This is a genomic window from Buttiauxella gaviniae, from assembly GCF_040786275.1.
GTDB lineage: Bacteria > Pseudomonadota > Gammaproteobacteria > Enterobacterales > Enterobacteriaceae > Buttiauxella > Buttiauxella gaviniae_A.
Map to the genome: position 1 here is coordinate 1,784,043 of NZ_JBFMVT010000002.1, position 57,671 is coordinate 1,841,713.

Sequence of the window (57,671 nt, forward strand, 5' to 3'; positions counted from 1 at the left end):
CAGCGATAGCGATATGGCAGAAGTCGGATTTATTCTCGACCCGATATTTCATGGGCAAGGATACGGATATGAATCGCTTCACGCGGTATGCCAGTTTGCTTTTGAAAAATGCGCCATTCGCAAACTCACGGCAACGGTCACTGTCGGGAATATCGGCTCAAGGAAGGTTCTGGAAAAAGCGGGTTTTCAACTGGAAGGAGTACTTCGCGAAAACTATTTTCTCGCCGGGACCTGGCAGGATGACTGGATTTTGGGCCTGCTGAGAAGTGAGTTTTTATAAAACACGGGCCGCATCAAGGCGGCCCATACAGCGTGAATTCTTAGTTATACATCTCGGCAACACCAAACACTTTATTATCGCCACCCGCAGAAATAATGCGGATTGATTTCGCGCCAGCCTGCTCAGCTTTTGCTTGCAGTTGAGCCTGGAGGCTATCAATGTTTGACGCACCGCTGACGGAAACGGTACCGATTTTCTGGCTCTCAGCAGATGGAGCGGTTGCTGCAAAAGTGGAGAATGAAGCAGCGAGTGTCATAACTACGGCAAAATATTTGATGCTTTTCATGATAATTACCCTTGAGCTTGTTTATGTGTGAAAGCACGTTTGCTTTCGATGTGATAAGAATAGCTCTACGTCTCGAAGGGTGATAGCGGAATGATTCGCTCATTTCATTCAATATTTTTGATCGAAATTTAACAAGCGAAGATGAGATGAATTTCATCTTCGCCCGGCACTTCCTTATAAAAACATCCCGCCGGAGACTTCCACGCGCTGCGCGTTCATCCAGGCGCACTCATCGCTGAGAAGTGCGGCGATAGCGTTCCCAATATCATCCGGCTGCCCGACACGCCCAAGTGCGGTTTGTGCGGCGATAGCGTTCGCCACTTGTTCGTTATCACGAACCACGCCGCCGCCGAAATCAGTCGCAATCGCTCCCGGCGCAATAATGTTCGCTGAGATCCCTCGCGCGCCTAACTCTTTGGCCTGGTAGCGCGTCAGCACTTCCATTGCCCCTTTCATAGCGGCATAAGCGGCTTTACCGGGCAAGGCGAAACGCGTCAGGCCGCTGGAAACGTTGAGGATGCGTCCGCCGTCTTTAATCAACGGCAGCAAATGTTGAGTCAGGAAGAAGGGCCCCTTGAGATGAATGTTCATTAAATCATCAAACTGTTGCTCTGTTGTTTTTTCGAACAGCGCATCCAGACCCGTTCCGGCGTTGTTTAATAAATAATCAAAAGAATCGCGTTGCCATACATGTCGAAGCTGCTGTTTCACTTCTGTCGCGAAAGCAGTAAACCCCGCACTTTCGGCGACATTCAACTGAATTGCCACCGCTTTCACGCCTGTTAGCTCAATTTCACGCACCACTTCGTACGCTTCATGCTGCTTACTGTTGTAGGTCAAAATAATATTTACGCCGCGAGCTGCCAGCTTCAATGCAGCGTTTTTTCCTAATCCACGGCTGCCGCCGGTCACTAATGCGATGGTTTGACTCATGATTTGCCTCTTTGATGACTGTCAGGTGATTGAGGTAAAGCTTATTAGCTGCTACAAAATCAATAAAGAGTGCTATTTGCGCATCACTGTTTCACTGACAACAACAATGCGGAAAATAAGTGGATAAAATACAAGCAATGCAGTTGTTCATTAGAGTGGCTGAACTGGAGAGTTTTTCTCGCGCAGCAGACACTCTCGGCCTCCCTAAAGGTAGCGTATCGCGCCAGATTCAGGCGCTGGAAGGCGCACTGGGGACAAGGCTATTGCATCGCACCACGCGCCGGGTGCAACTGACCCAGGACGGCATGGTGTATTACGAGCGGTGTCGCGATTTATTGGCCAATCTCGACGAACTGGACGGGCTGTTTTTGCACGACCCCAGCAGCGTCAGCGGGCGTTTGCGCGTGGATATGACCGTGGGCCTCGCAAAAAATCTGGTGATCCCGAAACTCCCCGCCTTTTTGCAGCAATATCCCGGCATTGAGCTTGAGCTAAGCAGCAGCGATCGCATAGTCGATGTGGTGCGTGAAGGGTTCGATTGCGTGGTGCGCGTTGGGCAACTGAAAGATTCGGGCCTGGTGGCGCGTCCGCTGGGAAAACTGACGTTAATTAACTGCGCAAGCCCCGATTATCTGGCGCGTTTCGGTTATCCGGAAAGCCTTGACGATCTCGCGTCCCACGCCGTAGTGCATTACGCTTTAAACCTCGGCAGCCGCCCGCAAGGGTTTGAAGTCTTTGAAGATAAAAAAACACGCTGGGTAAAAACCGGCGGCGTGATAACCGTAAACAGCACCGAAACTTACCAGGCGGCCTGCCTGGCCGGGCTAGGGATTATTCAGGTGCCGCGCATTGGCGTGAAAGAGTTACTCAAGAGCAAAAAACTGGTGGAGATTCTGCCGCAATACCGTGCCGAACCAATGCCGGTTTCACTGCTTTATCCCCATCGTCGTAACCTCTCCCGCCGCGTTCATCTGTTCATGGAATGGCTCACCGGGCTAGTTAAAGGGTATGTGGATTAATACACCCGCTATAATTTCTTAAACATCCTGCAAAAACAAAAGGAAAAGTGACCTGATGACCACGCCGGATAGCAACGAGAAACGTCCTACCGAAACGCTGGATTACAAGCCTGTCGCTCAATTCCAGACAGAGCCAAAGTTCGAAGAAACACAGCCAGAACAGCCTGTTGACGCAGAGCCGCTGGTGAAAATTAAAAGCAGTAACGCGGCGGTAAACACCACCATTGATACGGTGAATAAAACGGTGAGGCGCCCGATGGTGGCGCATTTGATTCGCGCCACCGAACGGTTTAATGACCGTCTTGGTAATCAGTTTGGTGCGGCGATTACCTATTTTTCATTCTTATCATTGATTCCAATAATGATGGTCGCCTTTGCCGCGGGCGGGTATGTTCTCGCCTCACATCCTACGCTGCTCCAGGATATTTTTAACAAAATCTTTGAGAACGTTAGCGACCCAACGCTTGCCGCCACGCTTAAAAGCACGATTAACACCGCCGTCCAACAGCGTACAACGGTGGGGCTAGTCGGGCTGTTAATCGCCCTTTATTCGGGGATTAACTGGATGGGTAATCTGCGTGAAGCGGTGCGTGCTCAGTCGCGGGATAAATGGGAGCGCAATCCGCAGGACGACGAGAAGTTCTGGGTAAAATACCTGCGTGATTTTGTCTCGCTGATTGGCCTGCTGATTGCGCTGATTGTGACGCTGTCTATCACCTCAATTGCCGGTTCCGCGCAGGCAACGATCATCACTTTCCTGCATCTTGACGGCATTGACTGGCTGAAACCCGCCTGGCATTTGATTGGCCTCGCGATCTCTATTTTTGCAAACTACCTGCTGTTCTTCTGGATTTTCTGGCGGTTACCGCGCCATCGCCCGCGTAAAAAAGCGCTGATTCGCGGCACGTTTATCGCGGCTATCGGATTTGAGGTGATCAAAATCATTATGACTTACAGCCTGCCAAAGCTGGTGAGCTCCCCGTCTGGTGCGGCGTTTGGCTCGGTCTTAGGTTTAATGGCATTTTTCTACTTCTTCGCTCGCTTGACGCTATTTTGCGCCGCGTGGATTGCCACCGCGCAATACAAAGACGACCCGCGAATGCCGGGCAAAACGCAGAATTAGCCTTCTCTAACACGTACGGCGGATAAGCCTTAGCGCTGTCCGCCATCTCACCTGGCTGCGCCGGAAGGCGCTTCGCTTATCCGCTCTACACTCTTCCCACCCCGTAAACCCAGCATATAAATCCAACCCGTAACTTTTATTTAACCTAAAAGCAGTTTTATTCGCTGATTTTTTAAAATTGTGAAGCATGACATAGATAGATATTTCCGAGACTGAAAATTATCCTCTTATTGCTCGTTAATCGCACAGCCGGGCTCACAAACGCGCGTTGAAATGCGCCTTTTGCTGTGCGTAATATGGCCTTTCGTTCGCTAAAATAAGAAAAATCTATGCAAGCCACCATCGCCACTCAAGTTAATACCGAAACTGACGCCACGCCCGTCAACTCACGCGGAAAAGTTGTCGTTGCCTCGCTTGTCGGCACCGCCATCGAATTCTTCGATTTCTACATTTATGCTACTGCGGCCGTTATCGTTTTCCCGCATATATTCTTCCCGCAGGGTGATCCGACGGCTGCCACGCTACAATCTCTGGCGACCTTTGCGATTGCCTTTGTGGCACGCCCGATAGGTTCTGCTCTATTCGGCCACTTTGGCGACCGCGTTGGACGCAAAGTGACTTTGGTAGCCTCCCTGCTAACGATGGGTGTTTCAACCGTAGTGATTGGCCTGCTGCCAAGCTACGAAACGATTGGCGTGTTGGCACCCATGCTGCTGGCTTTAGCCCGCTTTGGGCAGGGTTTAGGGTTGGGCGGCGAATGGGGCGGTGCGGCGTTGCTGGCAACCGAGAATGCTCCGCCGCGCAAACGCGCTCTTTACGGCTCATTCCCGCAGTTGGGTGCGCCAATCGGCTTCTTCTTTGCCAATGGCACTTTCTTACTACTTTCCTGGCTGCTGACCGACGAGCAGTTTATGAGTTGGGGCTGGCGCGTACCGTTTATTCTTTCTGCAGTACTGGTGATCATCGGCCTGTACGTGCGTGTTTCGCTGCATGAAACACCGGTCTTCGCCAAAATTGCCAAAGCGGGCAAGCAGGTGAAAATCCCGCTCGGCACTCTGCTAACTAAACACCTGAAAGCCACCGTCATCGGCACGTTTATCATGCTGGCGACCTATACCCTGTTTTACATCATGACCGTCTATTCCATGACGTTCAGCACCGCAGCGGTGCCGGTTGGCCTCGGTTTCTCACGCAATGATGTACTGTGGATGCTGATGATGGCGGTAATTGGTTTTGGTGTGATGGTGCCTATTGCGGGTTATCTGGCCGATAAGTTTGGCCGCCGTAAGTGCATGATTGTAATCACCAGCCTGATGATTGTGTTCGCTTTAGTGGTGTTCCAGCCGCTGTTAGGCTCCGGCAACCCAAAGCTTGTGATGGCGTTCCTGCTGATTGGCTTGAGCCTGATGGGTTTGACCTTCGGCCCAATGGGCGCGTTACTGCCTGAACTGTTCCCGACCGAAGTGCGTTATACCGGGGCATCGTTCTCATATAACGTGGCGTCGATTCTGGGTGCGTCAGTCGCGCCGTACATCGCCACCTGGTTGCAGGCGAATTACGGTCTGTTCTACGTGGGCTTGTATCTGGCGGCGATGTCAGCGATTACGCTAGTTGCGTTGCTGGTGTCGAAAGAGACGCGTCATTTGTCACTGTAGCGTGGGTTTTTCCTCCTCCACCTTAGGGCTGTCTCTTATAGAGATTTCACTCAGGCGGGGTAGCCGACCCCACCCCAGCCCTCCCCTTTCCAGGGGAGGGAGCTCATGTTTTTGGCTCCTCCCCCTGGTAAGGGGGAGGCTGGGTGGGGGTCATTTGTTCCCGACACTGGCAGAGTCAACGTCACCAGCACATATGCTCAAAAATATGACCAAGCGGCAGCCCTCAGGGAGAGGGCGTGCAAACTTAAATCACTTCTTCATCTGCCCCAAAATATTCTGGCATTGATTCTGCCCACCTTCTGAAGGTGAAATCAGTGCCAGCAGCGCGGCGGCTGGCGTGACCAGCGTTGCCAACGCTGCCGCTACCGCACCACGCGCAATCAGCGGCCCCGCTTTCACACCGGCATCCGGGTTTTTGAACGTGCCGCGCACATACAGCGGTGAGCGCAGCGTAATAATACGAATCCCTTTACTCTCCGGATCAATAGTTAAATCCAGGCGCTCGCTGGCGAAATTAGTGGTGCCGGTAACGTTAATCAGGGCGTTTTCCGTATCAAAGGCAAATATACGCGGAGTCGCCACGCCGCCGCGTAAATCGAGGTTTGCCGCCGCACAGTTTATCCGCACTTCGTCATCCCCAAAGATTTGCCCCACGATATAGTTCCCGACGTTCAGACCGACAATTTCCATCAAGTTACGGCTGATAAGCCCGTCGTTCATCAGCAGTTTCAGGTTGCCGTCGCTGCTGCCGAGCAGCTCTGCGATAGAGTTGCCCCGGCCCCGCAAATCAGCATCGCCATTAAGCTCGCCGAGCGTTTTCTGCATCGATTCCACTTTCGGCATGAGCTGTTTGAGCTGTAAACGGCGCGCCTGAATATCCGCTTTCCCCTGCATCGGCTTTTTATCGCCTTCAAGGTGGATATTGGCGCTGATGGTGCCGCCCGCCATGCCAAATTTCAGCGGCTGGAGACGCAAGTCGGCATTTTTAAGAATCACATGCGTGCTGAGATTGCTCAGTGGCAACGTGCCGCTGTGTTCGATACGCCCGCCTTTAAAGCGCACATCCGCATCCATCACGTCCCATTTGTCGGTTTCAAAGCGGTCATACGGCAGGACTTTATCGCTCGGTTGGACGGTTTTCTCGCCTTTGGCCTGTTCAGCTTTTTTACTTTGCTGCGCGCCTTTACCGGAATCCACGCCAATCAGCGGGCCTAAATCCGCCAGTCGTAGCTGTTTCGATTCCAGGTCGCCTTCCAGTTTTGGCCGGGGTTTGCCCTGCGAGTATGTCAGCGAGCCATGAATATCGCTGTCGCCAATGCGCCCGTTGAAATTCTGATAGCGGAAAACCGAGCCTTTATCAGGGTCAATTTTTGCCAGCAAACGTCCATCCGTTTCAAACGGCGGTGTATCCGGCAAAAGCACGCCGGTTAAGTCGTAAAGATTTCCCAGCGAATCGCCGGAGAATTTTAGCTGGAGATCCACGCCGCCCATTTTCATCGGGTCGTTGATGGTGCCGATAAACGCCACGCGTGAATTACCGGAGCGCACATCAGCTTGCACAGGGAAGGCTGTTTCCCCTTCGCTGCGCAGCGCTAGCATGCCGCCAATTTTGCCGCTGCCTTCGATGGGTTCGCCGTTATAACGCCCAGTGACTTTCAGGCCAAAGACATAATCCCCGGCTTTCGCGGCATCTTTCCCGGTGGGTTTGCGCCCTTCCACTTCACTAAAGGGCAAAGGCTTGCCGAGCGGGTCGACGAGAATTTCTATATCCGCTTTGGTGAGTTTGTCGTTAACCGCAATACGGCCTTTGTCGAACAGAATATTGTCCATTCTGAAGGACCAGTCTGACGGCGGCTGGTTGGGATCTTTTTGCTTGTCGCTTGCCAGGTTAAACGTCCAGTTATTGTTTTTTTCAGACAGGCGAATGATCCGCGCATCGGGCTGAACGAGTTTAATCCATGGGATATAGACAGTTTTGGTGAGTAGCGCGAGCGGAGCCAGCGTGGCATCCACGCGAGGTAAATGCACCATCGTCACTTCAGGAATTTCCGGCGGGTTGCCAAGCAAGATATCTTCGGCATGAACGTGCGGCCACGGCACCCAACTGCGCCAGCCCGTTTCTTCTTTATTACGCTCCCAGACTACGCCTAAATCGCCACGAATGGCGAAGGGCCGGTTGAGTTCCGTCGAGACTTTTTGGTTGATGGTCGGTTTGAGTCGATTCCAGTCAAACGTCGCAATCACAATGATTGCCACCACAACCAACAACAATAAACCCCCGACGACGCCGCTAACGATTTTTCCAGCTTTGGTCATGCCTTTCACCCTTTCCTGATGTGGATCGCTTTCACTAAAGATAGTTTAGCGGGGCGAAAACGGTATCAAGTTAAGCGAGTTAGCACGTTTTCCAACTGTTCAAAGGGGATCGGACGCGAGAGAAAATAGCCTTGTGCCGCAAATGCCGGAGAGTTTTGCACGTCGCGCCATTCATCTTCAGTTTCAACACCTTCGACGATAACGCCCTTGCAGTAGCGATTCATTAATTGCAGCAGCATGGTGAATAGATTGCGGCCTTCGTCGGTCGTGCGCAGCATGATGAACAGGTCGCGGGCGACTTTGATGTAATCATAATGCATTTCACTTAATGCAGAAAAGTTGGCAACGCCGGTGCCAAAATCATCCAGCCATAGCGGACCGAATTCGTGCATGCCTGCAAGCGTAACCGCCTGCGGTTGGGTGATGTTTTCCACCAGTTCGAAACGCACCCACGGCATTTGGTTAATTAGCGCCAAAATCGGCTGATGTTGTTTCATCGCCATCAGCGTTGGGCCGTCGACGTTCACCGACGCTAAAATGCCGTAGCCGAGGAAAATGGATTCCCAATCTTTCAACAGGATGAGTTGCTCTTCGATAACCATTAGCCGGGTACGGCTTGAGACTGATGAAAAGTAGCGGTCGGGTGGAATGCGAATCTCCGGTTCTTCCGGGTGAGTGACCACCGTCAGCAATTCGATTGCCATTAAATGGCCGTCTATTTTATAGATCGGCTGAAAGGTGTACTTCCGCTGGCACTGTAGCCAGAACCGCCGCTCCTGCAAACTTTCGACACTCGCCTCAAGCGTATTAAGCCGGTGAGTGATCTGCTTAAACTTCATCATGTACGTCCCGTTTACCTTGATAACTCAGATGGCCCATCGACAAGTTATCGGCGTAGCGCATGAGAACTTTATGTTCGCTTTCAGTACAACCGCAATGAGCGGCTATTCCTTCTCATGGGCAATAAGCTGCCTTAGCTCAAAGTTTTTCGAAACATCGTTTTAAATTGTTTGACTCGTTTTTAGCCGCCCATCAAACTAGCGCTAATTTCATTAATTCAGGTCTACTGCTATGCCAACGCGCAAAATCGCCGTCATCGGTGAATGTATGATTGAACTGTCGCAAAAAGGTGCGGAAGTTAGCCGCGGCTTTGGTGGCGACACCCTTAACACCTCTGTATATATCGCACGCCAGGTTGACGCGAGCGATCTTGAAGTCCACTACGTTACTGCGCTGGGCGAAGATAACTTCAGCCAGCAAATGCTGGACGCATGGCATCAAGAAAACGTGCATACCGAGCTGACACAGCGCCTGGAGCACCGTTTGCCTGGTCTGTATTACATCGAAACCGATTCAACCGGCGAGCGCACGTTCTACTACTGGCGCAACGAAGCCGCCGCCCGTTTCTGGCTGGAAAGCGATCAAGCGCAGGCTATTTGCGCTGAACTGGCGCAGTTTGATTACCTGTATCTGAGCGGCATCAGCCTCGCAATTCTCAACGCGGCGAGCCGTGAAAAACTGATGGCGTTGTTGACCCAATGCCGCGCTAACGGCTGCAAAGTTATCTTCGATAACAACTACCGTCCACGCCTGTGGGCCAGCCGTGAAGAGACGCAGCAGGTTTATCAGCAAATGCTGGCCTGCACCGACATCGCGTTCCTGACGCTGGATGACGAAGATTTGTTGTGGGGCGAGAAGCCGGTTGAAGAAGTGATTCACCGTACTCAGGCGGCTGGCGTGCGCGAAGTGGTGATCAAGCGTGGCGCTGATTCTTGCCTGGTCGCTATTCAGGGTGAATCGCTGTTAGAAGTGCCTGCGGTTAAATTACCGAAAGAGAAAGTGATTGATACTACCGCGGCGGGTGACTCCTTTAGCGCGGGCTATCTGGCGGTGCGTTTGACGGGTGGCAGTGCTGAGGATGCGGCAAAACGCGGGCATTTGACGGCGAGCACGGTGATTCAGTATCGCGGCGCGATCATTCCGAAAGAAGCGATGCCAGGCTAAAACAACCCGGCCCTCTCCCTGAGGGAGAGGGAAAAATAATGGTGAGGGCGTTCGTTCCCTCACCAATCATCACTGCGCAGGCGGAATATCTGACACATCCTGCTTCGGCTCATCCGTTAAAGGAAGCGCTTTAGAAGGCACCATCACCTTATCCCACGTCGCTTGCAGATCTTTCATGTTGTACTCAGGCTCACCTTTCGGCTGCAACAACACTAACGCCATATCCTGCGACAACTGCTGGCGCAAATCCTGATTCAACACGCTTAGCGTCAGGCTGTTCAGGAAATCCTGACGCAGCTTCTGGTACTGCTCTGGCGCGATGTCGACAACCTGGTTCTGCAACGAACGCATGCGCTGACTAATCAGTACATCGGTATCGGTGCGCGCGTAGGTGGCAAACAGCTTAGTGAGCTCATCTTTTTTCTGCGCAATTAACGCATCAAATTCTTCCTGCGACAGACCTTTATCCCGCACGCTCAACAACTCTTTCCCGACGGTAGTCAAATTAGCGTTGAGTTTCTCGTTTGGCGATTCCAGGTTTATGCCGCACTGGGCACGCTGATAAAGCACGCGGCAATCGAAGCTGAGGTTGAGATCCTGGATATTCTGCTTGCTGAGGTTTTGCTGCACATGCCAGAACAGCGCCTCACGTGCGAGATCGGCACGCCAGTAACGCAACAGTGCGGATGACTCACGAATAGGCTGCCAGGCGTTGTCCCACATCAGGGAGAGGCGATCCTGGCGCACGCTGTCAGTCATCAAACTCACCGGAGTGCGTTTAAGCGGAGAAAGTGTGGCGACCGGCGCAGGCGTTTCACGTTTGCCCTTCAGGGTGCCAAACGTTTTATTGATTTGATCGGCAATGTTTCGGCTATCAACGTTCCCCACCACAATCAGCGTCATGGCGTCTGGGGTGTACCATTTCTGGTAGAACGCTTTCAGTTGCTCGTTATCGACCGGTTGCTTGAGATCTTCTGCCGGGTCATGGCCCAGAAGCGTGGAGCCTTGCAGACGATAGCGCCACCAGTTGTCTTTGGTGTTCATCGGCCAGGTCGCCACCATATCCTGAGTTTGCAGCGCAACATTCACCGTTTCCGGGGTAATTGCCATTTTTCCACTGCTATCAGCAAGATAAGTTAAGGCTTCTTTGAGTAAATCATTGCGGTTGTTAGGCAGGCTGAGATTAAACAGCGTGAAGTCATAAGAGACGACAACCGGTGGCATGGGACGCTTCGGGTCCACACTTTGCTGCCATAGAGATCGTGCTTGTAGCGGTTGCAAACTGCCGCTTTGTGTCAGCGCCAGGCGAGGTAAGAAGTGGCTATAGCCGCTCTGCTGAGTGGTCTCAGTCAATGAGCCGGTATTAATCATCAAACGAACTTCAACACGATCGCTTGGACGTTGAGGTGTGGCCAGGACTTGCCATTGAAAACCATTTGCCAGCGTACCTTGCTGCCAGGCTGGGTCGGGCTGTAGTGCTTCTGCCTGCACATTACTGGCGGCGGCGACCAACAGCAATCCGCCAGCTAAGAGTCGAATTTTGGTGCCCTGCATGTTAACCCCTGGAAAACAATCCCGATTAAAAAGTGTAATGGCGACAAAACATTACGCAATAAAGCCACCACAGGTGACGTTTCACCACTCCGTTTGACCGCGTCGAAGCGAAAACGTCACTTTAAAAATGAAAAAAATGCCAAAAAGTTGGCTCAAGGGTCAATTATGCGCAGCAGCCCACAGCGAGGGCAAGTCGCCGTGGGCAATTGATGGGATTTAAGAAGAGACTTCGCTCACTTTTTTCGCGGAATGTGGATTATCCAACGTTTCTTTCAACTGTTTTTCGTCCAGTTGCTTCACCCACTTCGCCACTACAACAGTCGCCACGCCGTTGCCAACCAGATTCGTCAGCGCGCGCGCTTCGGACATAAAACGGTCAATACCCAGAATTAATGCAAGGCCTGCCACCGGCAAATGCCCAACCGCAGAGATGGTCGCCGCCAGAACAATGAACCCACTTCCGGTGACACCCGCCGCCCCTTTAGAGGAAAGCAGCAGCACCACCAACAGAGTAATCTGGTGGAAAATATCCATATGGCTATTGGTGGCCTGCGCAATAAATACCGCCGCCATCGTCAGGTAAATCGAGGTGCCATCCAGGTTAAATGAATAGCCGGTCGGAATGACCAGCCCGACGACCGATTTACGGCAGCCGAGTTTTTCCATCTTATCGAGCATTCTTGGCAGCGCGGATTCAGACGAAGAAGTACCCAGCACGATCAACAGCTCTTCTTTGATGTAGCGGATAAATTTGAAGATGTTGAAACCGGTGGCACGGGCAATCGACCCCAGAACAACCACCACGAACAGAATACAGGTGATATAGAAGCAGATAATCAGTTGGCCGAGCTGAACCAGCGACCCAACGCCATATTTGCCGATGGTAAATGCCATCGCCCCAAAAGCCCCGATAGGCGCGAGACGCATGATCATATTGATAATGCCAAAAATGACTTGCGAGAAACTTTCAATCACATTGAAAATCAGTTGGCCTTTGTGGCCGAGGCGGTGCAGAGCAAACCCAAACAGCACAGCAAACAGCAGCACTTGCAGGATGTTACCGCTGGCAAATGCGCCAATCACACTGCCCGGAATAACATCCAACAGGAAGGCCACGACGCCCTGCTGTTGCGCCTGCTCGGCATAAATCGCCACCGCTTTGGCATCAAGCGTTGCCGGGTCGACGTTCATTCCCGCACCGGGTTGCAGCAGGTTAACCACAATCAGGCCGATAATCAGCGCAATGGTGCTGACCACTTCAAAGTAAAGCAGTGCCACCGCGCCCGTGCGGCCCACGGCTTTCATGCTTTCCATTCCAGCAATGCCCGTTACAACGGTACAGAAGATAACCGGCGCGATAATCATTTTAATCAGTTTAACGAAGGCATCGCCGAGGGGTTTCATCTGCGCGCCTATTTCCGGGTAGAAATGACCCAGCAAGATCCCGATAGCAATCGCCGTCAGGACCTGGAAGTAGAGGCTTTTGAAAAGAGAGAGTTTCATAGGGTGTCCTTGGGGAGTAGAAATTCCGCAGTACCGCCTGAAGGGCTCATCGGCCTGCGGCACCAAAAATAACACCCTCAAAAACACCCAGAAGTGATATAGCGCTAATTTGTAAACAAAATTGTTAAATTATTGAACTGACTCGCGCCAGCTTAGTAACATTTGCAACAACCAATTTACTGATGTGTGGCAGATAGATACTGAGCATCAAACTCTTTTAGCGTCAGCGCTCTGGAGAACAGATAGCCCTGAGCAACGGTCACACCTTCTTTTAAAAGCCAGTCACACTGCGCCTGGTTTTCAATTCCTTCTGCCACCAGCTTCAGGCCTAGCGTTTTCGCCATGCCGATAATCACACCTGCCATTGCATGGTCTTCCGGCAAGCCATCGACGAAGCTCTTATCGAGTTTCAGGGCATCAACCGGGAGCGCCTTCAAATGGTGTAAATGACGCAGGCTGGCATACCCCATACCAAAATCATCCAGCGCAATCCTGACGCCGGCTTTACGTAGCGGGCGCAAAACGCTGACGGCTTTTTTCGGATCGTCAATGCGATGGCTTTCCGTCACTTCCAGAATCAACATGCCCGGCTGGATGCGATAACGCGCCAGCAATTCCAGCAGTGACGAGCCCATTTCTTCGTGCAGCAACTGATGCGCTGAGATATTCACGCACAGCGGCATCGTAATCCCCTGGCTTTGCCAGCGCGCCAGCACACGGCAGGACTCTTCAAGCACCCAGTTACCAATGGTGAAGATCAGCCCGCAATTCTCGATGCGCGGAATCAAATCATCCGGTAGCGTCCAACTCCCGTCAGGCTGTTTCATGCGCAATAACACTTCCGCACTCACCACTTCCCGGGTCTGCATATTGACCTGCGGTTGCAGCCAAATAGCAAACTGGTGGTTATCTAATGCGGTCAGCAAATCATGCTCTTCAGTGAGATGGCGCTGAGACATCTGCTGGTTGCGGTTATAGCTGCGAACCAGCATGCCGATTTCGTCATCATGATGAAGATGAGGAAGTTTGAGTTGATGGCTCGCCGCATCGTTCGGGTTCAAGCTGTCCAGCTCGCGGGCAATATTGCGTATCGGATGCACAATCAAACGGTTGATCGACCAGCTAATCGCTACCGACAAAATCAGCGCCAGGAGCAGATAAGTCGTCAGCAACGTCGAAATCGTGCTGATGATGAATTTATACATTCGCCAGGAGTCCGCCTGCAGCACCAGATAGGCCAGCGGCTGCGGATTTGCCGGGCGTTCCAGAGAATACAGCGGTAAGGAAATCTGCACGGGAAGCTCAAACAGGCGGGCAATCCACATCGGAATAGGGCGTTCTGGCGCAAAGCTCTGGCGTAACGCCTGGAACTGGTTAGGTAATACCACATCCGCCCGGCTGATAATGCCGGAAGGTTGAATTTGATTCAGGATAGATTCAGCCTGGGGAATATCGGCTTTCAGAATAGCGGCAGACAGCGGAATACGCACCGAATGGGCGATTTTCTCCATTTGGCTCGCTGTGTCGTAGCGGCTTTGCTGCACAAAGTGAAAAAGCTGTACCACGATAAAAATGAAAATAAACAGCACTGCAACGGCTGACACCATTGCCATCTGTTTAATCGTTAATGAACGACTGACTCGCAAACTGACTCTCCGCAATTACCGTGACTAGCCAGAAGTATTCTGGCGCAGGCTGATTATACTGCATTGTGGTGAGTTTTAGACGTTAGCGCGATTGTTTTGGCCTGGAGCGGACAAGATCGGGGGGCAAATCAAGGCAAAGGCAAGAGTCTGGCCTGGACCCCACCCCGGCCCTCCCCTTATCAGGGGAGGGAGCAGTTAGCGCCTCCACCTGGCAAGGGGGAGGTTGGGAGGGGGTCATTTATGTTCCCGACACCGACAACGCCACCAGCATCTTCAAACTCGCCGAATAGTAATCTTCCTGAGCAGTAATTTGCGGCTGCGCCACGCTCGCAGGTTGCAGGATTAAATCCCGCACCGCCAGCAACCCACCGGCCATCATATAAGGCGCGGTATTCCCGGTTGTGACGTTAACCCAGGCAGGGGTTTTGTCACGGGCGAAACGTCCCCACCAGGCTTTATAGACGCCAAGCTCCGCGCTGTTATGGTTAAACCAATACACGTAGAGTGGAACGCGGATCGCATCGTAACTAAAACGCGCAGGCCACTGCGTTGCAGGAACCGTTCGCCCATCGGAATAGAGCGAAACCCAGTCAGAAGGGAGCTGCGGGTCGCCAAAATGCATTTTCCCCAACAACTTCTGACCGTCGTTGATTAAATCTCTCCACACCATTAAATGGCTGCGGTTAGCAAAATCCTGCCAGGCCGGAAAAATAAAGTAGGAGGGATTGAGATTCAGATAGCTGTTGCGATTAAAACCATTTGCCCCCGGCAGCATCACCTGATAGCCCGCAAACCGGACAACGTTATGCGCCACTAGTGCCTTAGTAATCGCGTCTGACTCGTTGAGATAATCTTTGTTTTTCCACTTTTCGCCCGCCTTTAACAACGCCCACGCGATAAACGTATCGCCATCGGTCGCGTTGTTTTTGTCGGGAATCGGCTGCGCTTCGACCGGATTATATCGCCAGTAGAAAAGACCGTTTTCGGGGTTTTTAAGGGTTTTTCGCGTCCAGTTCCACATCTTATCGAAGCTGTCGCGATCGCCATTTGCCACCGCCATCATCATGGCAAAACCCTGACCTTCAGTGTGGCTGACGCTTTTATTGCCCGTATCAACGATTCGACCATCGGGCATTAAAAACCGTGATTTATAGCTATCCCATGCCGTATCAGCCAGCGCTTGCTGACTAAAAACCAGGGCTAACACCGCCACTATCAGCGTTTTGCATCGCTGCCACATCGGAGCACCTCATCGACTGTTTTGATATCGAAAGTGTACCACTGTTGCTGACGGTGAAGATTCGCGCCACAGCGACACATGCGGTTTGCCGCCCTGATCGCGTATCCAGCGGGCGTATACGCCTTCCAGAACCGCGCTGAACGCATTGTTCCACGAAGCCTGCTGCGCTTCTTCAGCGGGAACAGGTAAGGCCATATGGCGAATCAACATTGCCGTTTCGCTGGCCTCGATATCAATATAGCCCCAGTTGAAACGGGCGAGCTGAACATTTATCTGGGCTTCGAGTTCGCCCACAGTTCGCGCTAAGGCTAACGGGTGACGCCCCGCCAGTGTGTCACCCATTTGTATCAGAAACGGACGGCTTTCCGCTTCGCCCGCATTTTGCACCATGCTTTCAATCATGGTCTGAAGCAAAGAGAACCAGCCCGATTGAGTCTGCTGACTTTGAAAGTACTGCATAAGCTGCGCGTCATTCATGATTAATTATTCCCAAGCAAGTAACGGAAGTAGAGCTGCGCGGTACTTTCGTTGTAATCACCAAAGGTGTCATACCCGACCTGACCACCAATCGTCATGTCCTTGTTAACTTTGTAATCCGCTGCGGCACGCAGGTTATAGCCCAGGCCGTTTTCGCTACTGCCGCTGTACCAGGCTTCTTTCGCAAAGCCACGGGAGACGTAATCTTCCAGTTGCGACTGCAAACGCGAGTCGCCAGGGAAGTACGGGCTTTCATCCTGGGTATAAGACTGATAACCCAACGATGCGCCCACCGACATTTTCCAGTTATCAAATTTCTGCGTGTAATCCACCGGGAAGGAGACGCTGACGTAATCCTGCGGGCTGAAATAGCCGCCCTGCCCGTAGCTGAAGTAGCTGAGGTTCTTCGAGAAGTTCATGTAACTCATGCTGATGCCGGTTTTCAGCTCGCGGTCATCAGCACGGTATGGACGCAGATAAACACCCGCCGAACCGTTGACGTTATTGTTGCTCGGCACGTTTTCGCCCAAATAGTTATACAGGCCGAATCCCGCATAAAAACCGGCATCGCCGTTATCGTAACTTAGCTGCGCGCTACCGCCGTTCTTCGTCACCTGGCCCCATTTCTTGCCGCTGTATTTATCTTCCACGCCGACGTAAGAAAGCAGGCTATCGACAACCGCACGGCGTTCGCCGGTCAGAACCAGTTTCAGGTAATCGGTTAGCTGGGGTGACCACTGGACGCCACCGACCACGGTGTTCAAATCCTGGCCCAGCGGCGTGGAACCGACGTCCAGCTTGTACTGCTCGCCGGTCAGCGCCATCGCGACTTCCACGCCCGAGGCACTTTGCGAGCCCTGAGACGGCACTTTTATTTTGTCGATATTCGGTAACTCAGGCGGCGTCGTCGTGGAGGCGTTATACATCTCCTCGCCCACCTGCCCCTGAATCAACGCCCCGGTACCGAAACGGCGGCTGGATTCGTCAGATGAACTACCCGCATTAAGGCTGATTGGCGTGACGTTAAGATCTAAACGGGAGTCGCCAAACGGCACCGTTGACCACTGCAACGGCGCTTTGATTTCAGTGAGTTTGCTCAGGCCGCTTTCGCCATCGCGCCCGCGCACGGATACCGCGCCTTGCGCCCAGGTGGCGGTTTTCTCGGTGAGTTGCTCCATCATGTTATCCACCTGGCGCAACGTACCCGCCTGCGCCGTTTCAACCGGCAGATCGGTACGTGTGGTGCCCGCTGGAGCCGTTTGTGGATTACGCGCTAACTGCGCAACCTGCCACGGCATCGCCTCGCCATACAGCGAATTTGAGGCTGTTTGCGGGGCAACAGAGGTTTTCGGCGTGAACGGGTTATCTGCCAGCGCAAGCCCGCCGAGCATCGGTGCGGTGTCTCCGCTGGTGCCTTGCAGGCCAAGCAGTTTCCCACGAGCGGTACGCAAATAGCTCATTGCCTGCTGATGATTGCCCTCAGCTTCGGCGACGCGCGCCCGTAACAGCAGACGATCCGGCGTGTCGTCGTTGCGCAGCCCGGCGGTGAGTTGTTTCGCTTTATCAACATCTTTATTGGCAAGCGCCACGTCGATAGCACCGGCTCGCGCATCCTGCTGTGGCGTGTCGCGCGTCATCAGGTAGTCGTAAACCACGCCCGCTTCTTTGTTCATTTTGCCGGACTGGTACAGCCGCGCCATGGCAAACATCAGGTCGGTATTTTGCGGGTCGCTTTGCATGGCGCGGATCAGCTTGTCGTACGCTGCCGCGTAATTGCCCTGCGTACGCAGTTGATCGACTTCGTTAATCACGTAGCCGTTACGAATACTGGCAAGCTGCGTGGAGGTACTGCGTGACTGCAATTCCGGGCTGGCAAGAAACGCCTGCGCCTCACGGCCAAGCCCGGCCTGATTCAGAACCGCAATCTGGTCTGCATAATCCCCCGCATTGCCCTGCACGCCATTGCGCATATTGTCGCGCACGATAGTCACCGCGGTGCTGAAATCACCCGTCTGGGCCAGCATTCTCGCCAGTTTACCCGCATCTGCCGGGCTTTGCGGCGGGCGCATCGCCAGGGCTTTTAAGGTGTTTGCCGCAGCCACGGTATCGCCTTGCGCCAGGTAGCGTTCGGCGACGGACATTTGCAGGTTGTAATTCACCCGCGCCGCAAGGGCGCGCATGTCGCTGTTCTGGCTTGCCGTCGGAATGCGTGATAGCAAGGTTTGCGATTGTTGCCAGGCGTTGTTTTCGCTGGCAAACAGCGCCCCGGCATACAGTTCAGTGTTCGGCGCGCCTGGTCGGAAAGACGGCGCCATCACGTTGCTCGCTTCCGCTGTACGCCCCTGTTTTTGTAACTGACGCGCTAAATCAAGGCGCAGCCATGGGTCGGTTGGGAAGCGTGCTACGCCCTGCTGCAAAATCTCAATGGCACGCTGAGGATCGCCGTTTACAGCGGCCTGTTGCGCCTGACGCCGCAGCGGATCGGCAGGATTCCCACCAGAAGAAACGCGTGGCTGCAATTTCGCCTGCAAACTGGCGGGCAGCGTTTGCAGTATGGCCTGGGCTTCTGCGGTTTTATTCTGCTCGCGCAATACGTAATACAAGTTTTCACGGGCGGAGCCGTTATTCGGCTGCTCGCTCAGAATACCGCGCAAACTTTGCTCTGCGGCGGGGTAATCTTTGTTGTGGCGCTGCACATCGGCGCGGAAGAGTTTCGCTGCCATGCCACGTTCGCCACTTTGCTGTGCCAGCGGCGCACTAAGCGCCAGCGCCTGGCTGATATTGCCCTGTTTGAAGGCCGCCTGCGCGCTCGCCAGTTGCCCATAAAATTCGGCATCATCAGCTTGCTGTTTGCGTTCATCAGACTTGTCACCGCCAAGCGTTGCCGCACGGTTCAGATATTCTGCCGCTGCGGTGTAATCGCCCTTACGCTGCGCGATATAGCCCATACCCGCCAGCGCATCGGCGTCTTGCGGGTTGGTTTGCAGCACCTGTTCAAACTGGCTTTTCGCCGCATCCGTATTGCCGCTGTTAAGGGCGGTAAACCCTGCACCTTTAGCCGCTCCGCCAATGCTTTTACGGTAGTAGTCCTGCACCGCCGTATCTTTGGGATGGCGCTGGAGGAAAGTTTGATAATACGGTTCGTCGCTGGCCGTTGGGCCAAGCCAAAGCAATGCCTGGCGCAGGGCTTTATCCGCATCCGGGCTGCCACTCGCCATATTTTGCAGGATGTCCATGCCTTCGCGGCGCGAGCCTTCCTGGTAGGTCAGCACTTTACCTAATGCAATGCGCCCGCCGTTATCCTGCGGGTTTTGCGCCGTAAACTGGCGCAAACCTTCAACCGCTTGCGGATAGAGGGATTTATCCCCCGCCATGGTCAGGTAATATTCCGGCGCGAGGCTCGGCGGCGGCTGGTCGCCATTAAACAAGCCGCGCCAGGTTTCCAGGGCTGCGGGGATGTTTCCGCTTCGCGCCTGCTGACGCGCCAAATCCAACTGCCCACGCGGGATCTGCTGAATTTGTTTCGCGTTATCGAGCGCCTGCAAATTGTTATCTTGTGGCGAAACCGCCGCAAGGCGCTCACGCCACTGCGCGGCCCCTTTCACATCGCCAGCCTGCTGCGCCCACAACGCCATCAGGTACATTGCCTGCGTGTTATTCGCATCCACCATCAGCACTTTTTGCAGGGCTTGTTTTGCCAGTTCATCGTGCGACTTTTCGTGCCAGTAATTCGCCTGATCAAACAAGGCTTTTAACGCCGGATTGTTATCCGCAGCCTGCGCGCCCAACGTCAGGCCGCCAAAAAAGCACAGCGTTAACAAGCGACGGGCGGTTTTATTTTTATGATTCATTAGTGACCACCTTTTTTTCCGTCATCCTGAGGATTAAGACGTTTACGTGCGCGTTTTTTCAGTAAGGCATACAGGCTCAGGCCGATGACTGTCGCGAATAACAAACCAAAAATAGCCAACAGCGCAGAATGCTGGTTGGCGTACCAGACCACCATCATGTACCAGGGCATCTGGCCGCTCGGGAATTGCTGCCCGACGCGGAAACTCCGCACACCGTTTTCATCAGTGATAATCGCCGCATCGCCACGGATACCGGCGTTAATGCGTGCTGAACTTAAATCCGTCTGAAGCCTTGAGAGCTGTTCATCAGAGCTGCCAATCGCCATCACCACCACACGATCCGCATTCCATTGCGAACGGAAGCTGACAAATCCGCGCCACGCTTCGTTAGACGAGAAGTAGCGGTCTGCGGCAGTCCCCTTCGAGCCCCAGTCACCCTCTAGCCAGCTCTGAATTTTGTCCCAGATGGAACGCTCGCGAACCCCGAACGAGTGCTCGTTACTGGTGAACGGTGACTGAGCCAGTAGCGTGCGGTTAAACGCGCTCTGATTAATGGTCGACACTGCCAGCACGTGGCTTTGTTCAAGACGTTGCATATTGGCCCCGCCGGTCGGCAGGCCAAACATCACCGCGTTGTTATTTAACGAGGTGCCGGTCGCATTCCCCGAACGTGCCGCCATATTCAGCAGCGTGCTGATTTCCGCCTCGCCTGGGTTTTCCGGCAGCAGCAAAATGGTATGCGCGAAGTCCGCGAAACGTGAGAACGGGAACGAAGCCCCCACGAAGTAAGAGAGGTTAGGCAGCAGCGAGAAGTGGCGCGTTTTGCTCAAATCAATGGTCGAGTTTTCATCGATTCGGCTCTTGATGTTGTTATTGAGCAGCACGCTACACGGTGCCGATTCTTTGGTTTCGATGTTGAAATAGAGCGACAACTGGTTGTCGCCATAAATCATGTAAGGCTCCAGCGCGAGGTTGTAGCTTTCCTGGCGCGCATCGCCGCCTAATTTACGCCACAGCGTTTCCAGCGCACCCTGTTTATTTACCGGCAGGTTGTTCAGGAAGCTGCCGTTGAGGGTCAACGAAAGATAGGAGCGATCTTCGTCTATCCAGTTTTCCGTCGGGAAACGGTAGCCAATCGTCACCGGAATAGTGTCGCCATCCCACAAGAACAAATCAGGAGCCGCGCGGAAGGCAACACTTAATGGCGCATGCCAGATGCCTGTTGCGGTCAGACTTTGGTCTTTACGCATCAACTCAGATAAACGCACCGGGCGTTCAGTGGAAATCCAGCGTGGAGCGTCATACGCCTTACTCGCCGGAATCGCCTGCTCTTCTACCGCAGTGCTGGCGGTTTGGCCTGCAAATTTACCCTGCGTTAAACGCCACGCCGCCGCACGCAGTTGCTGATCTGAATTTCCGACCACCAACAGTAATTTGTAAACCGGGTTGCCTGGATTATCGATGATTTGCAGCAGCGGTTTTTGCGTTGCAGGCAGGGTAAGGCCGCCAATTTGTTCGCCGGGTTTACCAAACAGGATGCCGTTTTTCTCCGGCAGTTTGTCGTGCAACGCATTAAAGGAGATACCGCGGTAATCCGCCTCAATACCTAACCAGGATGCGACCAGTGCCGCCGCGCTCACCTGCTCTGGCAAAGTTTTTGCCGGGAAAGCAAAGGTCAAAGACGCCGGCGTCATCTGCATCGAATCAAAGAACGGGCGTGGGAAATGGCTGAGATCCGCGCCGATATTAAGCTGCTGGCCTTCCAGCTCCAGCCGGGTGTCCGGCATGATGGTGACCTGATATTTATCAGACAGATCGCGCAGGCACAGCAGGGCGTCGCCATCGTTAATTTTAAAGCTGATGTTGTTGCTCGACACCACCATTGCCGCCGGAATTTCCAACTGGTAGTTCGAAACGTCGCTGTCGGCGGAACCCAACGGAACGGTGCCCAACGGCTGACCGTTCATCATCAGTTGCAATGTGGTATTTCGCGCCGCCATGGCGGGAGAGACTTTCAGGTTCAGCAACAGTTGCGCGTTGGTGATGACCTGATCGCCAGGCAAGGTAAAATCAATCCCCGCCTGCAATTGCCCGCCGCTGAGCATGATGCCACGCGGTTGGCCCATTTGCGCCACGGTGATACTGCTAACGTTCCCCGGCGTGAATACCGATGGCGCAGCCGGATCGGGCATCTGAACGGGAGCCGATACTGGCGCGGCTTCTTGCCCTGGCGCCGGTAAATCTATCGGCAACAGCGACTCTACTGTCGTCGGCTCTTCAGCCATCACAGGGGCAGCGAAAACTGTTAACGCGAACAAAACCTGGCAAACTTTAAAGGTCATCCGTTTCATGCAACGTTGTCCTCACTGGCACTTTCCATGCGCTTCGCTGCTTCCTGACGCAAACGGCGATTTTCACGGCGCGATTTCCACGTCAGCCAGAACAGGTCAAACACACAACGAATGATGATAAGCAGGGAACGGAATGGGTTGTCCTGCGGTTTCGGCGGGTGAATCCAGGCATCCGCACGCGCCAGCACCACACGCACCAGTTCACGGCGGCGGTCCAGGGGGATCTCCTCAAACATCAGGCGAATGGCTTGCTCGTCACTGGCAATCACTTGCACCGGAATGCTGATAGAGCCGGATTTCAACTGCAGTTCGATCTCTTCAATTTCATCGCTCAGATGCCGGTCATCCGGCACCGCGATTCGGCAGCCGCCCATTGATAAATCAAGCGTATGGCTGCGCGATGAAATACCGCTGGCGTAATGGATGACGACCGGAACATCGACATCAATACGAATCGTTTTGCGCGTCTGACGCGTTTCGCGGGCCACGGCAATGGCCGCCAGCAGGAACACCAGGCTGTATAAGCCCCAGCCGACGTTCAGGGCGATAACGTTGGGGTCGACGCCAAAGTAATCATGCGCGCAGGCACGCACAATCCCGGCGATGACCGCCACCGCCAGTAATATCGCGATAATCACATGAGGGCGCACCACGCTGAAATCGAAGTAACCGACGTTCAGTAGCGCACCTTTGTCCGTGACGTTGAACTTGCCGCGTTTCGGGAACAGCATGGTGATAAACGTCGGCAAAACCAGGTGGAACGCCAGCACCATGTCGTAAATCTCACCCCAGAAGCTGTAGCGGTAACGCCCGTTCATCCTGGAGTTGAGGTAGATCGTGAGCAACAGGTGCGGCAGCGCATAAGCAAAAATCAGCGCAGCCGAAGAGTGAATGATGTTCAGGTTAAACAGCAAATACGCCAGCGGCGCGGTGAGAAACGCGATTCGTGGCAAAGCAAACTGGAAATAGAGCATCGCGCTGAGGTAACAGCAGCGCTGCTGCCATGTCAGGCCGCGCCCAAACAGCGGGTTATCCATGCGGAATATTTGCGTCATGCCACGCGCCCAGCGGGTACGCTGAATGACGTGCAGCACCAGACGTTCAGTGGCTAACCCCGCCGCCAGCGGGATATCCAGGAAGGCAGATTTCCAGCCCAGGCGCTGCATTTTCAGCGCGGTGTGTGCATCTTCGGTAACAGTTTCGACCGCGAAGCCGCCGATTTCTTCAAGCGCGCTACGGCGGATCACGGCACAAGAACCGCAGAAGAACGTTGCGTTCCAGTTATCGTTACCCTGCTGGATTGGGCCGTAGAACAGCGAACCTTCGTTAGGGATATTGCGCCCGCCCGATAAGTTACGTTCAAACGGATCCGGCGAGTAGAAGTAGTGTGGCGTTTGTAACAGCGCCAGTTTCGGATCTTTGAGGAAGGCCCCTACCGTCGCCTGCAGGAAAATACGCGTGGCAACGTGGTCACAGTCAAAGACGCAAATCAGCTCACCTTTAGTGAGTTTCATGGCGTGGTTGAGGTTACCGGCTTTGGCGTGGGAGTTATCGTTTCGCGTGATATATCCGACACCTACGTCCGCCGCAAACACCGCAAACTCGCGCCGTTTACCGTCATCAAGCAGGTAGATTTTTATTTTATCGCGCGGATAGTCGATACATTGCGCGGCGAGCACGGTGTCGCGCACTACTTCCAGACTTTCGTTGTAGCTGGGAATATAAACATCCACCGTCGGCCAGGTTGAGGTATCGTCCGGCAACGGCACAATTCCCCTTTTCAACGGAAAAGCGGTTTGCAGATAGCTCAGTAATAAGATTACCCAGATATACAGTTCAGCTAAAAATAACCCCACGCCAAGAATGGCTTCTATTTCAGAATTAAAGTGCAGGGTTTGCGTGGCGCGAAAATAAATATAACGCGTGGACATCAAGACTGAGACCACCATCATGATTATCGACACGCTGTGTTTTTTGCTGAAGCCAAGAACAAACAGAATAGCGAGGCTAATAAAGCCAAAGATATACTGCTTCTGGCTGTCCATGGGCGTAATAATGATAAGCACCGCTATTGGCGCTAACACCAATAGCAGTAAACAAAACAGGACCTTTTTCATAGGACATCCTGGATGATTGTCAGAAATTTGACGTTCTCAAGGCGGCATGCACCGCGCCATCACCAATTTTTATATCGAGCAGGCCGGCCACTCGCTTGCTGATCAGCTCAATATCAAAAGCCGCAGCGGAAGCCGGGCTGAAATCGAATATTGATTGCTGAGAGGCGTTGGCTTCGGCCACACTTTCATCGCGGTTAATAATGCCAAGTAGACGATCACCAAGACGCTGCTGCATAAAGGCGGTTACGTCGCGACTAATATGGCGGCGATTATCGCTTTGGTTGAGAACAAAATAATATCCCGCTTTATTGTTTAGCGGCTCGCCAATCAGGCGATGGTTTTCAATGTGCGGCAGCAGTGAAAGCGAAGCGGTATCCGCAAGCAGGGTCACCAGATGCAAATCAGCCAGGCGCGATACCGCTTTAAGCGCAGGATTCGGCCCCGGCGGGAAATCGGCGATAATCACAAGCCCCGGATAATTAAGCAGCGTGCTTAATCCGCGCATTAAAAAATGGCTGTCGGTCGCCAGGCTGTGTTCAAATTCGAGGCGCTGTTCTTCGCTGACATCGCCATACGGCAGCACAAACATATTGCTACCGGCAGTGAGAACCGACTGGCTCCAGTCGGCTGATTCAATCGCTTTTGCCACGTAGCCGCGGCCATCAGACAAAGGCACACCAAAATGCAGGCGCAGCGCATTTTGCACATCAAAATCTATCGCCAGCACTTTGCTGCCAGCCCGAGCCAACGCATACGCCAGATTGGCGGTAACCGTGGTTTTCCCTACTCCGCCTTTTGGCGAGCAAACACACACTAACGGCATGACGCAATCATCTCCAGCAACGGTTGTAGCGGTAAGTCTTTGGCGGGATGACTCCGCGCCGTGTTCCCTTTGGCTGCGAACAGTTTGTCAAAACGCACAGGTTCTGGAGTTTCCGAGACCTGAGGCACAGAAACCAGGGCGGGTTTCACAGTTTCTTTTATCGCTTCTTTAACCGGTTCTATCGTCGCTTCAGGCTGAGCCGCAGGCGCAAGTTGTTCAAACAACGTTGCGGTTGCAGGTTTATTTTGCGCGGGCTCTGCACTTTGCGGCAGAGCGCTATTCAGGCTGTTAAGAATCGAGCCTTGCGAAGCAGAATTGTCGATAGGTTGCGCCGCCCCCGGTTTGAAGTGGCTGCTATCAAACTCATTCGCTTTCACCGCCTGAGGAACAGGCACGGCAATACTCTCTGCCTGAGAGAGCACCGAACCCTCATTCTCAGCATTCATTAACTGTTTGATTATCGCCCAGTTGCTTTTATCCGAGTGTTGGTTTTGCGCCGACATATCCTTGAATTCGATAGCGCCAGTGTGAGTCTTATCCTTGAATCGCTGTAAATCATCATAGTTTTTCATTGCGACACTCATGATTTATAAGACATTTATATTTGATACGTAAATATAAAGCGTAAACCATTACTATTAGAAAGTCTTTTCAGGTAATAAATTTGGCTTATTGACATAATGAATTATAATTAATTTCCATCCGTTATAATTTCTTTTCTTATTGTTATACGCCGAGTAAAACCACGCTATTTCAAGCCAATATATCGTTAGCAGGAGACATCTCTCCATCTTTTTTTCTTATTAATAACTATCTAAGCAGCAAGATGAATAGATTTGCGGTTAAGCGATATTTACAACTATTGCATTAAAGGTAGCAGACTTTTTTTGTGGATTCACACACATAAAGAGTATTTATGGTCAGCAAATATTTCGCGTAGAGAATTAACATTATAAGATGGGTGAATGTTTTTGGGGATTTTTTAGAGTGTGCTGCTATTCCACATAAAGGACAGTGAAATAGAATTGTGTGCTCGAGGGTAACTCCATTATTGATCGCGGTCTTAAATTACATCATTGGGGTGAGTGATATAAAAATGCGGCATGAGAGTTGAGCAGAAGGCGGGTGGCGCTGCGCTTATCCGCCCTACGAACACATTTTGTAGGTTTGATAAGCGTTAGCGCCATCAAACATCTTCGGATGGGTGACGCTGCGCACTCGCCCTACCATTAAAAAGCCGGGAAACTTCCCGGCTTTACCTTTTAACGAATCTCTACATTCTCATCCTGATCAACAGCAAAACAAGCCACCAGTTGACCACCGTACTCTTTAAGCTGCGGTTGCAACTGCGTGCACGGCCCGAAGCGGCGGCGGCAGCGGGCGTTGAACGCACAGCCTGGAGGTGGGTTCAGCGGGCTTGGCAGCTCGCCGGTTAGCTTGATGCGCTCGCGACGATCGTCCGGGTTCAGGCGTGGCGTTGCAGAGAGCAGCGCCTGAGTGTACGGGTGGCGCGGGTTCGAGAAGATCTGGTCTTTGGTGCCCTTCTCTACGCAGCGTCCCAGGTACATCACCATCACTTCGTCGGCGATGTGTTCAACCACCGATAAATCGTGGGAGATGAACACGTACGACAGCCCCATTTCCTGCTGCAAGTCCATCATCAGGTTCAGCACCTGCGCGCGTACGGATACATCGAGTGCGGAGACCGGTTCGTCGGCAATTACCACGTCCGGGTCTAACATCAGTCCACGGGCGATGGCGATACGCTGGCGCTGGCCGCCGGAAAACATGTGCGGGTAGCGGTCGTAATGTTCGGTTTTCAGGCCGACTTTCGCCATCATCGCCAGCGCTTTTTCACGTCGTTCCGCTTTGCTCAGGCTGGTGTTGATTTGCAGCGGCTCTTCGAGAATTTGCCCCACTTTTTTACGCGGATTTAGCGAACCGTACGGGTTCTGGAAGACGATCTGGATTTTCTGACGACGCAGCTTTTCCGATGTTTCATCCGGTTTAAGCAGATCCTGGCCCTGGTAGTAAAGCTCACCGCCGGTCGGGATTTCAATCATCGTCAGCAGGCGACCGAGCGTGGATTTACCGCAGCCGGATTCGCCCACTACCGCCAGCGTTTTGCCGCGTTCCAGGTCAAATGAAACGCCGTCCAGCGCTTTGACCAGGCGTTCCTGGCCGAAAATGCCTTTCTTCACTGGGTAGTGTTTTTTCAGGTCGATGGCCTGCAACAGCGGCTGCGTGGTGGCCTTATCGGTACTCATAGGGTTGGCCTCCCGGCATCATCGAGTGGGTAGTGGCATTTGGACTGACGCCCGTTATCCACCAGGTTCAATTCGGGTTCTACGCTGCGGCATTTATCTGTCGCATACGGGCAGCGCGGATTGAGCAGGCAGCCGTTCGGGCGATCGTATTTGCCCGGAACCACACCCGGCAGCGAGGCCAGACGGGCTTTGTCCTGCGCAAATTCAGGCAACGCACGCAGCAGCGCCTGGGTATACGGATGGCGTGGCGCACGGAAAATATCGTGCGACGCCCCCGTTTCCACGACCTGGCCTGCGTACATTACGATGATTTTGTGTGCCGCTTCAGCCACCAGCGCAAGGTCATGGGTGATCAGGATCAGCGCCATGTTCTCTTTTTGCTGGAGCTCCAGTAATAGCTCAATGATTTGCGCCTGAATGGTAACGTCCAGGGCAGTGGTCGGTTCATCGGCAATCAATAACTTAGGACGACAGGCAATCGCCATGGCGATCATCACACGCTGGCTCATACCGCCGGAAAGCTGGTGCGGGTAAACGTCCAGGCGCGAGGCCGCATCCGGAATACCCACCAGGTTCAGCAGGTCGATTGCGCGCTGACGACGGGTGCTTTTGTTCCCGCCCTGGTGCACTTTGATGGCTTCCATGATCTGGAAACCGACCGTGTAGCATGGGTTGAGGCTGGTCATCGGGTCCTGGAAGATCATCGCGACTTCCGCGCCCACCAGGTTACGGCGCTCTTTCTCAGAAATCTTCTGAAGATCCTGGCCGTTAAATTCCAGTTTGTCCGCCATTACGCGGCCCGGGTAATCGATCAGCCCCATAATCGCCAGCGAGCTGACTGATTTACCGGAGCCGGATTCCCCGACAATACCGACAACTTCGCCTTGATTTACGCTATAACTCACGCGGTCTACGGCACGGAACGGTGTCTTTTCGTCGCCGAAATGCACCGATAATTTATCTACATTCAATAACGCCATTACGTAGCCCTTTACTGCTTGAGTTTAGGATCGAGCGCGTCACGCAGCCCGTCACCCATCAGGTTAAATGCCAGCACCGTCAGCAGGATTGCGACACCAGGGAAGGTGACGACCCACCAGGCGCTTTGCGCGAACTGCAACACGTCAGAGAGCATGGTGCCCCACTCTGGTGTTGGCGGTTGCGCACCCATGCCAAGGAAGCCGAGGGCGGCCATATCGAGAATGGCGTTAGAGAAGCCAAGAGAGGCCTGGACGATAAGCGGTGCCAGGCAGTTTGGTAAAATGTTGATGAACATCTGGCGCATCGAGCCCGCCCCCGCAACGCGCGAGGCGGTCACATAGTCGCGGTGTACTTCCACCAGCACCGCACCGCGCGTGAGTCGCACATAGTGCGGCAACGCAACGAAGGTTAGTGCCAGAGAGGCGTTCACGATAGACGGGCCAAAGATTGCCACCAGTACCAACGCCAACAGCAGGCTTGGCAGCGCCAGCATGATGTCAACCACACGCATGATGATGTTGTCGATAAGGCCGCCGAAGTAGCCTGCAATCAGGCCAAGTACCACGCCCATAATCAGCGACAGCACAACAACGAGGCAACCCACCAGCAGCGACAGGCGAGCGCCGTACATCAGGCGAGCCATGATGTCGCGACCTACGTCGTCAGTCCCGAGCAGGAACTGCCAGCTACCGCCTTCCTGCCAGACCGGTGGATGCAGCAAAGCATCGCGGAACTGCTCGGCAGGGCCATGCGGGGCAAGAACGTTGGCGAAGATGGCGATCAAAATCATCACGGTGACATACACCAGACCGACGACGGCACCTTTGTTACGTTTAAAGTAGTGCCAGAATTCCTGGAACGGCGTCATAGGAACAGGTGCCGCGACCACTTTATTTTCAGTCTCTTTATTTGCAGATAATTGCGTCATGATGGCCCCTTATTTCTTGTGGCGGATACGCGGGTTCACCACGCCGTACAGCAAGTCGACGATCAGGTTAACGAGGATAATCATCGTCGCTACCAACAATACGCCGCCCTGTACTACCGGGTAGTCACGACGTTGCAATGCATCAATCAGCCAGCGGCCAAGGCCCGGCCAGGAGAAGATGGTTTCGGTCAGAATCGCCCCTGCAAGCAAAGTACCAACCTGTAAGCCGATAACCGTTACAACCGGCAGCATGGCGTTGCGCAGAGCGTGCACCACGATAACGCGCATGCGGGTCAGGCCCTTAGCACGAGCGGTACGGATATAATCTTCGCCGAGCACTTCAAGCATGGATGAACGGGTCATACGCACGATAACCGCCAGCGGAATGGTGCCGAGCACCACGGCTGGCAGCACCATATGTGCCAGGGCGTCGATAAAGTCGCCCGGTTCGCCCCATATAGCGGTGTCTATCAGCATAAATCCGGTGAGGGGCAAGGTGTCGTCGAGGAAGACCGTATCACTGACGCGCCCCGATACTGGGGTGAGGTTCCAGTAGACGGAAACCAGCATGATTAACATCATACCCCACCAGAAAATAGGCATGGAATAGCCCGTCAGCGCGAGGCCCACAGCGGTGTGGTCAAACACGGAGCCGCGTTTAACCGCAGCCAAAACGCCAACCGGAATGCCCACGGCAACGGCGAAAATCATGGCGCAGATGCCAAGTTCCATGGTCGCTTTAAAGCGCGGTACGAACTCGTCCCACACGGGGAGACGGCTTTTTAACGAAATGCCCAGATCGCCATGCATCACGCCCCAAATATAATGGACATATTGCTGCCACATCGGCTTGTCGAGGCCGAGTTCGGCCAACAACTGAGCATGACGTTCAGGAGAGATACCACGCTCACCGGCCATAATCATCACCGGGTCACCGGGGATCATATGCACGAAAGCGAAGGTAAGAAGGGTGATACCGATAAACGTGGGGATGACAAGTCCCAGACGTCGGAGGATGAACTGCAACATAACCCGGATTCTCTGTAATGACGGATAGCCTGGTGACTGCCCGTCTTTATTGCTCACAAATCTTTCCCTCGACTGGAGGGAATAAGTAATTCACCCGAAGCGAAAAACGGCTAAAACGTAGGGCGGGTAAGCTGCGCGCCACCCGCCAAACCCACATAAGTGGTGGATGGCGCTATCGCTTATCCACCCTACGGTTCAGCTAGCTTCGGGCTGGGTCCGTTTTATTATTCGACTGACACGTTCTCAAAGTGGTGTTTGCCCAATGGATCAACCACGTAGCCTTTCACTTCTTTGCGAACTGGCTCATATACGGTGGAGTGAGCAACGATCAGCGCCGGAGCCTGGTCATGCATCACTACCTGAGCTTGTTTGTACAGTTCGATACGTTTGTTGTGATCTTCTTCAGCACGTGCAGGCTGAATCAGGTCTTCAAACGGTTTGTAGCACCAGCGAGAGTAGTTAGAACCGTCTTTCGCTGCCGCACAGCTAAACAGGGTCGCGAAGAAGTTGTCCGGATCCCCATTGTCGCCGGTCCAGCCCATCATGACAGCCTGGTGCTCACCTGCTTTAGCGCGTTTCAGGTACTCGCCCCACTCGTAGGTCACGATTTTGGCGGTGACACCGATTTTCGCCCAGTCAGCCTGAATCATCTCAGCCATACGGCGAGCGTTCGGGTTGTACGGACGTTGTACCGGCATTGCCCACAGATCAACGGTGAAGCCGTCCGCGTGGCCTGATTCTTTCAGCAACGCTTTCGCTTTTTCAGGATCGTAGGTGTAATCCTTCACGTCATCGTTGTAGCCCCACATGGTAGGTGGGATCAGGTTTTTAGCCGCAGTGCCTGCGCCCTGATAAACCGCTTTGATGATCGCTTCTTTGTTCACCGCGTAAGTCAGCGCCTGACGCACTTTCACGTCATCAAACGGTTTCTTCTCGGTGTTGAAGGAGAGGTAACCCACGTTCAGGCCAGCCTGTTCCATCAGGTTGATGCTCTTATCTTCTTTCATACGAGCGATGTCAGCCGGGTTTGGATACGGCATGACCTGGCACTCGTTTTTCTGAAGTTTTGCGTAACGCACGGAAGCGTCAGGCGTGATAGAGAAGACCAGACGGTCGATCTGCGGCTTGGTGCCCCAGTAGCCTGGGAACGCTTTGTACAGAATGCGGGAGTCTTTCTGGTATTGCAGCAGTTGGAACGGACCGGTACCGATTGGGTTCAGGTCGGTTTTTTCCGGCGTGCCGGCTTTCATCATGTTGTCCGCATATTCTTTGGAAAGAATAGAAGCGAAGTCCATCGCCAGATCGGCCAGGAACGGCGCTTCTGGACGTGCCAGTACGAACTGGACGGTTTTATCGTCCACTTTCTTAATTTCGGTGATCAGGTCAGGCAAGCCCATGCCTTCGAAGTATTCGTAGCTGCCGCCAGAAACTTTATGGTACGGGTTGTTGGCATTTTTCTGGCGATCGAAAGAGAACACCACGTCGTCAGCGTTCAGATCACGCGTTGGCTTGAAATCTTTATTGTCCTGCCACTTCACGCCCTGGCGAAGGTGGAAGGTATAAGTTTTACCGTCTTCGCTGACTTCCCATTTCTCAGCAAGGCCAGGAATGATTTCAGTGGTGCCGGTTTTGAACTCGACGAGGCGGTTATAGATTGGCACTGAGCTGGCATCGTAAGTGGTACCAGAGGTGAACAACTGAGGGTTAAAACCTTCAGGGGAACCTTCTGAACAGTACACCAGGGTTTTTGCCTGAACGCTAGCTGCTACGGTCAAAGCTACCAGGCTCAGACCAAATTTCAGCATCCCTGACTTCTTCAAGGAAAGACTCATTCTTCTGCTCCGTTGTGAGATGTGTTGTTTTTTCCGTTAGACCTTTGTTATTTGTGTGCGGTCCGTTCGGTATGCCCGGAGGCGATGGTGAGGCCAGGGATTCCTTTCTTCAGGCTAGCTGTGTGGTAGTGCGGACTGTCCATAATTTGCCCCTCACGCCCTACAATCTGTCAACAGATGACTTAAACGTCAATATAGGTAACGGGGATTTACAACCGAGGTGAGAAACAGCGAACAAAGTTAAAAAAAAGCCAGTGGGTCTATTTCCAGCAGGGAAATTTATGCTAGCGCCATCTACCCAGGATAATCCACTGATTAAAAGACGACCTGGAGTGGTAATCAGTTGTACCAATTCTGTAAAATTTCTTGCCAAATGCTGATTATCTGAACGATAAATTTTGTGATCTGTGTCTCCTACAGCGGATCGTGCTGGTATGAAACATAAGCAATGGCGCAATAATCCACGATTTTTCATAACAAAATACGATGGGAAATGTCACAAAATCCCCCTCCCGAGGTTGATACAGCGTAAACAGAATCGTAAATCCATTTTTGGTCATTTAAGGAGCTGAAAATCGTGGTTCTTGCAACGGACGTTTTACGTTGAACAAATACTAAGAATTAGCAGGGTATATATTAATAATTGATATAATCAGTAAATCCTTTTTAGGACAATAAGTAATAACCCTTGACCAACCAACATCATTATTAATACCGTTGATTCTTTCTGCCAGGAATTAATATGTATTCATACACGGAATGTATTAATAAGAAAATTACCACCACAATTATGGGTAGTCTATTCTCCGTCTTATTTCTTTCAGGGTGTGAGGATACACAGCAGGATGCTCCTCCTGTCAGCCCGCCTCCCGCACAAGTGCACACCAAAAACACGCAATGCTACATCTCACCCAAAATCCCGGTCAATATTCAGTATGGTTCTTATCCATACTGGGGTGAAAACCTGGCCGAGGATAATATTAAAAATTACCCGAGCAAACTTTCTGAGATAGAAAAAAGCCAAAACAAAACATTAGTCTATTATTCTCTCGCGGTTATTATTCAGACCGATAAAGTGACACAAATGGTGAGCAAAGAAACGTTTGCCCCGCAAGAAGCACAGATAGAGGTGGACGCACTCAACTTGCTGATTGTACAGGCGCAAGAGTGCTATAAAGCGGCACCGCTAGTAAACAATGAGAACCTCATTCGTTACAGCTTCCTGATAGATTCTGCGGAACAATACAGCAGGATTGTAGAAGAGCGTATTCAACGCCTGCGAGATAACGTCTCTTACACCGAGGGTGAGAAAGCTCAAATTGGCGGGGTGACAGAGTGGATGGTCAAGGGCTCGCCGGGAAAAGTTATCCGCGCCTACAACAACGTTGTCCGTGATTTTAATGGGCTGAATTAGTTTTTAGCGTCTGAAGAGTGATGAATGGGTTTATAGGGTTTGCGATGTTGTCGGGTGTCGCTGCGCTAACCCGACCTACGAAATCATCCAACAATGAGGTTTGTCATTCGGCTCAAACCTCCTTCGGAGGTTCTCATCCTCTTTAAACTACAGACGTAAAAAAACCCAACCTTGCGGTTGGGTTTTCTTGAATTTGGTCGGCGAGAGAGGATTATTCCCCTACGGGCCGTTGCTAAAGCAACGTTGTCTCGCTGCGCTCGGCTCAAACCTCCTTCGGAGGTTCTCATCCTCTTTAAACTACAGACGTAAAAAAACCCAACCTTGCGGTTGGGTTTTCTTGAATTTGGTCGGCGAGAGAGGATTCGAACCTCCGACCCACTGGTCCCAAACCAGTTGCGCTACCAAGCTGCGCTACTCGCCGAATGCGGAGCGCATCTTACTGCGCACCGCTATAACCGTCAATCCCTGATAATAAAAATCACGTCCGTTTGATTCAAATTCACGCACATGTATCCAAAAAGTTACTGAACAGCCTTTTCTGGCACATGGCACCAGTTGTTATTCTGGTTAATACCGCCGTCTGGCGAGGTATAACCCAGGCAACCCATAATGGTGTCATACAGCTCTACATGGCGGTGCGGCACCTTCATTTTGGCTTGTTCCTGCATATGCTCAAATTCACGCGCCCGGTCAGGGTTTTCCAGGTATTTATCAGATGCCCAGACAATCAGCGGCACGCGGAACTGTTCCGGTGGAGCCATTTTACGTGGCGTTCCATGCAGGTGTTTCTTTTCGTCGATAGATTCACCGTGGTCTGAAGCGTAGAAGATAATCGCACGCTTATCACGCAGTTGATCAATCACGCTTTCCAGAACGGTATCGGTGTACAGCACCGAGTTATCAAAGGCATTAATCAGTTGCTCTTTGCTGCACTCTTTATCAATGCTGACGCACTCTGGCGTCCATTTCGCGAAGCTACGCGGGTAGCGTTGAACGTACGAGAAGTGCGAGCCTTTGGTGTGCAACACAATCAAATGCTTGCCTTTAGGGTGCGTATCAACAGAGCGCTTCATCTCTTCAACCAGCAGCATATCGTCAACTTGCTTACCGCGGTTACGCGGCTCAGCAGCGATTTGCTCACGGTAAGAGAAGTTATCCGCCATGGTGTTGCCGTAGAACCACACTTCACTTTGCATCGCAAACAGGTTGGAGCTAAAGCCAAGCTGCTTGAGGACGGCAAAGACGTTCTGCTCTTTCAGGGTACGCTGCGGGTTTTCTTCCGCACCGCCTTCACGCACAAACATACAGCGCAGCGAGAGCTTAGTCGCGGTATCACAGGATTCACCGCGGAACGCGACGAGGTTTTTCTCTTTCGCGAGTTTTGGCGTGGTATCACGGCCATAACCCAAAATACCCATATGATCCCAACGCGTGGTTTCGCCAATCACGAACACCACATAAGTATCATCCAGCTCTTTTGGTGCGACATAAGTGAATTTTTTCGCCGGGTTCATCAGCGAGCTGTTATCCGTTGATTCATCCGCCTGCGCCCAGGCAAAAAGCCCCAGGGCTGAAACCCAGTTGGATGGCAGATAAGAGTTAGCCACCACGCCGCCATAGCTTGGCATATCAACGGTTGAGCGTTTTTCTGTCGTATTTTGTTGTTTATCCAGTAAACGCAATGGCGCCCAAACCATCAGCCCTGCCAGCAGCACGATAGCCACATTCTTGATGCGTTGGCCCGGCGTTTTCAGTTGATCGAGCAGGGTATCGCGAGCGTGACTTCCCCAGATAAGCAGCAGCGGGAGGGCGCTCACCAGCACCATCCACATCACAAATTGGTAGCCAACAATTTCTTTAGAAAGGTCGATATCCGTGGTCATTACCGAGGCAATAATCCCGTAGCCAATCACGACGTTAAGCAATGTCATGTAATAGCTGGCACCAACGGAACAGAGCACGACAAAGGTGGCGAGAACGCGCCAGACTTTGCGGCCAAACAGAGATAACACGCGGAATAAAAAGAAAGTGACCAATACGCAAGCCACAACTTCAGCAACCATGGAGAATGCTTTCAGGCCACTAAAGTCCTGAATAAATCCTTCAAAGCGATGATAAAAAACCGAAAGGTTTAAAAACAGGCCGATGTATACCGCTAACAGAAAACTGAGTTTCTGTTGGGTCATCGATTTAACGTAATTCATGCAGGTTTTCCGAGAAAATAGATCAAAAAAGAGATGTCATAAACATCACTCAGACTCCTCGTTACCAAGAAAATTCTGAGCAATAAAAAATAGAGTTTGAATCAGGATGAATCTTAGCCAATTTTTGGCGCGAATTAGTAAACCATAGGGAGGGTAAAAAGTATCGGCAAAAATCGTGATCAGGCCCGTTGTTTACATATCTGCGGGCAAAAACGCACAATTCGAGCCTTGCAACAACTCAATCGTACAGACCCTCATTAAGAAAGCATGGACGCCGCGGCTCGCTTATGGGAAATATTAAGAATAATGGGTAATGCCCTGAGGAAATAATGCTGACGTTAGAAGAACGCGCTCGCCGATATGCAACAAAGGCCCATGCTGCTTGCGATCAACGCCGCAAATACACGCTTGAGCCGTACATAGTCCACCCTGCGGCGGTGGTGGAGCTAGTCCGCAGCGTTTACCCCATTGAGGAAGTGCTCGCCGCGGCATGGCTGCACGATACGGTAGAAGACACCGACAGCACGCTTCTTGATATCCAGGAACACTTTGGCCCTGATGTGGCGGCTCTGGTGGCGATGGTCACCAATCCTGAACAACGCCCCGGCACCAATCGCATGCACCGTAAACGCGCGCATTTCCTGCATACCGCCAATGCCAGCCCTGAGGCGCAAACCATCAAACTGGCGGACATCATTGATAATACGCGGGAAATCTTACGTTACGATCCCCATTTTGCGCGTGTCTATTTAATTGAAAAACGCATTCAACTGGCAGGGTTACAACGGGGAAATGAGACGTTAAGAGCACAGGCGGAAGGGATTATAGAGCAGGGGATTTCACAATTAATGATGCCGCAGTATAACGTCCCGGCGGCATGGTTTGCGGCATTAATGGCTCGCTATCAAGCGTGAGCTTCTTGCAATACTTCTCGTGCTGGCTGGCGAATCGTGGTGGAAATTGCCAGAGACAAAATCAGCAGGGCGAAGATTACGCAGAAAGTAATGTAAAAACCGCCGAAGATAGAGGCAATAATCGAACCACAAATGCTGCCGATACCGAAACCTAAGTAAATCACGCCGTAGTTTTTGGTCAGGTTATTCAGGCCAAAGAACTCGCTCACCAAAGATGGATACACGGTGATGGTGCCGCCGAAGTTAAAGGCAACGCAACCAATCGCGGCGAAGAAAGTGGCTTCGTTAAGCGGGGCGAACAACAGTGCCGCCATGCCGACCAAAGAGATGACCTGGCCAATAGTAATCACACGGATGCGGGCAATTTTGTCAGACAGAATACCCAGCACCAGGCGACCACTCAGGTTCGCGATAGCGATAACCGTTACCGCATTCGCCGCAGATTCAGCCGTCAAATGCACCATGCCCTGCGCAATATCTTTCGCCACGCCAATCACATACAAACCGCTCATGCAGGCAGTCAGGAACATGATAGCCAGCATCCAGTACTGGGGTTTACGCATAGATTCTGCAAGGGTGTAATCTTTTTCAGCCACGCCGTTAACTGTTTTCACTTCCTGCAATGGCGCATCTTTCATCAGGCTGGCACCGAACAGAATCATTACCATCGCTAACGCACCCCAAATCATAAAGGTGTTTTCAAGGCCGTAGGTTGCCAGCAAATGGGTATCGATGTATTTGAAACCGAGGCTACCGAGGCCGTATGAACCGATGGCAAAGGCAGAAATCAGGCCTTTACGCTCCGGGAACCACTTCACGCAGTTGGAAAGCGTTAACAGATAACCCGCCCCATCGGCCAGGCCAACCAGCACACCGGCACTCAGCCATAACATCAGCAGGTTATTAGAATGCGCGGTCAGGAAGAAACCGACGCCCAGCAGCACGCCCGCCGCCATCGTTACTTTGCGAACACCAAAACGTTCCTGCAATTTACCCGCGATGGAAGAGGAGATCGCCAGACCCAGGCTTAACAAACCAAAGGAGAACGCGACCTGGCTGATGGGTTCATCCAGCTTTTGCGACAGGGCGCTATTGAACAGGCTCCAGGTGTAAACGGAACCGAGGGCAAACTGGGTAATGATGGTGCCGATCAGAGTTAACCAGCGAGTACGGTTGTAGCTAGCAGTGTTCATGGCTGATGTCCGCAAAATTTAAGAGAAATCTTCTGCTGCCAAGAGTAACGAAGTGCATTTTATTCCAGGAGAAAAAGGCATGAATTGCACTCAGGCCGGAATGAAATGCATCAGAGAGGGAATGAATGACCTGGACGCCGTCTTAATTAATCACTTTGTTAGTGGTTACTATCAATATAAGCTGCGTAAACACTGCGTATTAAATGTTAATTTAATACGCCATGCGTTAAATAAATGATCCGTTTATACCCAGAATAATTCACGTTGCAGCCAGGCAGCGACGCAGTGAATCTCCGGGCGCTAACTCCAGCCAGTGAATGAGGTGAGCCAGGAAAGCCAACGCACATGCAACTTGAAGTATGACGGGTATATATAAGCAATTAAAAGCGAGCGCTTACCCCGAGATTATAAATATAAGCCTCACCGGTGGTTAACCCTTCGGCTTGCGACATAGACGCAAATGCCGCCATATTCTTACCAATCGGCACATCCGCCCCGACGGTCACATCCATCCAACTCGCATCCTGGCTTGTGGCCGTATTTGATCTCAGGCCCGACTGAGCCTTCCAGAGATTTTCGCCATATTGATGGTTGTAGCTCACCTGAGCCCACGGGCGCAGATAGCCCACCGACGAATCCAGCCTCCAGCCCACGGTAGAAATGCTGGCATGCCAGAGCTGGTCGGTAAAACGCGTGGCAATAGCCGAGTCGCCGTATTCGTTATAAATCCCGGTGGATGAGCTGTCCCAACTGTATTTTGCGGTCGGCCCGGTAGTGATATTCCCAGGCAAAGAGATATTCCAGCCGATACCTAAAAGCGAGCTATCCGCGCTGGCGCTATCGTTACCCGAGACGAGTTTCAGCCCCTCCTGGTTTTGGGAGGTAAATGAAGAATTAATCCTTTCTGCCAGAATATCGTTATAACTTGGTTGGTGGTTGCTGTCCCATGTATAACGATCCTGCGCTTCGCCCGATGTTTCTTCGGCGACATATTCTTGTTGCCAGGCTAATACATTCGTAGCATGAGCCAGGCAATACAAAGCCAGCACCGTGGTGAGAGTGACACGGTGACCACTGCATATAGTTAATTTCATTAAACGACTCCAGAAAAGAGCCAAATCCGGCGATATTTTTTTGTCTTTTTGGCGGGCTTGCGGATAGCCCTGAATTAACTATTGTCTCTTTATCTGGCACGTCAAGTTGGCACGAGAAATTTCATCAAAGGAGAAGCGTATGATGCGTTGTGGATGGGTATCCCAGGACCCGCTCTATATTGAGTATCACGATAAGGAATGGGGCGTGCCGGTGACTGATGGCCAACATCTTTTCGAGATGATCTGCCTTGAGGGGCAACAGGCAGGTTTATCATGGATAACGGTGCTGAAAAAGCGTGAAAACTACCGCCGCTGCTTTAAAAACTTCGACCCACAAGCGGTAGCATTACTGCAGCCGGAAGATGTCGACGAGCTCGTGCAGGATGCGGGTATTATCCGCCACCGTGGAAAAATCGAAGCCATCATCAATAACGCAAAAGCGTACCTGGCGATGGAAGCCAACGGCGAGAAATTCCCGGAGTTTGTCTGGTCGTTTGTAGATAACAAAACTCAAGTTACCCGGGCGGCAACGCTGGCTGAAATCCCAACCACCACGCCAGCCTCCGATGCGCTATCAAAAGCGCTAAAAAAACGCGGCTTCAAGTTTGTTGGCTCGACCATCTGTTATTCGTTTATGCAGGCCTGCGGGCTGGTCAACGACCATGTCACCGGCTGTTTCTGCCACCCTGATAATCTCAAATGATTCGCCGCTTACAGCCCGATGAAATGGATGATCTGATTGAAATCTGGTTAGCCAGCACCATTCAGGCTCATCCGTTTATCAGCGAAAGCTACTGGCATGAAAGTGAGTCCATCGTACGCAATGTCTATATTCCGCAGTCTGCGACCTGGGTCTTTATTCATCAGGATGAGCTTCAGGAAAAAATGGTGGGATTTATTAGCGTACTGGATCCACAGTTTATCGGCGCACTGTTTGTCAGCGAGCCTTTTATTGGCAAAGGAATCGGGCAGGCGTTGATGGAACACGTTAAAACGCACTACCCAGAACTGAGCCTCGAGGTTTACCAGAAGAACCATCGGGCGGTGCATTTTTATCATCACCAGGGCTTTCGCATTGAAGAGAGCGCCTGGCAAAATGAAACGCACCATCCGACCTGGATTATGAGTTGGCAGGCCCAGAAAACGCGGTAACCGTTGGCACCGGGCCGAGATATTTTTCGGCCCACACCAGCGACGAGTTAGCCGCACAGCCGTTTGCCAGCCTTGAGGTGGGAATATCCCGCGTCAGCACGTTCACCGCCCCGTTTTTACACAGCTTCTGGTCATTCAGATCTGGCCACGCCCCTTCATGAATACACACCACGCCAGGTTTGATTCCGTCCGTCACCAGCGCCCCAACCAACACCTGCCCGCGCGCGTTCCATACCCGCACTAAATCGCCGTCGACAATGCCACGCTCTGCAGCATCTTTTGGGTGCAACGTTAACGGTTCGCGTCCGGCAATCGCGTATTTCTCACGAAGTGCCGCATAATTAAGTTGGCTGTGCAGGCGGTGGGCCGGATGAGATGAAAGCAGTTGTAGCTGGCCGGGTTCAGCGCTGCCCTGCCATTCGTCCGGAGCAAGCCAGGTCGGGTGCGGCGGGCAATCGGCGTAGCCAAAACTGGCGATACGCTCGGAGTAAATTTCAATTTTCCCGCTTGGTGTTTTTAAAGGATTGGCCTGCGGATCGCGTGTGAAATCAGCGAAGCGGATAAAATCGGCACTCTTTTCATTTTCCGGCATTTCAATCAGTTGGTTACTTTCCCAGAACTGCTGAAACTCCGGTAACTCCACCTGTTGCGCCGCCCCGCGCTGGCGGGCGATTTCATAGAATTCTTCCAGCCATTGCAGCTCGGTTTTGCCTTCCGTGAAACGCGTTTCACCGCCCTCTTCCCACAACGCGCTGAGCTTCGCAAAAACATCAAAATCATTGCGTGCTTCGCCCTGCGGGGAAACCACCTGCTTCATCGGCACCAGATGCTGGTTGCTGTAGTCGCCGGTCATCGTCAAATCGTTACGCTCAAACGATGTGGTGATCGGCAACACAATATCCGCGTGTTTTGCCGCCGCCGTCCAGAAGCATTCGGAAATCACCACCAGCTCCGGTTTTTGCCAGGCGTTGATCAGGCGATTGGTGTCCTGATGGTGCGTAAAATTCCCGCCGCCCGCCCACCACAGCATACGAATATCCGGGAAGGTTTTTTGCTGCCCGTTATGCTGATACTCGCCGCCGGGGTTTTCCAGGGCTTCAACAATACGGGCGACCGGGATTTTTTCCACCGCATCAACTCCGTTTGCCACCGAGCCCTGCATGGAACCCAACACCGCCGCACGGCGCGTAGGGTTCCCGCCGTTTGCATAGTGATAAGAGAGCCCAAAACCACCGCCGGGGGTACCGATTTGCCCGAGCATGGCCGCAAGCGTCACCAGCATCCAGTGCTTTTGCTCGCCATACTGCTGACGCTGCATGCCCCAGCCGGACATCAGCATGGTGCGTTTTTCGCTGAACAACCGCGCCAGATATTCGATGGTTTCTGAAGGAACACCGCAAATCTCTGCGGCCCACTCAGCGGTTTTTGGCACACCGTCTGATTCACCGAGTAAATAGTTCGCGAATTTGTCGTAACCGTAAGTGCAGCGCGCCAGGAATTGCGCGTCGTGCCAGCCGTGTTTAACCAGCGTGTGGGCGATGCCCAGCATCAGTGCTACATCGGTGCCCATATTCGGGGCAATCCACTGCGCCTTTTCACCGAAGAAATCCACCGTTTCCGAACGCATCGGATCAATGGCAATTACCGTTTTACCGCTATTTTTCAGTTGCTCGAAATACTTCACGCCCTGCTCGTCGCTGGCGTTCCAGGCAATTTTCAGCGTATTCAGCGGGTTGGCACTCCAGAGCACCACCACATCACTGTGCTCAAGCACCAAAGGCCAACTGGTTTGCTGCTGGTAAACTTCATTGGAGCCCACCACATACGGCATGATCACCTGTGCGGCACCGGTGGAATAATCCCCCAGATGCCCTGTATACCCGCCAGCCAGGCTCATATAGCGCTGCAATAACGTCGCGGCTTTATGGAGCACGCCATTAGAACGCCAGCCGTAGGAACCAGCGAAAATGGACGCCGCGCCAAAGTTTGTGCGAATACGTTGGTGCTGCTGATGAATGAGCTGCAACGCTTCATCCCAACTAATGCGCACATACTCATCCTTACCGCGCACGCCAAGCGGGGCATCCGGGGAAGCAAGAAATCCTTTGCGGGCCATAGGAAATTGCACACGGGCTTTGCTATGTACCTGGTCGGGTACCGCGCTTTGTAATGAGTTTTCATGCCCGGTATCCAATGCGCCAGTTGAAGCGAGGACACGCTCTCCGTCCGTTTCAACCAGCATCGGTCCCCAGTGAGCGGCCGTTAAGACTTTCTTGTGTGATGACAATTCGGGCTCCCCTATTTTTTGCAGGTGATGGGCAGGTGGCGGCCTGGTGGCCACTCAATAATGTTTACAAATTCAGACTACTCTATAGAAATTTCTACACATTCACGCGTCATAATCAACCGCCGCCGATCATGCGGTTGAGTTATTAAATTCACAAAGGAAATGAGATGAAAAAACGCGTCATGATGATTGCCGCTATTGTTTGCGGCACGTTAGCAGTTTCTGGTTGTACTACCAACCCTTACACCGGCGAACGTGAAGCAGGAAAGTCAGGGATCGGTGCGGGCATTGGCTCGCTGGTAGGCGCAGGCGTCGGCGTGCTCTCTTCATCGAAAAAAGATCGCGGTAAAGGCGCGCTGATCGGTGCCGCAGCGGGTGCAGCATTAGGCGGTGGCGTCGGTTATTATATGGATGCCCAGGAAGCGAAACTGCGTGACAAAATGCAGGGAACCGGTGTGAGCGTGACGCGTAATGGCGACAACATCGTCCTTAACATGCCAAATAACGTCACCTTCGACAGCAGCAGCGCAACGCTGAAACCTGCTGGTGCGAACACCCTAACCGGCGTGGCAATGGTTCTGAAAGAATATCCAAAAACGGCGGTTAACGTCGTGGGTTACACCGACAGCACCGGCAGTAACGACCTGAACATGAAACTTTCCCAACAGCGTGCAGACGGTGTGGGCAGCGCGTTGATTACCCAGGGTGTGGCCGCTAACCGCGTGCGCACCACGGGTGCAGGCCCGGCAAATCCAATTGCCAGCAACAGCACGACTGAAGGTAAGGCGCAAAACCGCCGCGTAGAAATTACGCTAAGCCCGCTGTCTTAATCCGTTCCTGTCCTCAAGTCTCGCTCAGGCACTCAGTTTGAGCGAGACCTGCAACACAATATCCGTGATTCCCTACGCATTCTCAGCCCGGTATAAAGCACATCCGCCCCTTCATGAGCCATAATGACATTCACTCTGGCCCGTTGTTCTGCGCTGTTTCAGGAAGAAATATGGCTTACAAATATGCTCTGCTATTGCTTATCCCGCTTGCTATTGCCGGTTGCTCTTCACAAGACACCTCGGGCTACGATGGGCATCGCACACACAGCCCATCCGAAAACGACGATGCATTTATTCGCCCGATGTATCCGGACCCTTATTACAACAGAGAGAATTTGACGGCGGAGCAGCGAAGAGCGATAAGCGAACAGATGCGTGCAGACAGGCTCGAAGCCCGCGGGCGAATGGATAACAGCACCGACAGCGGCGATGGTTTTGGGCAGTCAGTTCCCCGAGGCTTCTTTAACTAAAAGCCGTTCAGCAAACTTTTCCCCCTCTAAAAACAAAAAACCCCGCTGGTGAGGCGAGGTCTTTTGTTTTTACTGCATAGTGCTTTTTACTGCTTTGCACACCACACAACATCAACCCCCAAAATATACGACGAAAGCCGCTGTGGCGCAAATACTTGCTGCTATTGTGAGCGACGCATAAAGATGCCGTTTGCGAAGCTGTTCGCATTTTCATTACAAATACTGTTTATTTATACAGTAAAATGGATATACTGAGTGTGTTGAAAGTGATGCGCTCTGAGGCCGCAAACCGCCGCGGAATAAAAGTCCTGACTGAAACGGGTGGTGCCGTCAATGCCTTAACCTCAGAGGAGCACATCACACAACCTCAACAAATTCAGCAGGCTACAGGCAGCGGAAAGGCTCGTCGGCTGACAGTGCTCCTGGCCACAGGAGAAAGCGTATGGGCTTGATGGAACTGGCTATCTTGTTTCTGAAACTCATGGTTGCGTTGCTGCAACTGCTTGAAGGCATCATGAAATACGTTAAGTAATTCATCTTCAAGTCGCACCAAAGGGAGGCGAGAAATCGCCTCCCTTTAATAAACGGTTATTGCCGTTTCGCTGGCAACAATAATTGCCGCTCAGGCTTTACACGCTGCCATTTTTCACCCTAATCAAAAAGCGTTACGTCATAGGGCTTGATCTCTTTTGTGTGGTAGATTCCTCTCGATTTTTTGGCGCAGTCAGTTTTATAAACTGACTACTGGCACTTAAATCCCTACAACACACCTGAGAACATGAAAAAGTTAGCTAATATTCACCTGCTGATGATGTTAATTCTGCTGGTTGCCGTCGGGCAGATGACGCAGACCATTTATATTCCGTCGATTCCCGATATGGCTCAGGAATTAGGCGTGCGCAGCGGCGCTATCCAGCGCGTGATGGCCGCATATCTGCTCACTTATGGCGTCTCACAGCTTTTTTATGGGCCGATTTCAGACCGCATTGGCCGCCGTCCGGTGATTCTGGCTGGCATGAGTATTTTTATCCTCGCCACGGTGTGGGCCTTGTTTACCACCAGTTTGCCGTCACTAGTGATCGCCAGTGCATTACAAGGCATGGGGACAGGTGTCGCTGGCGTAATGGCTCGAACCATGCCGCGCGACCTCTACGAAGGCGCATCGCTTCGCCAGGCCAATAGCCTGTTAAACATGGGGATTCTGGTCAGCCCATTATTGGCTCCGGTGATAGGTGGCATGCTCGATTCGGTCTGGGGCTGGCGGGCGTGCTACGGTTTCCTGCTGGTGCTGTGCATCATTGTCGCGTTCTGTATGTTGCGCTGGCTGCCGGAAACACGTCCGGTACAGGAGAAACCGCAGCGTCTGCTGGCGAGCTATAAAACGCTGCTCGGCAGCGGTTCGTTTAATTGCTATCTGCTGATGTTGGTTGGCGGGCTTGCGGGCGTGGCGGTGTTTGAAGCCTGTTCCGGCGTGTTGATGGGTGGCGTGCTGGGGCTTAACGGTGTGGTCGTCAGTATTCTGTTTATTCTGCCAATTCCGGCGGCATTTTTTGGCTCATGGTACGCGGGCCGTCAGAACGCACGGTTTTCCTCGCTGATGTGGCAGGCGGTTTTAAGCTGCCTTTTTGCCGGTATTTTGATGTGGATTCCGGGCTGGTTCGGCGTAATGAATATCTGGACGCTGCTGGTGCCTGCCGCCTTGTTCTTCTTTGGTGCGGGGATGCTGTTCCCACTGGCAACCAGCGGCGCGATGGAGCCGTTTCCGTTTCTCGCTGGCACTGCAGGCGCGCTGGTTGGCGGCCTGCAAAATATCGGTTCCGGTGCGATGGCGTGGTTTTCCGCCCTGCTGCCACAAACCGGGCAGTTCAGCCTCGGCATGCTGATGACGGCGATGGGCGTGATGATTTTATTCTGCTGGCTGCCGCTGTCGCATAAGTTTCAGCAGCACGGCGAGGCGGTTTAGCTCCGGGCGCCCGGCCCCTGACCCCACCCCAACCCTTTCCAGGGGAGGGAACCGTTAACTCCTCCATCGGGCAAGGGGGAGGCTGGGTGGGGGTCAATTGTTCCCGGCGCTAACCTAAAGCACCTTACTCAAAAACTCTTTAGTACGCGGGTTCGTCGGGTTGCTGAAAAGCTGCGACGGCGGGCCTTGCTCCTGAATCACACCCTGGTCGATAAACACCACGCGGTCGGCCACTTCACGGGCAAAGCCCATTTCGTGCGTTACGATAACCATCGTCATGCCTTCCAGCGCTAGCTGTTTCATTACCGCTAGCACTTCGCCCACCAGCTCAGGGTCAAGCGCAGAAGTTGGTTCATCAAACAGAATGATTGACGGCTCCATAGCCAGCGCACGGGCAATCGCCACGCGCTGCTGCTGCCCACCGGAAAGGCTTGAAGGCCAGGCGTCGATTTTGTCGATCAAGCCCACTTTTTGCAGCAGCTTTTCCGCACGTGATACCGCTTCCGCTTTCGAAAGCCCTTTCAGTGACATCGGCGCCATCGTCAGGTTTTCCAGCACCGTCATGTGCGGGAAAAGATTAAAACGCTGAAACACCATTCCCACGCCTGCACGCAGCGTATTCAGGTTGGTTTTCGGATCGTGAACCGCAAAACCGTTCACCAAAACTTCGCCACCATCTGGTTTTTCCAGCGCGTTTAAACAGCGCAAGAAAGTACTCTTACCGGAACCGGACGGGCCAATGACGCACACCACTTCCTGCGGCGCAATGTCGCAAGAGATGCCACGCAACACATGGGTTTTGCCAAACTGTTTCTGTAAATCGTTAACGTGAATCACTTTTGCCAAACCTCTTTTCCATGTGTTGCACCATCAGCGATAGCAGGAACGTCAAGACCCAATAAACCAGAGAGATCGTCAGGTACGGTTCCCAATAGGTTGCATAAGCGCCTGAAACGGTGCGTGCCGCGTAAGCCAGATCTGCCAGGCCAATCGCCGAAGCAAGCGACGAGTCTTTCACAATGGCGATAGCGTTGTTGCCCAGCGGCGGCAGAATGCGACGGAACGCCTGGGGCAAAATGACTTTGCGCATCGTTTTGCCCCAGCCCATACCCAACGCCCGCGAGGCTTCCATCTGCCCTTTGTCGATAGATTGAATGCCCGCCCGGAAGATTTCCGAAACGTAAGCCCCTGCGTTTAGCGTGATCGCTACCACGCATGAGAGAAATGCGCCGTATTCGGAACGCAGCTCGCGAGCAAAATCCACCGACATCAGGCCGCTGGTAACCATAATCCCGTCGCGCGGGTTGATAAACAGCGGCACCAGCGCAAAGTGAACCACCATGATCTGCACAAACAGCGGCGTGCCGCGGAAGGCACTCACATAAACGCGCACCGGCCATTGCACGGCGTAACGCAGCACAGGCTTCCACGGGCCATCTTCGGCATGTGCCATACGGCCAAGCCCAAGCAGTAAACCCCAGGTAGTGCCGAGAATTACGCAGATGATGGTGCATTTGATGGTCATGATCGCGCCCTGCATAAAAAGCGGCGCGTATTCTGAGATTATCTCCCAGCGAAATCCGGTCATAACTGTCCTTGTTGGGGCCAGAGTGGCCCCAAATCATGCGTAATTATTCAGCGGGAAGAGTGGGAACGTTGCTATCAAACCAGGTGGAATAAATCTTCGTGTAGGTTCCATCGGCAATAATTTTCTTCAGGCCCGCGTTGATTTTACCCAGCAGTTCCTGGTTATCTTTCGCTACGGCGATGCCGAAATACTGGCGTTCGAATTTGCTGTCAGAAACGGTTTTCAGCGCTTTGTCAGGATGGGATTTGATGTAGTACTTAATCACCCCGACATCGCCCACCGCAGCGTCGATTCCGTCTTCAGCAAGTTCTTGTAGCATCAGCGGCGTGTTATCAAAACGTTTGATATCGGTGCTGTTTTTACCAAGGATATCGGACACCACAATGTCGCCCGCGCTGGAGTTCACCACGCCAACTTTCTTACCTTTCAAAGCGATAACAGAATCTACTTTCGAATCCGTTGGCACCACGATGGACTGCTCAGCCGGGAAATAAGGCACCGAGAAATCAACCATCGCTTTGCGCTTATCGGTGATCGTGATGCCGGAAATAATGATGTCGCGATCGCCGGAATTGAGCGTGGCGAAAATACCTTCCCACGGCGTGTTAACCAGTTTGATGTCAAAACCTTCGGCTTTGGCGATAGCTTTGATGATGTCGATATCAAAACCTTCCAGTTGCTTCTGGCTGTTTTCAAATTCAAACGGTCGGTAAGTTCCACCGGAACCCACGACATAAGTCTGCTGTGCGGCATAAGCGGAAGTGAGAACGGAGGAAACCACACACCCGGCTAAAAGAACTGATTTAACGAATTTCCTGAACACATCGCACCCCTAAAGAACTATTTATGCATTTAATTTGCATAAAAATACATAATTTAGCGAAGCGCTTCAACTGAAAGTTACAACTGATTCATTTTCCGGAATACTGTTCAGAGGATGTATAACGTTTAGGTAGCCATCAATTTTTATGACCGGATAACTCGTAATAAAGGGCCGATGACCTGACGAGGCGCTACGTTCCTGCTTTCATTTATCCTCTACGCGCAAAGAGATTGTCTTATGAACAACGCTGAAATAAACACATTGATTCAACAGTTTCCTTTAATCCGCGAGCTGATTGCTCTGCAAGAAACGCGTTGGTTCAATACGGCAACCACCTCGTTTGCTGAAGGATTGCCGTATGTCGGCCTGACGGCTGAAGATGTGCAGGAGGCCCACGATCGCCTGGCGCGTTTTGCCCCGTATCTGGCGAAGGCATTTCCGGAAACCGCAGCAACCAACGGCATTATCGAATCAGAACTGGTGGCTATTCCGGCAATGCAAAAGCGCCTGGAAGCAGAATATAAGCAAGAAATCTGCGGCCAAATGTTGCTGAAAAAAGACAGTCATCTGCCCATCTCTGGCTCCATTAAAGCGCGTGGCGGTATTTATGAAGTCCTGACCCATGCCGAAAAACTGGCGCTGGAAGCGGGTTTGCTGACCACCGAAGATGACTACAGCACGTTGCTGACGCCTGAGTTTAAAAAATTCTTTAGCCAGTACAGCATCGCCGTCGGCTCAACCGGCAACCTGGGTTTATCTATCGGCATCATGAGCGCCCGCATTGGTTTTAATGTCACCGTGCATATGTCCGCTGACGCCCGCGCGTGGAAAAAGGCCAAACTGCGCAGCCACGGCGTGACGGTGGTTGAATATGAGCAGGATTATGGCGTTGCCGTTGAACAAGGCCGTAAAGCCGCCGAAGCCGATGCCAACTGCTTTTTTATCGACGATGAAAACTCCCGCACGCTGTTCCTGGGCTACTCCGTTGCAGGCCAACGCCTGAAAGACCAGTTCGCACAGATTGGGCGCATCGTGGATGAACAACATCCGCTGTTTGTCTATCTGCCATGTGGCGTAGGCGGAGGGCCAGGCGGCGTGGCGTTTGGCCTGAAAATGGCATTCGGGGATAACGTTCACTGCTTCTTTGCGGAGCCGACGCATTCGCCTTGTATGCTGCTTGGAGTTTATACCGGCCTGCACGATGCGATTTCCGTACAGGATTTAGGTATCGATAATATTACGGCGGCGGATGGCCTGGCGGTCGGACGTGCGTCCGGGTTTGTCGGGCGGGCGATGCAAAGGTTGCTCGACGGGTTTTACACCCTTGAAGATCAGACGATGTACAGGCTGCTCGGCTGGCTGGCAGAAGAAGAAAATATTCGTCTGGAGCCTTCGGCACTGGCCGGTATGCCTGGTGCCCTGCACGTTAGCGCCGATACAAACTACCACCGGATGCACAATCTCACCCCTGAACAACTGCAAAACGCCACCCATATCGTTTGGGCGACAGGTGGCGGCATGGTGCCAGAAGAAGAGATGGCGCAATATCTGGCGAAAGCGAAATAGTGGCGCAGGCCTAAAGCCTTCTCTCGGGCACAGAGAAGGCAGATTGACATCACACCCAGAAAATCACCGCCAGCAGTTGCGGCGTGATAATGCGTAAGAACATCACCAGCGGATAAACCGTCGCGTATGAAAGCGCTGCGGCACCGCTTGTGGCGTGCAAACCATTAGCGAAGGCGAGTGCCGGTGGATCGGTCATCGAACCGGCCAGCATGCCGCACAGCGTCAGGTAGTTCATTCTGGCGAGCAGTCTTGCCAACAGCGCCGTCACCAGCAGAGGAATGCCGGTAATCAGGATCCCGTAACCAATCCAGCTAACCCCGTCGCCATGCAGTAAAGTGCCAACAAAATCACCGCCAGATTTAAGGCCGACAACCGCCAGGAACAGCACAATTCCCAGCTCGCGCAGCGCGAGGTTAGCGCTCGGCGGCATAAACCAGTACAGCGTACCGATGCTGCCAATTCGCCCAAGAATTATCGCCATTATGAGCGGCCCGCCAGCCAACCCAAGGCGCAATGCGACCGGGAACCCCGGAATGAAAAGTGGAATCGACCCCAGCAACACACCCAGCCCGATACCAATAAACACCGGAAGCATTTGCACCTGCTGAAGTTTTTGTTGCGCGTTACCCACTTCCGCCGCAACGGCTTCAATTGATTCAGGGCGGCCAACCAGATTCAAAATGTCCCCAAATTGCAGACTGGCATTGCTGCTGGCAACCAGTTCGACACCCGCGCGATTCAGGCGCGAGATCACCACGTCATATTTTTGCTTGAAATGCAGATCGCGGATTTTCTTGCCGAGCACTTTCTCGTTGGTCACCACCACGCGTTCGACGCGCAAATCGGTGCCGCGAGTAGAAAGCGAAGTTTCAACTTGCTGACCGATCACCAGCAGCGCGGAATGCAGATCTTTTTCCTGGCCCACCAGGTGCAGCAAATCTCCGGTTTGAATCACAGTGCCGGGTGCGGGCACCATAAGCAATTCACCGCGTTTCAGACGCGAACAAATAAGGGTATCGCTGTTGAGGACCGGCACATCCTGAATAGGCAAGCCGTTGAGGTTGGGGTTGGCGACACAGATATTCATGGTATGAAGCTGGGCGTGATGCTGGCCAGAGCGGCTATCAAAGTGTTTCGCTTCCTGGTTGACGTTAATGCGAAACACCAGGCGAATCAGCCACATGGTAAGCAGTATTCCGCAAATTCCGAAGGGATACGCCATCGCATAGCTCATCCCCATTTTGTCGACTAATTCTGACGGCGTGCCAAGATCCGTGAGAATTTGTTGGCCCGCACCCAATGCCGGGGTATTGGTCACCGCCCCCGAGAAAACGCCCAGCACCACGGGCAGAGGGACATCGAAAATTTTGTGAATAACAGCGGTCACCAGCGCGCCGATTGCCACAATCAAGAGCGCAAAGAGATTGAGCCGCAAGCCGGAAACACGTAATGAAGAGAAGAAGCCAGGCCCCACCTGAATCCCAATGGTGTAGACGAACAGGATCAGGCCAAATTCCTGAATAAAATGGAGCATATCGCCGTTCAGGCTAACACCGGCCTGATTGACGAAGTGGCCGACGATAATACCGCCGAATAACACACCACCGATACCAAAGCCGACCCCGCGAATTTTAATGTTGCCAATCCACAAGCCGACGACCGCGACCAATGCCAACATGCTGACGGTTAACGCTATTCCACTCATCGAAAAATCCCTGTGAATAACATTATTGTTATCAGGGATTCTGGCAGAGAGAAGCGGGCTTTAATGGGGGATAGAGCACAAAAAAGGCCCCATAAAATGGGGCCTAAAAAGGAGTAGCGACAATTAGCTATTGAGCGCCGGGCGCTCGCTGATAGCGATGCGTTTCGGTGCGATCGCTTCAGGAATTTCACGGACCAGGTCGATGTGCAGCAGGCCGTTGGTAAAGGTCGCGCCAGAGACTTTCATGTATTCCGCAAGGGTGAAGCTCAGGTTAAATGGCTGAGTCACTAACCCTTGATGTAACCAGGTGGTCTCTTTCTCTGGTTTGACCGGCGTCCCTTTCACATGCAGACGCGTCCCTTCCAGTTCAATCTCAAGATCTTCCTGACGGAACCCTGCCAGCGCAAGCGTAATGCGGTAGTGGTTATCATCGCCTTTTTCAATGTTATAAGGCGGGAATGACTGGCCTTCGTTGCTGGTTTGTAAGGCATTAGCCAGTTTGTCAAAACCGATCCATTGACGCAGCAGAGGTGATAAATCGTAGTTACGCATAAGTTTTCTCCTTCTTTGAAGCGAGTTAAGTCTTACCAGTATGCGAACTGGTATTGGCTCCCTGTCGGCAAGCCAGCCTTTTTGATTGGGCCGCTTATGCGACCCGCAGAATTAGTTGATTTCGATACGGCGTGGTTTCATCGCTTCTGGAATCACGCGCTCCAGATCGATATACAGCAGGCCGTTTACCAGGTTAGCGCCACGGATGTGGATGTTTTCAGCTAACTGGAATTTGCGTTCGAAGTTGCGCTCGGCAATCCCCTGATAGAGATAAGTGCGCTCTGGCTGTGGATCTGCATGTGCGCCTTTCACAACCAGCAGGTTATCCTGGGCGGTGATTTCCAGTTCGCTTTCCGCGAAACCGGCCACAGCTATGGCAATGCGATAGTTGTTTTCGTCAACCAATTCAACATTGTATGGAGGATAGCCCCCGTTGCCCTGACTCTGGTTGTTTTCCAGCAGGTTAAACAGACGGTCAAAACCAATAGCAGAACGATAAAGTGGGGATAAATCGAAATTACGCATAAATTAAAACTCCTGATAATCAGCGAGAATCAAACATTACCTTCCATCATGGACAGGCATCTAAAACGAAGTACCCTTGCGGCGTACTTCTTCGGGCTACATTCCTAAAATCGGTCCAGTTTCACGCTTTTCAAGGCCACAAAAGGAAATTTTTTGCGGCTTTCGCTGTCAGTACATAGACTCTGTTGAGAGTAAACAGGATTAATCTGCGATAGCCGCCACAGAGTGGCATGGCAAGTACGTTATCTTTATTCTCTGCGTGGGTGATGTAACCCAGCGCAACCAGGCCAGAACGGTCCCCTAACAACGAAAAATAGTGATAATGAAAAGCTATATTCCAACAATAATTCTGGGAAGCGGACTACTGACGATGAGTGGATGCTCAAGCGTCATGACTCACACAGGTGGGCAAGAGGGGTACTACCCCGGCACTCGCGCAAGCTACGAAATGCTAACTGATGGCAACACAAGCTGGGGATATAAACCGTTTGTCGCGCTGGATATGCCTTTTACAGCAGCGATGGATACCTTGCTGCTGCCGTGGGATATGTTCCGTGAAGATAAATCCGTGAAATCACGGGTAGAAGCCAGCGAGAGTAAGAATCTTGCGACCAATTCTGTCATCCCGCCGGTTCAATAATTACTGTCCTGTTTCCGTCGTAAATAACTGACGGAATCCGTCAACATCCTGCATCCAGGCGATCTGTTTTCCGTCTGGTGAAAACACCACGGCATCCGCAGAAGGCGCATCCATCGCCGGTGGCGTAAGTGGTGTAATTGCCCCACTGTTCACCTCACACATCACAATCTGGTTATTGAACACAAAGCCCAGGGCTTGCCCCGCAGGATGCCAGCTAAACGCCGACTGAATATCCGTTTCCCCATGAGTAAGCTGGAGCGGTGCGCCACCGTTGGGTGAAAGCAGATACATTTGCACGACGCCTGAATCGTCGCGCATCAAAAATGCCAGTTGGCTGCCGTCCGGGCTGCTGCGTACCCAATGCCGGGGCTGCGTCGTTAAGCCGGGATAGCGGCGCTGATGAGTAAACGTGAGGCGCCGTTGTTTGACGCCAGCGGGCGGCGCAGGCAACGAAGTAGTGGTTCCTTCAATGGGCTCATCACCCGCATGGAAATAAGATTCTTTGTTATCCGGCAAATCGACAATAAACAGCTCCGGCACTTTATCTCCGGTGACTGAAAGCGTATCGCCGATAAACGCCAACGCCCAGCGCTGCTGGCTGCCATCAGGTTTGCGATAGCCGTTATGCCCCACCCAACCTTCTTCATAGGCACGATTAATTTCGTCACCGCCCGGCTTTGGCGTTGGCGTGGTGCGGCTGACCAGCACGCAATAATGGCTACCGTCGTATTCACGAGGATGTTGTTTCTGAGGCGTCACCGATCCATAAGGCAGCGCAATGCCGACGTTACGCAAATCTTTCGCCGCATCATATTCATGCATGACGTGATCGTTATAGGTAAAGCTCAGGCGAGTACCGTCCGGGCTCCAGACATGCACATGGCTGCCGCCGCGTAATGCGCCTTTGGTGAACGGCGGGGTGATATCCATCGCATCGAGATTGGTTGCCGTGCCGTTTTCAACCACCACGCCACGGCGGTGATGAAAATCGTACTGCCAGTCAGAATCAGGGTTTTCCGGGCCGTGAATAAACACGTAGCGTTCCGGTGGCTGCGGATTCACCGTAACCACGCCCACATGCGCACCTTGTGAAGCCCGATAGACAACCTCAACTTCGCCGGTATGCACATTCACGCGCTCAATGGTTTCGCTGGTAAACGACGCGCCGGAAGGACGCACGTCAAACACCAGCCACTGGCTGTCTGGGGTCCAGGTATGGGTGTTGGTGAGTTGATGGTGGCGAGGTGCAAAAGTGAGTTGTTTGGACATGGTTTTACCCTGAGACATTGGACGCCTCAGGGTAAATCATTGCCGGTTTTTATCCCACCCTTTCTACTTTACCCACCAGCAGGATGTAAGAAAGTGCGCCAATTAAGGCTACCGCCGCAATGTAGACCAGCGCCGGAGCAAAGCCATATCCCTGCGCCAGATAACCAATGACCAGCGGAACCGTAATGCCGCCCAGACCCCCTGCAAAGTTAAACACCCCACCCGTCAGGCCAATCAAACGCATCGGCGCAAGGGAAGAAACCAGGGACCAGGTAATAGATGCGAATCCGTTCCCGAAGAAGGCGATAGCCATCAGCGTCATAATCCACACCGGATCGTTGGTGTAGTTCGCGCCCATAATGCAGGTGGAAAGCAGCAGGCCGCAGATGATCGGCGTTTTACGCGCGATACCCAGCGAATAGCCTTTACGCACCAGGCGATCGGCAACCCAGCCCGAAAGCAGCACGCCCACAAATGCCGCCAGGAAGGGCACCGTTGTCATAAATCCTGCTTTCAGCGCGGTGATACCTTTTTCTTGCGTCAGATAGTTCGGGAACCAGGTGAGGAAGAACCACAGGGTGGAAGCCACCGCGAACTGGCCGATATACATTCCCACCAGCTTACGGTTAAACACCAGTTTCCAGTCGGCAGCGGTCAGCGGAACGCGGGTTTTTTTGGTGACCTGGGCATCGCCATCCACCAGCCCCCCACCGTCACGAATATGCTCAAGCTCAGCCTGGTTAATGCCTTTGCTGGTGCGCGGCGGCTGGTAAACTTTAATCCAGATAAGCGACCAGACGATGCCAATAGCGCCGGTGATAATAAATACCCAGTGCCAGCTCAGTATTTCCTGAATCCAGATAAGCAGCGGGGTCAGAAATGCCAGGCCAACAAACTGGCCGGAGGTATAAAAACCTACGGCGGAAGCACGTTCACTTTCCGGGAACCAGCTTGTCACCATACGGTTGTTGGTCGGGAATGCGGGCGCTTCGAAAATACCGGTGATCGCACGCAGGCCAATTAACGACATAAGCCCCGTGGCAAAGCCCTGGAATAACGTCGCCACCGACCAACCGAAAATCGCAATAAAATAGGTCATGCGTGAACCGACGCGGTCAAGGAACCAACCGCCGGGGATCTGGCATATTGTGTACATCCAGGCAAAGGCCGAAAATATATATCCCATTTCGGTTTTGCTAATACCAAACTCTTCCTGAATATGCGCCGATGCCACAGCCAGGTTTGCACGATCGACATAACAAATAACAACCGTTATGAATATCATAATTAATGTCACATAACGGCGACGTGTAGGTTTTGTAGCGGTTACAGAAATATCCATAACATCTGTCTCCAAAATTAGGGCATGGGAATATCTATCACCATGCCCGGTTTAATACAGAGGGGGTTAAGATTTTTAAATCTATTATGTAGTTATTGTCTAATTACCAAAATTATTCATGTCGCAGGAAGGCGGCCAGGGAGCTTATCTCGATGAGCTTACTAAGGTAAGTGATTCGGGTAAGTGAGTGCAGCCAACACCCCTGTGGCTTGAATAATGAAGGGAATTTACCATTCAGCGACTGCGCCGTCCGGATACCGCCACAATGGATTGCGCCAGTCGGTGACATTTTTACTTCTGGCAATAACCTGCTCTTCATCAATATCAACGCCAAGGCCTGGCTTCATTAATGGCATAAAGTGGCCGCCATCCATTTTGAAGTCCTCTTTGTTTTTAACGAAGTCGAGTAGTTCAGCGCCTTTATTGTAATGAATGCCCATACTCTGCTCCTGGAATACCGCATTGCGGGAAACAAAGTCGATGTGCAAACACGCGGCAAGCGCGATTGGCCCCAATGGGCAGTGCGGTGCCAGCGAAACGTCGTACGCTTCCGCCATGCCAGAGATTTTGAAGCATTCGGTGATGCCGCCCGCATGGGAAAGATCGGGTTGCAGAATAGCCAGGCCACCGGCTTCCAGCACGCGTTTAAACTCGAAGCGCGAGAACATACGCTCGCCGGCAGCGATAGGAATATGCGTTTGCGCCGCCAGGCGCGGATAATATTCAGCTTGCTCAGCCAGAACCGGCTCTTCAATAAACAGCGGGCGGTATTGCTCCAGCTCTTTAATTAATACTTTCGCCATTGGCGCGCTCACGCGACCGTGGAAATCCAGGCCAAATTCAATTTCATTCCCGAAGGCTTCACGAATTTGCGCCACGGTATTAACGGCATCATCAATTTTACGGGAATTATCAATAATGCCCATTTCTTCGCAGCCATTTAATTTAAAGGTATCAAAGCCTATTTTCCGCAACGCGGTAATACCTTCAATAACATCGGCAGGGCGATCGCCACCGACCCAGCTATACGCTTTAATTTTATCGCGCACCTGGCCGCCTAATAATTGCCAGACAGGGGCATTTAAGACTTTGCCTTTAATATCCCACAAGGCCTGGTCGATACCGGCAATGGCGCTCATTAAAATTGGGCCGCCGCGATAAAACCCTCCGCGATACATTACTTGCCATAAATCGTTAATACGTGCGGGATCTTGCCCGATTAACATTTCACCTAATTCATGAACCGCCGCTTCAACGCTTTTTGCTCGCCCTTCAATAACCGGTTCGCCCCAGCCCACCACACCTTCATCCGTTTCAATTTTCAGGAACATCCAGCGCGGGGGTAAACGGTAAGTGGTTAATTTTGTAATTTTCATGATTGCACAGCCTCCTCGTATGCTTTTACAAATGCTTTTGCTTTTTCAGCGGTGACGGCAACGGACTGACCCGCTCGATATAAATCGCTGCCAAGACCCGCACCGGCACAGCCTGCGCTCAGCCAGAGAGACAGGTTTTCAGGCGTTACGCCGCCCACGGCAAAAACAGGCACTTCTGGCGGCAGCACCGCTTTCAGCGCTTTGATGTAATCAGGCCCGAAGGAGGATGAAGGGAAGATTTTCAGCGTTTGTGCGCCCGCATCCAGCGCATTAAACGCTTCCGAGGCTGTGGAACAGCCTGCGCACACCGTCATTCCGTGGCTGACTGCACGGCGAATAACACTCGGTTGGGTATTTGGCGTCACCACCAGTTTGCCGCCCATTGCGGCCAGTTCGTCAACCTGATCGGGCTTCAAAACGGTGCCTGCGCCAATCAACGCGCGATGACCAAATTCTGCCACCATCGCTGCAATGCTTTGCTGCCAGTTCGGCGAATTCATCGGGATTTCTATCGCGTCGAATCCCGCATCCAGCAACGCCACAACGTGC

General features: G+C 52.5%; 47 protein-coding genes, 1 tRNA gene, 1 other RNA gene and 1 pseudogene (2 of these 50 cut by a window edge). 15 read left to right on the forward strand and 35 right to left on the reverse strand.

Annotated elements, in window-relative coordinates:
* A protein-coding gene (locus tag AB1E22_RS08955; RefSeq protein WP_367595017.1) for a GNAT family N-acetyltransferase crosses the window boundary here: on the forward strand, positions 1–280 show its 3' portion. Its footprint begins 248 nt before the window's first position; 280 of the gene's 528 nt are visible here — the last part of the coding sequence; its start codon lies off the left edge, out of view; the stop codon is at positions 278–280.
* A gap of 40 nt (positions 281–320) precedes the next feature.
* Here the strand turns inward: AB1E22_RS08955 and AB1E22_RS08960 are convergent, their stop codons facing one another.
* Together AB1E22_RS08960 and AB1E22_RS08965 are read right to left on the reverse strand one after the other, a co-directional pair.
* The gene (locus AB1E22_RS08960; protein ID WP_367595018.1) at positions 321–566 is read right to left on the reverse strand and encodes a DUF1471 domain-containing protein; all 246 of its coding nucleotides are present in this window, start codon (positions 564–566) and stop codon (positions 321–323) included.
* 174 nt (positions 567–740) lie between these two features.
* Complete coding sequence (locus tag AB1E22_RS08965; protein ID WP_367595019.1) at positions 741–1,499, reverse strand: SDR family NAD(P)-dependent oxidoreductase; 759 nt, start codon at positions 1,497–1,499, stop codon at positions 741–743.
* A 119-nt stretch (positions 1,500–1,618) separates the two neighbouring features.
* Here AB1E22_RS08965 and AB1E22_RS08970 point away from each other — a divergent pair, with 119 nt between their 5' ends.
* The 3 genes from AB1E22_RS08970 to AB1E22_RS08980 all read left to right on the forward strand — a co-directional run bounded on the left by AB1E22_RS08970 (position 1,619) and on the right by AB1E22_RS08980 (position 5,296).
* Entirely contained in the window at positions 1,619–2,518 is a 900-nt protein-coding gene (locus tag AB1E22_RS08970; protein WP_367595020.1) for a LysR family transcriptional regulator, read from the forward strand.
* Between the two features lie 55 nt (positions 2,519–2,573).
* The gene (gene yhjD / locus AB1E22_RS08975) at positions 2,574–3,641 is read left to right on the forward strand and encodes an inner membrane protein YhjD (protein ID WP_367595021.1); all 1,068 of its coding nucleotides are present in this window, start codon (positions 2,574–2,576) and stop codon (positions 3,639–3,641) included.
* Positions 3,642–3,970: 329 nt separating this feature from the next.
* Positions 3,971–5,296, forward strand: coding sequence for an MFS transporter (locus tag AB1E22_RS08980; protein WP_367595022.1), 1,326 nt, complete (start codon positions 3,971–3,973; stop codon positions 5,294–5,296).
* Between the two features lie 249 nt (positions 5,297–5,545).
* Here the strand turns inward: AB1E22_RS08980 and AB1E22_RS08985 are convergent, their stop codons facing one another.
* Positions 5,546–7,612 carry an AsmA family protein gene (locus AB1E22_RS08985; protein ID WP_367595023.1) on the reverse strand — a complete coding sequence of 689 codons (2,067 nt, stop codon included), beginning with the start codon at positions 7,610–7,612 and terminating at the stop codon, positions 5,546–5,548.
* A 65-nt stretch (positions 7,613–7,677) separates the two neighbouring features.
* Positions 7,678–8,451, reverse strand: a complete 774-nt coding sequence (pdeH, locus tag AB1E22_RS08990; protein ID WP_367597350.1) for a cyclic-guanylate-specific phosphodiesterase — start codon at positions 8,449–8,451, stop codon at positions 7,678–7,680.
* A gap of 232 nt (positions 8,452–8,683) precedes the next feature.
* Between pdeH and AB1E22_RS08995 the strand changes: the two genes are divergently transcribed.
* Positions 8,684–9,616, forward strand: coding sequence for a sugar kinase (locus AB1E22_RS08995; protein WP_367595024.1), 933 nt, complete (start codon positions 8,684–8,686; stop codon positions 9,614–9,616).
* A gap of 69 nt (positions 9,617–9,685) precedes the next feature.
* Here the strand turns inward: AB1E22_RS08995 and AB1E22_RS09000 are convergent, their stop codons facing one another.
* The 15 genes from AB1E22_RS09000 to dppA all read right to left on the reverse strand — a co-directional run bounded on the left by AB1E22_RS09000 (position 9,686) and on the right by dppA (position 32,215).
* Positions 9,686–11,170 carry a M16 family metallopeptidase gene (locus AB1E22_RS09000; RefSeq protein ID WP_367595025.1) on the reverse strand — a complete coding sequence of 495 codons (1,485 nt, stop codon included), beginning with the start codon at positions 11,168–11,170 and terminating at the stop codon, positions 9,686–9,688.
* A gap of 216 nt (positions 11,171–11,386) precedes the next feature.
* Positions 11,387–12,673, reverse strand: coding sequence for a dicarboxylate/amino acid:cation symporter (locus AB1E22_RS09005; RefSeq protein WP_367595026.1), 1,287 nt, complete (start codon positions 12,671–12,673; stop codon positions 11,387–11,389).
* A 176-nt stretch (positions 12,674–12,849) separates the two neighbouring features.
* Entirely contained in the window at positions 12,850–14,319 is a 1,470-nt protein-coding gene (locus AB1E22_RS09010) for an EAL domain-containing protein (RefSeq protein WP_367595027.1), read from the reverse strand.
* A gap of 238 nt (positions 14,320–14,557) precedes the next feature.
* On the reverse strand, positions 14,558–15,559 hold the full coding sequence (locus AB1E22_RS09015; protein ID WP_367595028.1) for a glycosyl hydrolase family 8: 1,002 nt from the start codon (positions 15,557–15,559) through the stop codon (positions 14,558–14,560).
* Between the two features lie 9 nt (positions 15,560–15,568).
* The gene (gene bcsD / locus AB1E22_RS09020; RefSeq protein WP_367595029.1) at positions 15,569–16,036 is read right to left on the reverse strand and encodes a cellulose biosynthesis protein BcsD; all 468 of its coding nucleotides are present in this window, start codon (positions 16,034–16,036) and stop codon (positions 15,569–15,571) included.
* 2 nt (positions 16,037–16,038) lie between these two features.
* A complete protein-coding gene (locus AB1E22_RS09025) occupies positions 16,039–19,887 on the reverse strand; it encodes a cellulose biosynthesis protein BcsC (protein ID WP_367595030.1) in 3,849 nt (1,282 codons plus the stop codon).
* Positions 19,887–22,238, reverse strand: coding sequence for a cellulose biosynthesis cyclic di-GMP-binding regulatory protein BcsB (gene bcsB, locus AB1E22_RS09030; protein ID WP_367595031.1), 2,352 nt, complete (start codon positions 22,236–22,238; stop codon positions 19,887–19,889). Before bcsB ends, AB1E22_RS09025 begins: the two co-directional genes overlap by 1 nt.
* On the reverse strand, positions 22,235–24,355 hold the full coding sequence (gene bcsA, locus AB1E22_RS09035) for a UDP-forming cellulose synthase catalytic subunit (RefSeq protein ID WP_367595032.1): 2,121 nt from the start codon (positions 24,353–24,355) through the stop codon (positions 22,235–22,237). The genes bcsB and bcsA overlap by 4 nt, the downstream gene beginning before the upstream one ends.
* A gap of 19 nt (positions 24,356–24,374) precedes the next feature.
* Positions 24,375–25,178 carry a cellulose biosynthesis protein BcsQ gene (bcsQ, locus tag AB1E22_RS09040; protein ID WP_367595033.1) on the reverse strand — a complete coding sequence of 268 codons (804 nt, stop codon included), beginning with the start codon at positions 25,176–25,178 and terminating at the stop codon, positions 24,375–24,377.
* The gene (bcsO, locus tag AB1E22_RS09045) at positions 25,169–25,750 is read right to left on the reverse strand and encodes a cellulose biosynthesis protein BcsO (protein ID WP_367595034.1); all 582 of its coding nucleotides are present in this window, start codon (positions 25,748–25,750) and stop codon (positions 25,169–25,171) included. The genes bcsQ and bcsO overlap by 10 nt, the downstream gene beginning before the upstream one ends.
* A 690-nt stretch (positions 25,751–26,440) precedes the next feature.
* Positions 26,441–27,445 (reverse strand): dipeptide ABC transporter ATP-binding subunit DppF, encoded by a 1,005-nt coding sequence (gene dppF, locus AB1E22_RS09050; RefSeq protein ID WP_367595035.1) that lies wholly within the window; start codon positions 27,443–27,445, stop codon positions 26,441–26,443.
* The gene (gene dppD / locus AB1E22_RS09055) at positions 27,442–28,425 is read right to left on the reverse strand and encodes a dipeptide ABC transporter ATP-binding protein (RefSeq protein WP_367595036.1); all 984 of its coding nucleotides are present in this window, start codon (positions 28,423–28,425) and stop codon (positions 27,442–27,444) included. Before dppD ends, dppF begins: the two co-directional genes overlap by 4 nt.
* A gap of 11 nt (positions 28,426–28,436) precedes the next feature.
* Positions 28,437–29,354, reverse strand: coding sequence for a dipeptide ABC transporter permease DppC (gene dppC, locus AB1E22_RS09060; RefSeq protein WP_367595037.1), 918 nt, complete (start codon positions 29,352–29,354; stop codon positions 28,437–28,439).
* A gap of 9 nt (positions 29,355–29,363) precedes the next feature.
* Positions 29,364–30,383, reverse strand: a complete 1,020-nt coding sequence (gene dppB / locus AB1E22_RS09065; RefSeq protein ID WP_367597351.1) for a dipeptide ABC transporter permease DppB — start codon at positions 30,381–30,383, stop codon at positions 29,364–29,366.
* Positions 30,384–30,607: 224 nt separating this feature from the next.
* Complete coding sequence (gene dppA / locus AB1E22_RS09070; protein ID WP_367595038.1) at positions 30,608–32,215, reverse strand: dipeptide ABC transporter periplasmic-binding protein DppA; 1,608 nt, start codon at positions 32,213–32,215, stop codon at positions 30,608–30,610.
* A 742-nt stretch (positions 32,216–32,957) separates the two neighbouring features.
* On the opposite strand from dppA, the gene AB1E22_RS09075 reads away from it, so the two are divergent.
* A complete protein-coding gene (locus tag AB1E22_RS09075) occupies positions 32,958–33,629 on the forward strand; it encodes a DUF3829 domain-containing protein (protein WP_367595039.1) in 672 nt (223 codons plus the stop codon).
* Positions 33,630–33,823: 194 nt separating this feature from the next.
* On the opposite strand, the gene AB1E22_RS09080 is transcribed toward AB1E22_RS09075, so the two are convergent.
* The 3 genes from AB1E22_RS09080 to eptB all read right to left on the reverse strand — a co-directional run bounded on the left by AB1E22_RS09080 (position 33,824) and on the right by eptB (position 35,833).
* Positions 33,824–33,937: non-coding RNA, RtT sRNA (locus AB1E22_RS09080), on the reverse strand.
* Positions 33,938–33,973: 36 nt separating this feature from the next.
* Positions 33,974–34,050 (reverse strand) — tRNA-Pro (locus tag AB1E22_RS09085).
* Positions 34,051–34,150: 100 nt separating this feature from the next.
* A complete protein-coding gene (eptB, locus tag AB1E22_RS09090; protein ID WP_367595040.1) occupies positions 34,151–35,833 on the reverse strand; it encodes a kdo(2)-lipid A phosphoethanolamine 7''-transferase in 1,683 nt (560 codons plus the stop codon).
* 329 nt (positions 35,834–36,162) lie between these two features.
* Between eptB and AB1E22_RS09095 the strand changes: the two genes are divergently transcribed.
* On the forward strand, positions 36,163–36,747 hold the full coding sequence (locus AB1E22_RS09095) for an HD domain-containing protein (RefSeq protein WP_367595041.1): 585 nt from the start codon (positions 36,163–36,165) through the stop codon (positions 36,745–36,747).
* On the opposite strand, the gene AB1E22_RS09100 is transcribed toward AB1E22_RS09095, so the two are convergent.
* Together AB1E22_RS09100 and AB1E22_RS09105 are read right to left on the reverse strand one after the other, a co-directional pair.
* On the reverse strand, positions 36,738–37,940 hold the full coding sequence (locus AB1E22_RS09100; RefSeq protein WP_367595042.1) for an L-lactate MFS transporter: 1,203 nt from the start codon (positions 37,938–37,940) through the stop codon (positions 36,738–36,740). The two genes, AB1E22_RS09095 and AB1E22_RS09100, sit on opposite strands and share 10 nt — an antisense overlap.
* 380 nt (positions 37,941–38,320) lie before the next feature.
* The gene (locus tag AB1E22_RS09105; protein ID WP_367595043.1) at positions 38,321–39,034 is read right to left on the reverse strand and encodes an autotransporter domain-containing protein; all 714 of its coding nucleotides are present in this window, start codon (positions 39,032–39,034) and stop codon (positions 38,321–38,323) included.
* Positions 39,035–39,173: 139 nt separating this feature from the next.
* On the opposite strand from AB1E22_RS09105, the gene tag reads away from it, so the two are divergent.
* Positions 39,174–39,737, forward strand: a complete 564-nt coding sequence (tag, locus tag AB1E22_RS09110) for a DNA-3-methyladenine glycosylase I (RefSeq protein ID WP_367595044.1) — start codon at positions 39,174–39,176, stop codon at positions 39,735–39,737.
* A complete protein-coding gene (locus AB1E22_RS09115) occupies positions 39,734–40,186 on the forward strand; it encodes an N-acetyltransferase (RefSeq protein ID WP_367595045.1) in 453 nt (150 codons plus the stop codon). Before tag ends, AB1E22_RS09115 begins: the two co-directional genes overlap by 4 nt.
* Here the strand turns inward: AB1E22_RS09115 and AB1E22_RS09120 are convergent.
* Positions 40,155–42,473: a molybdopterin guanine dinucleotide-containing S/N-oxide reductase gene (locus tag AB1E22_RS09120; protein WP_367595046.1), complete on the reverse strand. Its 2,319-nt coding sequence runs from the start codon at positions 42,471–42,473 to the stop codon at positions 40,155–40,157. The genes AB1E22_RS09115 and AB1E22_RS09120 overlap by 32 nt on opposite strands.
* 167 nt (positions 42,474–42,640) lie before the next feature.
* Here AB1E22_RS09120 and AB1E22_RS09125 point away from each other — a divergent pair, with 167 nt between their 5' ends.
* From AB1E22_RS09125 to emrD, 4 genes are all read left to right on the forward strand, one after another.
* Entirely contained in the window at positions 42,641–43,303 is a 663-nt protein-coding gene (locus tag AB1E22_RS09125; RefSeq protein WP_367595047.1) for an OmpA family lipoprotein, read from the forward strand.
* Between the two features lie 170 nt (positions 43,304–43,473).
* Positions 43,474–43,773, forward strand: coding sequence for a hypothetical protein (locus tag AB1E22_RS09130; protein ID WP_367595048.1), 300 nt, complete (start codon positions 43,474–43,476; stop codon positions 43,771–43,773).
* A gap of 442 nt (positions 43,774–44,215) precedes the next feature.
* Positions 44,216–44,305: a type I toxin-antitoxin system toxin TisB gene (locus AB1E22_RS09135; protein WP_367595049.1), complete on the forward strand. Its 90-nt coding sequence runs from the start codon at positions 44,216–44,218 to the stop codon at positions 44,303–44,305.
* Positions 44,306–44,551: 246 nt separating this feature from the next.
* A complete protein-coding gene (emrD, locus tag AB1E22_RS09140; RefSeq protein WP_367595050.1) occupies positions 44,552–45,736 on the forward strand; it encodes a multidrug efflux MFS transporter EmrD in 1,185 nt (394 codons plus the stop codon).
* A gap of 114 nt (positions 45,737–45,850) precedes the next feature.
* On the opposite strand, the gene AB1E22_RS09145 is transcribed toward emrD, so the two are convergent.
* The 3 genes from AB1E22_RS09145 to AB1E22_RS09155 are packed head-to-tail and all read right to left on the reverse strand — an operon-like array spanning position 45,851 to position 48,105.
* Positions 45,851–46,573 (reverse strand): amino acid ABC transporter ATP-binding protein, encoded by a 723-nt coding sequence (locus tag AB1E22_RS09145; RefSeq protein ID WP_367597352.1) that lies wholly within the window; start codon positions 46,571–46,573, stop codon positions 45,851–45,853.
* On the reverse strand, positions 46,560–47,324 hold the full coding sequence (locus tag AB1E22_RS09150; RefSeq protein ID WP_367595051.1) for an amino acid ABC transporter permease: 765 nt from the start codon (positions 47,322–47,324) through the stop codon (positions 46,560–46,562). Before AB1E22_RS09150 ends, AB1E22_RS09145 begins: the two co-directional genes overlap by 14 nt.
* Before the next feature lie 43 nt (positions 47,325–47,367).
* Positions 47,368–48,105, reverse strand: a complete 738-nt coding sequence (locus AB1E22_RS09155; protein ID WP_437178410.1) for a basic amino acid ABC transporter substrate-binding protein — start codon at positions 48,103–48,105, stop codon at positions 47,368–47,370.
* A 279-nt stretch (positions 48,106–48,384) separates the two neighbouring features.
* Here AB1E22_RS09155 and dsdA point away from each other — a divergent pair, with 279 nt between their 5' ends.
* Positions 48,385–49,713, forward strand: a complete 1,329-nt coding sequence (gene dsdA, locus AB1E22_RS09160) for a D-serine ammonia-lyase (protein ID WP_367595053.1) — start codon at positions 48,385–48,387, stop codon at positions 49,711–49,713.
* 49 nt (positions 49,714–49,762) lie between these two features.
* Here the strand turns inward: dsdA and AB1E22_RS09165 are convergent, their stop codons facing one another.
* The 3 genes from AB1E22_RS09165 to ibpA all read right to left on the reverse strand — a co-directional run bounded on the left by AB1E22_RS09165 (position 49,763) and on the right by ibpA (position 52,495).
* Entirely contained in the window at positions 49,763–51,418 is a 1,656-nt protein-coding gene (locus AB1E22_RS09165) for a putative transporter (protein ID WP_367595054.1), read from the reverse strand.
* A 123-nt stretch (positions 51,419–51,541) separates the two neighbouring features.
* The gene (gene ibpB, locus AB1E22_RS09170) at positions 51,542–51,970 is read right to left on the reverse strand and encodes a small heat shock chaperone IbpB (RefSeq protein WP_367595055.1); all 429 of its coding nucleotides are present in this window, start codon (positions 51,968–51,970) and stop codon (positions 51,542–51,544) included.
* A 111-nt stretch (positions 51,971–52,081) separates the two neighbouring features.
* Complete coding sequence (gene ibpA, locus AB1E22_RS09175; protein WP_367595056.1) at positions 52,082–52,495, reverse strand: small heat shock chaperone IbpA; 414 nt, start codon at positions 52,493–52,495, stop codon at positions 52,082–52,084.
* A gap of 322 nt (positions 52,496–52,817) precedes the next feature.
* Between ibpA and AB1E22_RS09180 the strand changes: the two genes are divergently transcribed.
* On the forward strand, positions 52,818–53,135 hold the full coding sequence (locus AB1E22_RS09180) for a YceK/YidQ family lipoprotein (protein ID WP_367595057.1): 318 nt from the start codon (positions 52,818–52,820) through the stop codon (positions 53,133–53,135).
* Here AB1E22_RS09180 and AB1E22_RS09185 read toward each other — a convergent pair whose 3' ends face one another.
* The 4 genes and pseudogenes from AB1E22_RS09185 to AB1E22_RS09200 all read right to left on the reverse strand — a co-directional run.
* Positions 53,136–54,404 (reverse strand): DUF3748 domain-containing protein, encoded by a 1,269-nt coding sequence (locus tag AB1E22_RS09185; RefSeq protein WP_367595058.1) that lies wholly within the window; start codon positions 54,402–54,404, stop codon positions 53,136–53,138.
* 49 nt (positions 54,405–54,453) lie between these two features.
* Positions 54,454–55,751: pseudogene (locus AB1E22_RS09190) on the reverse strand (MFS transporter).
* A gap of 222 nt (positions 55,752–55,973) precedes the next feature.
* Positions 55,974–57,122, reverse strand: coding sequence for a galactonate dehydratase (gene dgoD / locus AB1E22_RS09195; protein ID WP_367595059.1), 1,149 nt, complete (start codon positions 57,120–57,122; stop codon positions 55,974–55,976).
* Positions 57,119–57,671: the 3' portion of a 2-dehydro-3-deoxy-6-phosphogalactonate aldolase gene (locus AB1E22_RS09200; RefSeq protein ID WP_367595060.1), read on the reverse strand. Its footprint extends 68 nt past the window's final position; only the last 553 of its 621 coding nucleotides appear in the window; its start codon lies off the right edge, out of view; it ends in the stop codon at positions 57,119–57,121. Before AB1E22_RS09200 ends, dgoD begins: the two co-directional genes overlap by 4 nt.

Excerpts from the sequence above, each read along its gene's own strand:
- dsdA (WP_367595053.1), top strand. The coding sequence starts at position 48,385 with ATGAACAACGCTGAAATAAACACATTGATTCAACAGTTTCCTTTAATC.
- AB1E22_RS09015 (WP_367595028.1), bottom strand. The coding sequence starts at position 15,559 with ATGTGGCAGCGATGCAAAACGCTGATAGTGGCGGTGTTAGCCCTGGTT.
- tag (WP_367595044.1), top strand. The coding sequence starts at position 39,174 with ATGATGCGTTGTGGATGGGTATCCCAGGACCCGCTCTATATTGAGTAT.
- dppA (WP_367595038.1), bottom strand. The coding sequence starts at position 32,215 with ATGAGTCTTTCCTTGAAGAAGTCAGGGATGCTGAAATTTGGTCTGAGC.
- dppF (WP_367595035.1), bottom strand. The coding sequence starts at position 27,445 with ATGAGTACCGATAAGGCCACCACGCAGCCGCTGTTGCAGGCCATCGAC.
- AB1E22_RS09100 (WP_367595042.1), bottom strand. The coding sequence starts at position 37,940 with ATGAACACTGCTAGCTACAACCGTACTCGCTGGTTAACTCTGATCGGC.
- bcsB (WP_367595031.1), bottom strand. The coding sequence starts at position 22,238 with ATGAAACGGATGACCTTTAAAGTTTGCCAGGTTTTGTTCGCGTTAACA.
- eptB (WP_367595040.1), bottom strand. The coding sequence starts at position 35,833 with ATGAATTACGTTAAATCGATGACCCAACAGAAACTCAGTTTTCTGTTA.
- ibpA (WP_367595056.1), bottom strand. The coding sequence starts at position 52,495 with ATGCGTAATTTCGATTTATCCCCACTTTATCGTTCTGCTATTGGTTTT.
- AB1E22_RS09180 (WP_367595057.1), top strand. The coding sequence starts at position 52,818 with ATGAAAAGCTATATTCCAACAATAATTCTGGGAAGCGGACTACTGACG.
- bcsA (WP_367595032.1), bottom strand. The coding sequence starts at position 24,355 with ATGAAAAAGGTCCTGTTTTGTTTACTGCTATTGGTGTTAGCGCCAATA.
- pdeH (WP_367597350.1), bottom strand. The coding sequence starts at position 8,451 with ATGAAGTTTAAGCAGATCACTCACCGGCTTAATACGCTTGAGGCGAGT.
- AB1E22_RS09185 (WP_367595058.1), bottom strand. The coding sequence starts at position 54,404 with ATGTCCAAACAACTCACTTTTGCACCTCGCCACCATCAACTCACCAAC.
- dgoD (WP_367595059.1), bottom strand. The coding sequence starts at position 57,122 with ATGAAAATTACAAAATTAACCACTTACCGTTTACCCCCGCGCTGGATG.
- bcsO (WP_367595034.1), bottom strand. The coding sequence starts at position 25,750 with ATGAAAAACTATGATGATTTACAGCGATTCAAGGATAAGACTCACACT.
- AB1E22_RS09095 (WP_367595041.1), top strand. The coding sequence starts at position 36,163 with ATGCTGACGTTAGAAGAACGCGCTCGCCGATATGCAACAAAGGCCCAT.
- AB1E22_RS09075 (WP_367595039.1), top strand. The coding sequence starts at position 32,958 with ATGTATTCATACACGGAATGTATTAATAAGAAAATTACCACCACAATT.
- AB1E22_RS09005 (WP_367595026.1), bottom strand. The coding sequence starts at position 12,673 with ATGAAACTCTCTCTTTTCAAAAGCCTCTACTTCCAGGTCCTGACGGCG.
- AB1E22_RS09125 (WP_367595047.1), top strand. The coding sequence starts at position 42,641 with ATGAAAAAACGCGTCATGATGATTGCCGCTATTGTTTGCGGCACGTTA.
- AB1E22_RS09115 (WP_367595045.1), top strand. The coding sequence starts at position 39,734 with ATGATTCGCCGCTTACAGCCCGATGAAATGGATGATCTGATTGAAATC.
- AB1E22_RS09025 (WP_367595030.1), bottom strand. The coding sequence starts at position 19,887 with ATGAATCATAAAAATAAAACCGCCCGTCGCTTGTTAACGCTGTGCTTT.
- ibpB (WP_367595055.1), bottom strand. The coding sequence starts at position 51,970 with ATGCGTAACTACGATTTATCACCTCTGCTGCGTCAATGGATCGGTTTT.
- AB1E22_RS09130 (WP_367595048.1), top strand. The coding sequence starts at position 43,474 with ATGGCTTACAAATATGCTCTGCTATTGCTTATCCCGCTTGCTATTGCC.
- emrD (WP_367595050.1), top strand. The coding sequence starts at position 44,552 with ATGAAAAAGTTAGCTAATATTCACCTGCTGATGATGTTAATTCTGCTG.
- AB1E22_RS08980 (WP_367595022.1), top strand. The coding sequence starts at position 3,971 with ATGCAAGCCACCATCGCCACTCAAGTTAATACCGAAACTGACGCCACG.
- AB1E22_RS08985 (WP_367595023.1), bottom strand. The coding sequence starts at position 7,612 with ATGACCAAAGCTGGAAAAATCGTTAGCGGCGTCGTCGGGGGTTTATTG.
- AB1E22_RS09105 (WP_367595043.1), bottom strand. The coding sequence starts at position 39,034 with ATGAAATTAACTATATGCAGTGGTCACCGTGTCACTCTCACCACGGTG.
- AB1E22_RS08965 (WP_367595019.1), bottom strand. The coding sequence starts at position 1,499 with ATGAGTCAAACCATCGCATTAGTGACCGGCGGCAGCCGTGGATTAGGA.
- AB1E22_RS09000 (WP_367595025.1), bottom strand. The coding sequence starts at position 11,170 with ATGCAGGGCACCAAAATTCGACTCTTAGCTGGCGGATTGCTGTTGGTC.
- bcsD (WP_367595029.1), bottom strand. The coding sequence starts at position 16,036 with ATGAATGACGCGCAGCTTATGCAGTACTTTCAAAGTCAGCAGACTCAA.
- dppB (WP_367597351.1), bottom strand. The coding sequence starts at position 30,383 with ATGTTGCAGTTCATCCTCCGACGTCTGGGACTTGTCATCCCCACGTTT.
- AB1E22_RS08960 (WP_367595018.1), bottom strand. The coding sequence starts at position 566 with ATGAAAAGCATCAAATATTTTGCCGTAGTTATGACACTCGCTGCTTCA.
- AB1E22_RS09135 (WP_367595049.1), top strand. The coding sequence starts at position 44,216 with ATGGGCTTGATGGAACTGGCTATCTTGTTTCTGAAACTCATGGTTGCG.
- AB1E22_RS09165 (WP_367595054.1), bottom strand. The coding sequence starts at position 51,418 with ATGAGTGGAATAGCGTTAACCGTCAGCATGTTGGCATTGGTCGCGGTC.
- dppC (WP_367595037.1), bottom strand. The coding sequence starts at position 29,354 with ATGACGCAATTATCTGCAAATAAAGAGACTGAAAATAAAGTGGTCGCG.
- AB1E22_RS08995 (WP_367595024.1), top strand. The coding sequence starts at position 8,684 with ATGCCAACGCGCAAAATCGCCGTCATCGGTGAATGTATGATTGAACTG.
- yhjD (WP_367595021.1), top strand. The coding sequence starts at position 2,574 with ATGACCACGCCGGATAGCAACGAGAAACGTCCTACCGAAACGCTGGAT.
- dppD (WP_367595036.1), bottom strand. The coding sequence starts at position 28,425 with ATGGCGTTATTGAATGTAGATAAATTATCGGTGCATTTCGGCGACGAA.
- AB1E22_RS09150 (WP_367595051.1), bottom strand. The coding sequence starts at position 47,324 with ATGACCGGATTTCGCTGGGAGATAATCTCAGAATACGCGCCGCTTTTT.
- bcsQ (WP_367595033.1), bottom strand. The coding sequence starts at position 25,178 with ATGCCGTTAGTGTGTGTTTGCTCGCCAAAAGGCGGAGTAGGGAAAACC.